General features: G+C 45.3%; 59 protein-coding genes (2 of these 59 only partly in view). 53 read left to right on the forward strand and 6 right to left on the reverse strand.

Annotation, left to right across the window (positions count from 1 at the left end):
* From J0M30_04580 to J0M30_04595, 4 genes are all read left to right on the forward strand, one after another.
* Nucleotides 1-73 carry the end of a SusC/RagA family TonB-linked outer membrane protein gene (locus J0M30_04580; GenBank protein ID MBN8666757.1) on the forward strand. 3560 nt of this gene lie to the left of the window's left edge, so 73 of the gene's 3633 nt are visible here — the last part of the coding sequence; the start codon falls outside the window, past its left edge; it ends in the stop codon at nt 71-73.
* 154 nt (nt 74-227) lie between these two features.
* Complete coding sequence (locus J0M30_04585) at nt 228-1571, forward strand: RagB/SusD family nutrient uptake outer membrane protein (protein ID MBN8666758.1); 1344 nt, start codon at nt 228-230, stop codon at nt 1569-1571.
* 101 nt (nt 1572-1672) lie between these two features.
* Nucleotides 1673-4027: an AhpC/TSA family protein gene (locus tag J0M30_04590; protein ID MBN8666759.1), complete on the forward strand. Its 2355-nt coding sequence runs from the start codon at nt 1673-1675 to the stop codon at nt 4025-4027.
* A 271-nt stretch (nt 4028-4298) separates the two neighbouring features.
* A complete protein-coding gene (locus J0M30_04595; GenBank protein MBN8666760.1) occupies nt 4299-4706 on the forward strand; it encodes a hypothetical protein in 408 nt (135 codons plus the stop codon).
* Nucleotides 4707-4758: 52 nt separating this feature from the next.
* On the opposite strand, the gene J0M30_04600 is transcribed toward J0M30_04595, so the two are convergent.
* Nucleotides 4759-6054: a Y-family DNA polymerase gene (locus J0M30_04600; GenBank protein ID MBN8666761.1), complete on the reverse strand. Its 1296-nt coding sequence runs from the start codon at nt 6052-6054 to the stop codon at nt 4759-4761.
* A 107-nt stretch (nt 6055-6161) separates the two neighbouring features.
* A complete protein-coding gene (gene umuD / locus J0M30_04605; GenBank protein MBN8666762.1) occupies nt 6162-6593 on the reverse strand; it encodes a translesion error-prone DNA polymerase V autoproteolytic subunit in 432 nt (143 codons plus the stop codon).
* Nucleotides 6594-6750: 157 nt separating this feature from the next.
* On the opposite strand from umuD, the gene J0M30_04610 reads away from it, so the two are divergent.
* Nucleotides 6751-7374, forward strand: a complete 624-nt coding sequence (locus J0M30_04610) for a 2'-5' RNA ligase family protein (GenBank protein ID MBN8666763.1) — start codon at nt 6751-6753, stop codon at nt 7372-7374.
* Between the two features lie 188 nt (nt 7375-7562).
* Entirely contained in the window at nt 7563-8633 is a 1071-nt protein-coding gene (locus J0M30_04615; GenBank protein MBN8666764.1) for a PA0069 family radical SAM protein, read from the forward strand.
* 64 nt (nt 8634-8697) lie between these two features.
* Here the strand turns inward: J0M30_04615 and J0M30_04620 are convergent, their stop codons facing one another.
* Nucleotides 8698-9849: a DUF5009 domain-containing protein gene (locus J0M30_04620; protein ID MBN8666765.1), complete on the reverse strand. Its 1152-nt coding sequence runs from the start codon at nt 9847-9849 to the stop codon at nt 8698-8700.
* A 202-nt stretch (nt 9850-10051) separates the two neighbouring features.
* On the opposite strand from J0M30_04620, the gene J0M30_04625 reads away from it, so the two are divergent.
* The 27 genes from J0M30_04625 (at nt 10052) to J0M30_04755 (ending at nt 36260) form a co-directional block, all read left to right on the forward strand.
* The gene (locus tag J0M30_04625; protein MBN8666766.1) at nt 10052-10546 is read left to right on the forward strand and encodes an N-acetyltransferase; all 495 of its coding nucleotides are present in this window, start codon (nt 10052-10054) and stop codon (nt 10544-10546) included.
* Between the two features lie 161 nt (nt 10547-10707).
* Nucleotides 10708-11226 carry a UpxY family transcription antiterminator gene (locus J0M30_04630; GenBank protein ID MBN8666767.1) on the forward strand — a complete coding sequence of 173 codons (519 nt, stop codon included), beginning with the start codon at nt 10708-10710 and terminating at the stop codon, nt 11224-11226.
* Nucleotides 11227-11272: 46 nt separating this feature from the next.
* Complete coding sequence (locus J0M30_04635) at nt 11273-12031, forward strand: polysaccharide biosynthesis/export family protein (GenBank protein MBN8666768.1); 759 nt, start codon at nt 11273-11275, stop codon at nt 12029-12031.
* 39 nt (nt 12032-12070) lie between these two features.
* Nucleotides 12071-14449 (forward strand): polysaccharide biosynthesis tyrosine autokinase, encoded by a 2379-nt coding sequence (locus J0M30_04640; protein ID MBN8666769.1) that lies wholly within the window; start codon nt 12071-12073, stop codon nt 14447-14449.
* Between the two features lie 33 nt (nt 14450-14482).
* Nucleotides 14483-15448, forward strand: a complete 966-nt coding sequence (locus J0M30_04645) for an SDR family oxidoreductase (GenBank protein MBN8666770.1) — start codon at nt 14483-14485, stop codon at nt 15446-15448.
* Nucleotides 15445-16500: a dTDP-glucose 4,6-dehydratase gene (gene rfbB, locus J0M30_04650; GenBank protein MBN8666771.1), complete on the forward strand. Its 1056-nt coding sequence runs from the start codon at nt 15445-15447 to the stop codon at nt 16498-16500. Before J0M30_04645 ends, rfbB begins: the two co-directional genes overlap by 4 nt.
* A 44-nt stretch (nt 16501-16544) precedes the next feature.
* Entirely contained in the window at nt 16545-17411 is an 867-nt protein-coding gene (rfbA, locus tag J0M30_04655) for a glucose-1-phosphate thymidylyltransferase RfbA (GenBank protein ID MBN8666772.1), read from the forward strand.
* 30 nt (nt 17412-17441) lie between these two features.
* Nucleotides 17442-18386 carry an NAD-dependent epimerase/dehydratase family protein gene (locus tag J0M30_04660; protein ID MBN8666773.1) on the forward strand — a complete coding sequence of 315 codons (945 nt, stop codon included), beginning with the start codon at nt 17442-17444 and terminating at the stop codon, nt 18384-18386.
* Nucleotides 18387-18391: 5 nt separating this feature from the next.
* Nucleotides 18392-19507: a GDP-mannose 4,6-dehydratase gene (gene gmd / locus J0M30_04665; protein ID MBN8666774.1), complete on the forward strand. Its 1116-nt coding sequence runs from the start codon at nt 18392-18394 to the stop codon at nt 19505-19507.
* 155 nt (nt 19508-19662) lie between these two features.
* Nucleotides 19663-20586, forward strand: coding sequence for a GDP-L-fucose synthase (locus tag J0M30_04670; GenBank protein ID MBN8666775.1), 924 nt, complete (start codon nt 19663-19665; stop codon nt 20584-20586).
* Nucleotides 20587-20633: 47 nt separating this feature from the next.
* Entirely contained in the window at nt 20634-21458 is an 825-nt protein-coding gene (locus J0M30_04675) for an ABC transporter permease (protein MBN8666776.1), read from the forward strand.
* A 26-nt stretch (nt 21459-21484) separates the two neighbouring features.
* Complete coding sequence (locus J0M30_04680; protein MBN8666777.1) at nt 21485-22768, forward strand: ABC transporter ATP-binding protein; 1284 nt, start codon at nt 21485-21487, stop codon at nt 22766-22768.
* Nucleotides 22765-23400, forward strand: a complete 636-nt coding sequence (locus J0M30_04685) for a hypothetical protein (GenBank protein ID MBN8666778.1) — start codon at nt 22765-22767, stop codon at nt 23398-23400. The genes J0M30_04680 and J0M30_04685 overlap by 4 nt, the downstream gene beginning before the upstream one ends.
* Entirely contained in the window at nt 23393-24022 is a 630-nt protein-coding gene (locus J0M30_04690) for an HAD family phosphatase (protein MBN8666779.1), read from the forward strand. Before J0M30_04685 ends, J0M30_04690 begins: the two co-directional genes overlap by 8 nt.
* 3 nt (nt 24023-24025) lie before the next feature.
* The gene (locus tag J0M30_04695; GenBank protein ID MBN8666780.1) at nt 24026-24763 is read left to right on the forward strand and encodes a glycosyltransferase family 2 protein; all 738 of its coding nucleotides are present in this window, start codon (nt 24026-24028) and stop codon (nt 24761-24763) included.
* A gap of 5 nt (nt 24764-24768) precedes the next feature.
* Nucleotides 24769-25098 carry a hypothetical protein gene (locus J0M30_04700; GenBank protein ID MBN8666781.1) on the forward strand — a complete coding sequence of 110 codons (330 nt, stop codon included), beginning with the start codon at nt 24769-24771 and terminating at the stop codon, nt 25096-25098.
* Between the two features lie 120 nt (nt 25099-25218).
* Nucleotides 25219-25956 carry a glycosyltransferase family 2 protein gene (locus J0M30_04705; GenBank protein MBN8666782.1) on the forward strand — a complete coding sequence of 246 codons (738 nt, stop codon included), beginning with the start codon at nt 25219-25221 and terminating at the stop codon, nt 25954-25956.
* 42 nt (nt 25957-25998) lie between these two features.
* Nucleotides 25999-27156, forward strand: a complete 1158-nt coding sequence (locus J0M30_04710) for a hypothetical protein (protein MBN8666783.1) — start codon at nt 25999-26001, stop codon at nt 27154-27156.
* A 12-nt stretch (nt 27157-27168) separates the two neighbouring features.
* Entirely contained in the window at nt 27169-28002 is an 834-nt protein-coding gene (locus tag J0M30_04715) for an FkbM family methyltransferase (protein ID MBN8666784.1), read from the forward strand.
* 9 nt (nt 28003-28011) lie between these two features.
* Nucleotides 28012-29016, forward strand: a complete 1005-nt coding sequence (locus J0M30_04720; GenBank protein MBN8666785.1) for a glycosyltransferase — start codon at nt 28012-28014, stop codon at nt 29014-29016.
* Nucleotides 29000-30031: an acyltransferase gene (locus J0M30_04725; protein ID MBN8666786.1), complete on the forward strand. Its 1032-nt coding sequence runs from the start codon at nt 29000-29002 to the stop codon at nt 30029-30031. The genes J0M30_04720 and J0M30_04725 overlap by 17 nt, the downstream gene beginning before the upstream one ends.
* Before the next feature lie 52 nt (nt 30032-30083).
* Complete coding sequence (locus J0M30_04730) at nt 30084-30839, forward strand: FkbM family methyltransferase (protein MBN8666787.1); 756 nt, start codon at nt 30084-30086, stop codon at nt 30837-30839.
* 10 nt (nt 30840-30849) lie between these two features.
* Entirely contained in the window at nt 30850-31863 is a 1014-nt protein-coding gene (locus J0M30_04735) for a glycosyltransferase (protein MBN8666788.1), read from the forward strand.
* Nucleotides 31860-32990, forward strand: coding sequence for a glycosyltransferase (locus J0M30_04740; GenBank protein ID MBN8666789.1), 1131 nt, complete (start codon nt 31860-31862; stop codon nt 32988-32990). The genes J0M30_04735 and J0M30_04740 overlap by 4 nt, the downstream gene beginning before the upstream one ends.
* Before the next feature lie 81 nt (nt 32991-33071).
* The gene (locus tag J0M30_04745) at nt 33072-33965 is read left to right on the forward strand and encodes a glycosyltransferase family 2 protein (protein ID MBN8666790.1); all 894 of its coding nucleotides are present in this window, start codon (nt 33072-33074) and stop codon (nt 33963-33965) included.
* Nucleotides 33944-35188: a glycosyltransferase gene (locus J0M30_04750; GenBank protein ID MBN8666791.1), complete on the forward strand. Its 1245-nt coding sequence runs from the start codon at nt 33944-33946 to the stop codon at nt 35186-35188. The genes J0M30_04745 and J0M30_04750 overlap by 22 nt, the downstream gene beginning before the upstream one ends.
* Nucleotides 35181-36260, forward strand: coding sequence for a glycosyltransferase family 4 protein (locus tag J0M30_04755; protein ID MBN8666792.1), 1080 nt, complete (start codon nt 35181-35183; stop codon nt 36258-36260). The genes J0M30_04750 and J0M30_04755 overlap by 8 nt, the downstream gene beginning before the upstream one ends.
* On the opposite strand, the gene J0M30_04760 is transcribed toward J0M30_04755, so the two are convergent.
* Nucleotides 36219-37526, reverse strand: a complete 1308-nt coding sequence (locus tag J0M30_04760; protein MBN8666793.1) for a hypothetical protein — start codon at nt 37524-37526, stop codon at nt 36219-36221. The two genes, J0M30_04755 and J0M30_04760, sit on opposite strands and share 42 nt — an antisense overlap.
* An 80-nt stretch (nt 37527-37606) precedes the next feature.
* Here J0M30_04760 and asnB point away from each other — a divergent pair, with 80 nt between their 5' ends.
* The 13 genes from asnB (at nt 37607) to J0M30_04825 (ending at nt 50617) form a co-directional block, all read left to right on the forward strand.
* Nucleotides 37607-39514, forward strand: coding sequence for an asparagine synthase (glutamine-hydrolyzing) (gene asnB / locus J0M30_04765; protein ID MBN8666794.1), 1908 nt, complete (start codon nt 37607-37609; stop codon nt 39512-39514).
* 7 nt (nt 39515-39521) lie between these two features.
* Nucleotides 39522-40490 (forward strand): polysaccharide deacetylase family protein, encoded by a 969-nt coding sequence (locus J0M30_04770; GenBank protein ID MBN8666795.1) that lies wholly within the window; start codon nt 39522-39524, stop codon nt 40488-40490.
* Nucleotides 40462-41286 (forward strand): hypothetical protein, encoded by an 825-nt coding sequence (locus J0M30_04775; protein MBN8666796.1) that lies wholly within the window; start codon nt 40462-40464, stop codon nt 41284-41286. The genes J0M30_04770 and J0M30_04775 overlap by 29 nt, the downstream gene beginning before the upstream one ends.
* A 1-nt stretch (nt 41287) precedes the next feature.
* Nucleotides 41288-42484: a glycosyltransferase gene (locus J0M30_04780; GenBank protein ID MBN8666797.1), complete on the forward strand. Its 1197-nt coding sequence runs from the start codon at nt 41288-41290 to the stop codon at nt 42482-42484.
* A gap of 22 nt (nt 42485-42506) precedes the next feature.
* Entirely contained in the window at nt 42507-43241 is a 735-nt protein-coding gene (locus J0M30_04785) for a hypothetical protein (protein MBN8666798.1), read from the forward strand.
* Nucleotides 43242-43377: 136 nt separating this feature from the next.
* Complete coding sequence (locus tag J0M30_04790) at nt 43378-44256, forward strand: MerR family transcriptional regulator (protein MBN8666799.1); 879 nt, start codon at nt 43378-43380, stop codon at nt 44254-44256.
* Nucleotides 44257-44441: 185 nt separating this feature from the next.
* The gene (locus J0M30_04795) at nt 44442-44942 is read left to right on the forward strand and encodes an RNA polymerase sigma factor (protein MBN8666800.1); all 501 of its coding nucleotides are present in this window, start codon (nt 44442-44444) and stop codon (nt 44940-44942) included.
* A gap of 20 nt (nt 44943-44962) precedes the next feature.
* The gene (gene crtI / locus J0M30_04800) at nt 44963-46441 is read left to right on the forward strand and encodes a phytoene desaturase (protein MBN8666801.1); all 1479 of its coding nucleotides are present in this window, start codon (nt 44963-44965) and stop codon (nt 46439-46441) included.
* A gap of 59 nt (nt 46442-46500) precedes the next feature.
* Entirely contained in the window at nt 46501-47337 is an 837-nt protein-coding gene (locus J0M30_04805) for a phytoene/squalene synthase family protein (GenBank protein ID MBN8666802.1), read from the forward strand.
* A gap of 1 nt (nt 47338) precedes the next feature.
* Nucleotides 47339-47878, forward strand: coding sequence for an isopentenyl-diphosphate Delta-isomerase (gene idi, locus J0M30_04810; protein MBN8666803.1), 540 nt, complete (start codon nt 47339-47341; stop codon nt 47876-47878).
* Nucleotides 47879-47915: 37 nt separating this feature from the next.
* Nucleotides 47916-48422 (forward strand): beta-carotene hydroxylase, encoded by a 507-nt coding sequence (locus J0M30_04815; protein MBN8666804.1) that lies wholly within the window; start codon nt 47916-47918, stop codon nt 48420-48422.
* Nucleotides 48403-49572: a hypothetical protein gene (locus J0M30_04820; GenBank protein MBN8666805.1), complete on the forward strand. Its 1170-nt coding sequence runs from the start codon at nt 48403-48405 to the stop codon at nt 49570-49572. Before J0M30_04815 ends, J0M30_04820 begins: the two co-directional genes overlap by 20 nt.
* Nucleotide 49573: 1 nt before the next feature.
* Nucleotides 49574-50617, forward strand: coding sequence for a mechanosensitive ion channel family protein (locus tag J0M30_04825; GenBank protein MBN8666806.1), 1044 nt, complete (start codon nt 49574-49576; stop codon nt 50615-50617).
* Nucleotides 50618-50688: 71 nt separating this feature from the next.
* Here J0M30_04825 and J0M30_04830 read toward each other — a convergent pair whose 3' ends face one another.
* Together J0M30_04830 and J0M30_04835 are read right to left on the reverse strand one after the other, a co-directional pair.
* Nucleotides 50689-50988, reverse strand: a complete 300-nt coding sequence (locus J0M30_04830) for a hypothetical protein (GenBank protein MBN8666807.1) — start codon at nt 50986-50988, stop codon at nt 50689-50691.
* 39 nt (nt 50989-51027) lie between these two features.
* Nucleotides 51028-51585, reverse strand: a complete 558-nt coding sequence (locus J0M30_04835) for a hypothetical protein (protein MBN8666808.1) — start codon at nt 51583-51585, stop codon at nt 51028-51030.
* Nucleotides 51586-51729: 144 nt separating this feature from the next.
* Between J0M30_04835 and J0M30_04840 the strand changes: the two genes are divergently transcribed.
* The 7 genes from J0M30_04840 to J0M30_04870 form a co-directional block, all read left to right on the forward strand.
* On the forward strand, nt 51730-52524 hold the full coding sequence (locus J0M30_04840; GenBank protein ID MBN8666809.1) for a sulfite exporter TauE/SafE family protein: 795 nt from the start codon (nt 51730-51732) through the stop codon (nt 52522-52524).
* A gap of 191 nt (nt 52525-52715) precedes the next feature.
* Complete coding sequence (locus J0M30_04845; GenBank protein MBN8666810.1) at nt 52716-54137, forward strand: MBL fold metallo-hydrolase; 1422 nt, start codon at nt 52716-52718, stop codon at nt 54135-54137.
* A gap of 18 nt (nt 54138-54155) precedes the next feature.
* The gene (locus J0M30_04850; protein MBN8666811.1) at nt 54156-54467 is read left to right on the forward strand and encodes a rhodanese-like domain-containing protein; all 312 of its coding nucleotides are present in this window, start codon (nt 54156-54158) and stop codon (nt 54465-54467) included.
* A 2-nt stretch (nt 54468-54469) separates the two neighbouring features.
* Nucleotides 54470-55897 (forward strand): OprD family outer membrane porin, encoded by a 1428-nt coding sequence (locus tag J0M30_04855; protein MBN8666812.1) that lies wholly within the window; start codon nt 54470-54472, stop codon nt 55895-55897.
* Nucleotides 55898-55975: 78 nt separating this feature from the next.
* On the forward strand, nt 55976-56539 hold the full coding sequence (locus tag J0M30_04860) for a YeeE/YedE family protein (protein ID MBN8666813.1): 564 nt from the start codon (nt 55976-55978) through the stop codon (nt 56537-56539).
* Nucleotides 56540-56560: 21 nt separating this feature from the next.
* Nucleotides 56561-57097: a YeeE/YedE family protein gene (locus J0M30_04865; protein MBN8666814.1), complete on the forward strand. Its 537-nt coding sequence runs from the start codon at nt 56561-56563 to the stop codon at nt 57095-57097.
* Nucleotides 57098-57158: 61 nt separating this feature from the next.
* On the forward strand, nt 57159-57671 hold the 5' portion of the coding sequence (locus J0M30_04870) for a c-type cytochrome (protein MBN8666815.1). The gene runs 474 nt beyond the window's last position; the window shows 513 of its 987 coding nt (coding positions 1-513); its start codon is at nt 57159-57161; its stop codon lies beyond the right edge, outside the window.

Here is a 57671-nt window from a genome sequence, read left to right on the forward strand (position 1 = left end):
CCCGCTTAATATTGATGATGGAAGGAGCATAAATCCAATTACACTATCATTTGGAGTGAATGTCGGGTTGTAAATGTAAATTATTTCATTAATAAAATAGTACTACTATGTATAATATCACTTTCAATAAAAGCCGGTTCCTATACAGGTCTTGGAGTTCTCTAAGGAATATATCACTTATCTGCACATCAATTTTTATTTTCAGTTCCTGCAAGAAATCAGATTATTTGGCTGAAAAGCCTGACCAGGCATTAATTATTGCGTCAACTTTGAAGGATTACGATGCGTTGCTCAACAATACTATTATTGTGAATGGCAGTGGAATAGGTGTTGTTCCGTCGTTAGGTGAAATTTATGGAGACGATTATTATATTGCACCGCATATATTTGAGAACGATTTACCCCACACATTTTATAGGGACAGTTACACCTGGAGCGATAATACTTATAATGATCCAGTGTACGCACCCAAGGATTGGAGTTTTTCATATAGATGTGTCTTTTATGCTAATACTATATTAGAGGGGTTAGCCAAATTAACTGCAACACAAGAACAGCAACAGCAATATAACCAAATCAAAGGAAGTGCATTGTTTTTTCGGGCACATTCCTTTTATTGGCTGGCACAACTATTTTCACCTCACTACGATAAGAATACAGCAAATACTGATTTGGGTATTCCTTTAAAACAGAGTGCTGACATAACTGAAAAAATAAACCGGTCAAGCGTCCAACAAACCTATGAAAAAATTATTGCTGACCTGAATGAGGCTTTGCCATTACTTGTGAGTCAGCCCACTCTAATGACTCAACCATCTAAACTTGCCGTTTATGGGTTACTTGCCCGTATTTATTTAACAATGGGAGAATATGATAAGGCTTTGTCAAATTCCACGTTGTATCTGGGTATAAAAAACGAGTTAATTGACTTCAGCTCTTTACCACCCAACAGCTATTATTCAATGCCTGATCCAAAGAATAATGTTGAAATTTCTTTTTATAGTATTTTAATTGATGAAATACTGATAAACTTATATCCTGCAAGGATCGATAGTACTATTTATGCTTCTTATAATAATGATGATCTGCGAAAGGCCTTATTTTTTGAAGATGCAGCTTCTGATTTTGGAATTCCCGATGATTATGGAAAATATTTTTCAGGCAGTTATGACAGAACAAATAAATATTTTGCAGGCATTTCAACAAACGAGATCTATTTGATCCGGGCTGAGTGTTATGCAAGAACGGGTAATATCAGCAGTGCTTTACAGGATTTGAATGATCTGATGAGAAAGAGATGGAAGAATAGTGTTCCCTACCCTAGCATAACAGCTTCTACACAGGCAGAGGCATTAGATAAAGTCCTAACTGAGAGACGAAAAGAATTACTCTTTCGGGGATTGCGGTGGGTGGATATTCGTAGATTCAACAAAGAGGGTGCGAATATTTCCATCACAAGAAATATCGATGGCCAGATATATACTCTTCCAGCCAACAGCAATAAGTTTACTCATTTAATTCCACCCGAGGTTATCGATTTCAATCCGGGCTTGCAACAAAACCCACGGTGATATACAAGTAAATCCAAGCGTAATTATTATTTAAGAATATTGAAAGGAACAAAAGGGTTTCTTAGAAACCTTTTGTGACTGGATGTTAAAGAGTCATTCGTATGAAAATGTTGAGATCAGTTTTGTTGCTGACAATTTTACCAGTGTTGTTATCTTTTGCGGTTCAATCACCTGGAGAAAATGAATTTTATGTAAAAGGGAAAATTGAAGGGATAAAGGATGGGGTAGCATTGCATTTGATCCAGTATTCAACAGGGGATACAGTTGCAACAGCCACAAGCCGGAATGGAAAATTCGATTTTCGGGGAAGTGTTCCTCATGGCACAGAGTATTATTTTATCAGGATTGATACTGCCATTTCAGATAGGAGAAGTTCTGAGCTTCTGCTCGTAAATGACAGGCTTACACTAATGGGTAAATTTTCAGATTGGCCCAAAGTTGATCTTAAAGGATCTGAACCTTATTATGACTGGGTAGAATTGGCAAAATTGTGGGAAGCGACAAAAAGTTTGAAAGATCAGAAAGAGATTATCCGGAAATTTATAGATGAACATAGCAACTCGCTATACATATCTGATCTCATCCGGAGAACAGGCAATTTGTTCAGCTTAGATGAACGGGAGCATCTATATGCTCAACTCACATCGTTTGCAAAAGACAGCTATTTTGGAGAATTACTGAAGACTGATTTAGTATTGTCGAGAAAAAGAGAACTGATCAAAGAGGGAACTATCATTCCGGATTTTTCCGTGACACTGCCTGATGGTAAAAAAGCAAACTGTCATGAACTGATCAGCCAATCAGAATATACATTGATTGATTTTTGGGCAAGCTGGTGCAGACCCTGCCGGGAGGCTGTGCCGGGTATGAAAAAAGTATATCAAGCCTTTAATGAAAGAGGGTTTAATATATTAAGCATTGCTATAAGCGATAAGGAAACTAACTGGCAACGGGCATTGAAAGAAGATGCAACTCCGTGGACCAACGCAAGAGATGTGGAAGGGATATGCAATGATATATTTGATATTCCTGCTATTCCTGGCTTTGTGCTAGTTGATCGAAAAGGGAAATTGATCTCTTATCATTGTTCCGGTTCTGCAATTAAAAATTTTGGTTCCTCTCTGAACGGAGATACCTTGTTCACTACTATTGAGAATCTTTTCACGAAAACACCTGTATCATTTTCTACTCTTAAACCAATAGCAATTGGTGAAAAAGTCCCAGATATTCCATTAGGTGAGTTGGCATCTGATCCTGCAATTATTAAAAGGCTATCTGACTACAAGGGGAAATTGCTGATCCTTGATTTTTGGAGCACACTGTGTGCTGTATGTATTGCCGAGTTTCCCAAGATTGACAAGCTGCAGCTGCAATTTGCTGATAAAGTTGTAATCCTTCCTGTTGGTTTTGATGTTGACAGACAACTGTCCATCAGGGATTTCCTGGAAAAGAGTAAAGGAACAAAGCGGGAACTGAAATTGCCATCCGTTGTACAAAAGCCAACCGATTCATTGCTGATGCAATTATTTCCTTTTTGGGGACTGCCACATGAAGTTTGGATCGACCCGGAAGGCACCCTGATTGGATTGACAGATCATAAAGCACTCACTGCAGAAAACATTGAAAGTATATTGTCAGGTAAAGTGCCGTCCTTTTCTGTTAGAAAACCCAAATCAATTGTCTTATCACAATCAATTCCATTCCTGATAAATAGGAATGCTGGAACATCATTGATATATGGCTCAGCTTTTTCCGGCTATATAGATTCACTAACAAGTATTTCACCGGGAGGTATTTATCGAAAGGATAGCATTATCAGGTATTATGATGTAAATCAAACAATGCTGGGTTTCTATAGAAGTGTATATAATAAAGCAATACCAGAAATAAGCTTCGATTGGGGCAAAAAGAGAATTATTTATGAGCCTTCTGGTAAGCCATTGCTTAAAGATTGGGAAGATTCAGACAGTATGGATAACTGGGCTTATGAGGAATTTGAACGAAACAATTTATTTGCCTATGAGGCTATTCTTCCTTCGGCCTATAGCAATGATCAAGTCTATCGGTTTTTAACTTATGATTTTGACAGATTTTTTAAAGTTAAAAGCACTGTTGAAAAAAGAAACACAAAATACTATGCCCTTGTGAGAATCAGTACCACGGGTAAGATCAAATCAACCATTGAGGATAATGTTTTTAGAAGGGATAGTGATAGCCTTATACTCAGAGGTCGCAGTATTGACGAGCTTGCGTCATACCTTAATTCTGCTCTCCCGGACGATCATGAAATAATTGATGAGACTAAGTATAAAGGCAAGATCAGGATTGGTCTCAATATAAGAGATCAGACTATAGCATCAATGAGAAAGCAACTGAGGGAGTATGGGCTTGATCTGGTTGAAAAGAATAAAGTATTAAATATGTTGGTATTTAGAGAGGAAAATTATATAAGGTAGGTTTACCCAAAGTGGCAGCGATAAATATTAGCGATCGTTTTCTGATTATTAATGATTATCATTTCTGATTCCAGGCTGAGTGTGTTTCTGGGGGTAGTGAGTTTTATACTTTTAGTTTGGGGATGATAATAAAGTTTCGTGTACGAAATAACCCCATTCGTCCAATTTGTGTTTTACTTAGCCCACCCTCCGGCTACTTTAGGCATCTAATCTTTTATCACCAACACAATACTTTATGAAGCTTTCACTAATTGTATGCAGTCTTCTTTTAATGGGACTATCCACCCAGGCCCAGGACCCTGTAAAATGGACCTTTAGTTCAAAAAAGATCGATGATAAGACCTTTGAGGTACATCTGACCGCTACCGTACAATCGCCCTGGACCATCTATTCCCAAACCACCCCGGATGGAGGGCCGCTGGCAACAAGTTTTTCTTTTAATAATAACCCCTTGCTGATCCTCTCCGGAAAAGTTAAGGAAGTTGGCACCATGCACAAAAAACATGAAGAGGTGTTTGGCGTGGATGTATTTTACTATAAGGACAAAGTAGATTTTGTACAGGTGGTTAAATTAAAAACCAAGGCCAAGACCAATCTGAGTGGCAAATTGGAATATATGGCCTGTGATGAGGAGCAGTGTTTGCCTCCGAAGGAGGTGCCCTTTAGTGTTTCATTGTGAACAGATATCTAATAGCCATTAGTATTTAGCAATTACTTATTAGCTAATGGCTTTATCTTACATCAGGTAACTCATTCCACCTTGTGGTAAACCGTCGGCTACGCAGTTCCTGTCTCATCTTCCAATCACGGTCCAAACCGCTGGAGGCAAATTTGAGTACATCATCACGCTGACTGAAATTGACATTGTCGATCATGTCCATCAACATGCGGCCGGAATTTTCTTTTTCCTCGACAAATAAATTTCCCTGTATCGACTCATCGGGTACCACCCCACTGAGTATTACCCCGGCTTTTTTATAAACACGCCCTTTTTCATATAAGGACTCCACCAGTTCAAGGGCAGGTTTGATCAGCTCATGGGTAAGGGAAGTGGCAAGGGGGAGGATCGTGAGGCGGGAGACTTGGGACGTCTGTCGTGAGTCGTGAGACGTGAGTGGTGAGTCGTGCGTGGGACGATAAACGATGAATACCTCTATCTGCGTGGCGGCGCTGAACTGGCGGCGCAACTTTTCGGCAGCGCGGGAAGTATAGGTAGCAACGGCTTCTTTGATATCTTCAAGTTTGGTCACCGGATGCCCGAACATGCGGGTGGTGGCGATCATTTTCTTTTCCACCAACTCTTCTTTGAGGTCGATCGACGGGAGGCCTTTCAGTTCGCGGATCATTCTGGCGCCAACCACGCCGCCCATATTTTTTCGCGCCCAGTCTTCTTTCATGTGTTGAAGCTGAAGGGCGTCGTAGATACCCCAGATCTCCGTCAGTTTTTTCGCGTATTGGCGACCCACGCCCCAAAGGTCACTCACGGGTGTGACCCGGAGTGCACGCTGGATTTTTTCCTCGGTATCAAGAACGATCACGCATTTGGATTTGGCCTTATGCTTTTTTGCCAGCCGGTTGGCCACTTTTGCCAGCACCTTGGTGGGAGCTACACCAATAGAAACGGAAATACCCGTCCATGTTTCTACGGTATGCCGTAAATCCATGGTCAATCGTGCCAGGTCATTGAGGGGGATATGATCGAGTTGTACAAAAGCCTCATCAACGGAATAGACTTCCACCCGTTCTTCTCCAACACAGTGACGCAAGGTATCCATGACGCGCATACTGAGGTCACCATACAAATTGTAATTGGAGGAAAAAGTAGCGACCCCGTTTCTTTCGATCAGGGGTCGCGCTTGAAAATAGGGTACGGCCATTTCCACACCGACTTGCTTGGCTTCATCGGAGCGGGATATTATACAGCCATCGTTGTTGCTGAGTACGACAACGGGTTTGGTTCGCAGATCCGGGCGAAACAACCGCTCGCAGGAGCAGTAGAACGAATTGCAATCAACGATAGCATACATAATTCAATGAATATCTCCGTGCCCTTCGTGCCTCCTTTGTGTCCTTCGTGTCCTCCTATGCAAGACCTGCGTAGGAGGACACGAAGGACACAAAGCAGCCACAAAGCTCACAAAGGGTGAATCGCATAGGTAACTACTCCCCATACGGCGAAGTCGCTGAACTCCGACAAATTGATCGCCTTATACCGCGGGTTATCCGCCACCAGGAAAGCTGCGGAGAAATTCTGGTGAATCCGGCGCACCAGTAAATCCCCATTTAAAATGGCCACAATGATCTTACCATTGGTGACCTTGATCGAGCGATCAACGATCAGGGTATCCCCATCGTGGATACCCGCTTCCTGCATGGCATCCCCTTTCATACGAAAGAAGAAAGTGGCGGGCTTATTCCGCACCAATTCTTCATTGAGGTCAATGCCCCTTTCGGCATAATCGTCGGCCGCGGCGCCAAAACCAGTGGCGTTGGCGGTTCGGACCTTTGCTTGTGTAAAGTCCTTGGTGCCCCGATAGGAGGCGCCTACAAAATTCTCCCCATCCATAGTAGCGATTTTTGGTTTCTCGCCGAGCCTGCAACCTAACCTGCAGTCGAAGCGAGAAACCAAAGTAACAAAAAAATTTGGAAAAACTAATAAATTTAGTAAATTTATGCTAAATATGTTGGACTGCTAATTATTGATCATTTAAAAAGCATGGGTTATGGAATTGAAAACGATCAGCTCAACGACGATTCCCGGGTACCGGGTCTATGAGTATTTATTGGTACTTACACCACCGGAGGAACTGCGTCACCGGATCGTGAAAGTAAAACAGGAATTTGCCGAAAAATTTCAGGTGGAATCAGGAGTGGGGATCAAACCCCACCTGGCCCTGGCTAATTTTGTGCAATACGACATGATGGAAGACCGGCTCGTAAGCCGATTGCAAACCATTGCCATGGGGCATCCGCCAATCAAGGTGGAATTGCGTGATTTTGGAAGCTTTCCTTCACATACTATCTATATCAATGTCATTTCCAAATTACCCATCCAGCAATTGGTAAAAGGTATCCGTCGCGATGCCCAGCGTCTGATGAAATTGAATGATGACCACAAGCCTCATTTCATGCTGGATCCTTTTTTCTCCATCGCCCGGCGCCTGAAACCCTGGCAGTATGAAAAGGGTTGGCTGGAGTATAGTCACAAAACCTTCACCGGTCGCTTTATCGCCGATGGGTTGTTATTGCTAAAAAGACCCGTTGGGGAAATGCGGTACCAGATTGTGAAGCGGCTGGATTTTATGAACCTGCCCGTGTTGACAAAGCAGGGAGAGCTTTTTTTATAGCATTGATTCACCGCAGAGAACAGGAGGAAGCAGAGTTACGCAGAGAAATTATGAATTATTGATTATTAATTTCTGCTTATGATCTGAGATTTGCAACCAGCTTACGATATAATCAATGATTTCTCTGCGTAACTCCGCGTTCTCTTGTTCTCTGCGGTGAAAAAAACTTCATTACCCGTACTTCCAAAATGCAAAAAGATCCCAACCCTACTCCCTATCACCACGGTAGAGGTGCACAATTCAATACCCCTAACCGGTTTCAAAAAAATGAACTCACCCGCGAGCACATCGAAGGCGTGGATGACTGGGAAGACCTCACCGGCTCCACCCAGTATTTATTACAGGAGAGCAAATCCATCGTAAACAAAATAGAGAGTCCGGATGTAGGAATGTCCTATAGTATGAATCCCTATGCCGGCTGCGAACATGGTTGTATCTATTGTTATGCCCGCAATGTGCATGAATACTGGGGTTATAGTGCCGGTGTTGATTTTGAGCAAAAGATCATCGTGAAAAAAAATGCGCCCCAACTCCTGCGTAAATTCCTGATGAAACCGGCCTGGGATGCCACACCGATCATGTTGAGTGGGAACACGGATTGTTATCAACCGGCTGAACAAAAATTCCGGTTGACACGAGGTTTACTCGAAGTATGCAATGAATTCAACCAACCGGTTGGGATTTTGACCAAGAATTCCTGGATACTAAAGGACAAGGACCTGCTGCAGGAAATGGGCAGGAAGAATATTGTTTCGGCCATGGTATCGATCACTTCCTTTGATGAAGACCTGCGGCGACAAATGGAACCACGTACCACGACGGCCAAACAAAAATTAAAAGTGATACATGAACTCAGCAAGGCAGGTGTGCGGATGGGGATCATGATGGGCCCGATGATACCCGGGCTGAATGAACATGAGATGCAGCGGATCATGAAGGCCGCGCGTGACAATGGCGCCAGCTTTACCGCCTATACCTTTATCCGCCTGAATGGCGCCATCAAATTATTGTTTCATGATTGGTTGTATAAAAACTTCCCCGATCGTGCGGATAAGGTCTGGCACCTGATTGAGCAAAGTCATGGTGGAAAAGTAAACGACAGCCAGTATGGAAGACGCATGCGCGGTGAAGGGAATGTTGCCGAACTGGTGCACCAGCAATATAAGAAGTATGGGAAGTTGTATGGAATGAACGCGGAAGAATGGAGCCTGGAGCGTGGGTTGTTTAAACGGCCCGGGGAGCAGATGAAGTTATTTTAGCAATATGAATTTCATGAAATACACGGATTGCATGTAATCCGTGTATTTCATGAAATTCGTGTTATTAGACCTTTATATAAATCTTCTTCCTGTCCAGCCAATAACAGATCAACCACATCAACGTAATCACGGCAAGTGCGTACAACAAGGAACCCACGCGTGGATCGCCGGGGATATGGACCAGTACGCGTTCATACAACCAGTTCCAGGGGTTGACGCCATCACCCATCCGGATCAATGCAAAGGTTTTTGGTAAAAAGGCACTCAGCGCAAAAACAAAGAGGGCATTTTTTCCAAACACATCAAAGAACCGGGATAAAAAGCCTTTTACATTTCTGAATTCAATAAGGTAGATCATGGTGGCAATGGTCATAGTGGCCAGTCCGCAGGTATAGATCGTATAGGAGCTTGTCCAGATCTTTTTATTGATCGGGAATACAGTATCCCACATAAATCCACACAGGATCATGGCTATGCCGGCTACAAAAAGCCCGGTGAGCATTTCGTAGTTTTTTCCTTTTTTCTGAATATAATCTCCCACGAGATACCCAAATATCACATTCACGATCGCGGGGATGGTACTCATGATGCCTTCGGGATCAAAGGGCACACCTTCCCCTTTGTACATATGGGCCACACCCAGCACGGCCCGGTCTACCTGGTTGCCAAACCAACCCATCATGCTGTAAGGATCGGCGGGATCGCCCAATGTGGCGCAGAGTACCCAATAAAGCAGGAGCAGGACCAACCCCGCAAAAAAGGCGAGCCGGGGTTTTAAATAATAGATCATTACGGCGGCGAAGAAATAACAGAGGGCAATACGGGCCAATACCCCAAGGATGCGGACACCCTGTTCATTCCCTTTGCTATCGATATAGGACCAGGGTTTGAATACCAACCCATCGGCGCTGTATTTGAAAAAGGGCCACCAGGTAAGAAACAGTCCAATGGCAAAGATGAGCAGGGACCGTTTCACCACTTTTTTCCAAAAAGCCGCGTCACCCCCTGCCTGCAAACGGGGCATGACAAACGAAAAGGCATTGCCTACGGCAAACAGGAAAAAGGGGAATACCAGATCGGTGGGGGTCAACCCGTGCCATGCCGCGTGTTTCAGCGGAGGGAAATTATGGGTCCAACTACCAGGGTTGTTTACCAGTATCATCAGGCAAACAGTGGCCCCCCGGAATACGTCAAGGGAGTAGAAGCGCTGGTTCAAAGCAGTTTGGTTTTAGGGAAGTTAGGATTTTATTGGAATACTATGATTGCGCGAATGAAGGGGAACATTTGGAAATAAGGATTTACGCTGATTACACCGATTACACGAATTTGACCTTTGCGGCGGATGGATGATTTTCCGGCGCGTTCACAGCGGGAAACCTCGCTATGACAAATTGGGAAAATAGTTGAACCTTTGCTTCATGTCCGACTATTTTGTCCATCCCACCGCTGTTGTTGATGAAGGTGCCCAGATCGGGAAAGGAACCCGTATCTGGCATTTTTGCCACCTGATGCCACAGACTGTATTAGGGGAAGATTGCATTCTGGGGCAAAATGTCTTTATTGACAATAATGCCCGGATCGGTGACCGGGTAAAAGTGCAGAATAATGTCTCCATTTATAACGGGGTAGTGGTCGAGGACGATGTTTTCCTCGGTCCATCCGTGGTGTTTACCAATGTGATCAATCCCCGGAGTTTTATAGAGCGCAAGTCAGAATTCCAACCTACCATCATTCGAAAGGGCGCAACCATTGGCGCTAATGCCACCATTCTTTGCGGGGTAGAGATAGGCGAATACGCCATGATCGGAGCAGGGGCGGTGGTGACCAGAAATGTACTCCCTTATGCCCTGGTTGTGGGTAATCCCGCCCGCCAGACCGGATGGGTAAATAAGGATGGCCAAACCAGGGTCTGATTTTAGGCCATTCGATGTTTCAACTTATTCAGTATGTGTGCATTTTATTCATTTGTCAGTCACAGACAAGGGATTATATTTGCATCCGAATTAAGGAAACGAATAATTTATTCGTTATCTAATTGATTTTCATTTAGTTACAATATTTTTCTGTGACTGAAGTGGCGAAGCCGTCCCGAAAACCGGCCAGATGGTATGCACTCTACACCCGCTCCCGGTGGGAAAAAAAGGTGAACCAGCTATTGACCGAGCGGGGGTACGAGAGTTATTGCCCATTGAACAAGGTGACGCGTCGTTGGAGCGACCGGGTCAAGATCGTGGAAGAGCCCCTGTTCAAGTCGTATATTTTTGTCAAGATCACGGACAAGGAACGGACTTCGGTGCGGATGGTGGAGGGGGTGATCAATTTTGTGTATTGGCAGGGGAAGCCGGCGTTGGTTCGGGAGAAGGAGATCCAAACCATTCGGAAGTTTCTGGATGAATATGATAATGTGAGTGTCGCGGAGGCGGCTTCTTTTTCTCCTCACCAGCGGGTTCGCATCATTTCCGGGCCTTTGATGGATCATGAAGGGGAAATTTTACAAATTCGAAAACGTACGGTCCAGGTTGCGATCGATAGTCTGGGCTTTATTTTGATCGCTTTTATTGACCGTAAAAAACTAACTTCGGTTCGCCAATAATGGACATATCCATTGAAAGGTGACCACTAACCCAAATCCAAATCACATGCGGCCACTAGCCTGTCTGATCCTGGGCATCGTTTCGTTGGTATTTTTCTCGTGCAAACCCCAGGAAACATCGACTTACCTGCAGCATTACGCCGATTCCACTAAAAAGGACTCACTCGCCCTCGCGATAAAGAACCCGATCATTCAAAAGAATGACCTGCTTTCTGTGCTGGTCTTTAGTGCCAGTACACTCCCGGAGATCGATGTTCTTTACAATCTTCCGGTTTCCAGTGCCGATCGGGGATACCTGGTGGATGCGGAAGGTAAGATCAATCTTCCCCGGGTTGGACCCGTGGTAGCGGAAGGACTGACCAAGGAAGAATTGGCCGCGGTCATCAAGAAAAAATTAGAGGATACCGGAGAACTGACACTACCCAGTGTTTCTGTACGGTTTCTGAGCTATTCCATAACCGTATTGGGTGAGGTAGCGGCGCCAGGACGCTTTTCCATTCCCAACGAAAGGGTGACCGTACTGGAAGCTATCGGCCTGGCCGGCGACCTGACCTTGTATGGAAAAAAGAAAGAGGTTATGGTACTCCGCGAAAAGGATGGCAAACTGGAGCAAGCCATACTCGACCTCACTTCCAAAGACATCATTGCTTCACCCTATTATTTTCTGAGCCAGAATGATGTGGTCATTGTCAATGCCGACAAGAACAAGAACCAGGTCAAGGAGCAGGTAACTGCCCAACGTATCAGTCTGGGATTGAGTATCGTTACTTCCCTGGCCATTCTGTATAATATCTTTAGAAAATAGGGCACAACCTTTACACATCATCAATAACCAATAATTGGAATGGAAGAAAATCAGGTAGTCAATAAGGATCTGGGTGGTCTTTCCATACGGGATATCTTTTTTAAATATATCCGGTTCTTACCCGCTTTCCTTATCTCCATCGCGGTGGCCCTCTTAGGTGCCTTTTTATACCTGCGTTATACCACCCCTATTTACAGGGCTTCCGGTACGATCACCTTTATTGAAGAGAAGGGAAGAGGAGATAAACTCGATGAGATATTCAACAGCAACAAGACCCAGGATGTATTGGCGGAGATCGAAGTACTGAAATCAAAACCCCTGATGGAACGGGTGGTGACTTCCTTAGGACTTCAAACTACCTATAATGCGGTAGGAAAGATCAAGACCCTGAACATCTATAAGAGCTGTCCCTTCCGGATGGAAATCCTAAGTATCACGGATTCACTCCGCTCTTTTTCCATGGGCATCAAGTTTGTGGATGACCAGCATTTTCAGATCAATAACGAATCCACCCTTTATTCCTTTGGCCAGCAGTTTCAGAATGCCTACGGACGGTTTTCGATGAAACCGGCAGGACAAGAATTTGGATCAGCCAAAGGAAAGGAGTTTAGTGTTTCCTGGAACCCTTCACCGATCGTGGCTACCTGGTATGCCCCGATGATCCGTGTTTCACCCAAGATCGTAGGATCAAACATCTATAATATATCGATCGATATCTCCAACCAACAACTGGGCGTTGATATCATCAATCAATTGATGCGGGAATACCAGGTATTCAACCTGGAAGAAAAGAACAGGGCAACACGTGGTGTGCTCTCCTTTGTCAATGACCGGCTTGACTTTTTGCAAAGGGATATTGACTCGATCAAGGTCCGTCTCCGGAATTACCGTAAAGAGAACGGCATTACCAATATCGAGCTTCAGTCAGAGAACTATTTTGCTACAATGACGGAGGCGGAAAGGGCGGCCTATGAGAACAGCATTCAATTGGAGATTGCCAAGATGATCGAGATCTACCTGGTCGATCGACAGAATGCTTTTGACGCCATCCCCAGTGCCCTTAACCTGCAGGATGCTACTTTGAATGGATTGGTGGAACAATACAATGCGCTCCAGTTCGAACGGAAAAAGTACCTCGATGCGAGCGTACCGGAAGGAAACCCGATGGTCAAACAAAAGACCAGTGCCATTGAGCAGGCCCGACTGGGTTTGCTGGAGAACCTGAAAAATGTGAAACGTTCCTATCAACGGATCATTGATGATAACCTGCGCCGGAGCGGTGCTTCCGAATCACAGGTAAAACAACTTCCGGAAAAGGAACAGAAACAGCAGGAGATCGTTCGTGACCTGGAGATCAAGGAGAACCTGTACAAGTTCTTGTTGGAAGAAAAGGAGAAGACCTCGATGCAACAGGCCTCCAACCTTGCCAACTCCAAGATATTGGAAGATGCGGTTGGTTCAGGCACTCCGATAAAACCCAACAGAAGAGGGATCCAATTGCTTTCGTTTATCATTGGGCTTGGCTTACCAGCCATGTTCATCTTCTTCCTGGAATTGATAAACGATAAGATCTATACCCGATACGATATTGAGAAGATCACCGATGCGGCTGTGATGGGAGAGGTTGGTCACTCCTATAGTAGTTCGGTACTGGTAGTGAGTAAGACAAACCGGTCAATGGTGGCGGAACAATTCCGCATTGTGCGATCGAATTTGCAATACATATTGAATAAGGTGGAGAAACCGGTCATATTGGTCACCTCCTCCTTTAGTGGAGAGGGTAAATCCTTTGTTACCACCAACCTGGCCGGGGTTATGGGGTTAGCCGGTCGAAAAACGGTGATCCTCGAGTTTGATATTCGTAAACCCAAGATCCTTTCGGGGTTAAAGCTCCATCAGAAGATCGGTATCAGTAACTACCTCGTGGGTAAGGCCACGCTCGAAGAACTGCCTTTAGCTGTACCGGGTTGTGAGAACCTGTATGTAGTGAGTTGCGGACCTGTACCACCCAACCCTTCGGAATTATTGCTGGATGAACGGGTGGCCAAACTCTTCGCCTGGCTGAAAGAGAATTTTGATGTAGTTATCATTGATACCGCGCCGGTAGGTATGGTGAGTGACGCGATGACGCTGGGCAAGTTTGCTGATGCCACCTTGTATATCGTACGGCAGGGCTATACCTATAAAAAACAGATCGGACTGATCGATGAGTTTTATAAAGGAAGCCGTTTACCACGTATCTCTATTGTGATCAATGATGTGAAACTCAGACCCGGTTATGGATACTATGGGTATGGCCGGTATGGATATGGGTATGGATACAGCGGCGGTTATTATGACCTGGAAAAAGACAATCGTTCTGTAATAAAGAAATTTCTGGAATTCAAATGGTTTGCCCGGTTATTCAACCGTAAATGATTTTTATCTTTTGATCGCATCAATAAACACACTTTGAAGATTTTATTAACTGGTGGGGCAGGGTTCATCGGATCCAATTTAGCGGAGCGACTGGTCAATGAGGAACGCGTGAGCCAGGTAGTGGTGTTGGATAACCTGGTTACCGGCAGCGAGGAGAATATTGCCCATTTAAAGGGGAATCCGCGATTCACCTTCATCCAGGCCGATATCAGGGATTATAATGTTTGCCTGGAAGCCATGAAAGGAATTGACCTGGTTTCTCACCAGGCAGCGCTGGGTTCTGTACCACGTTCTATTGCCGACCCCATTACTACCAATGCAGTCAATATCAATGGGACACTCAATATTTTTAATGCTGCGCGGGAGAATAATGTGAAACGGGTGGTGTATGCAGCATCTTCCTCAACCTATGGCGACCATCCAGGTCTTCCTAAAGTGGAGGACCAGATCGGCAGGCCCCTTTCTCCTTATGGGGTCACCAAACTGGTGAACGAACTTTATGCCAATGTATTTGCCGGATTGTATGATATGGAATTGATCGGATTGAGGTATTTCAATGTATATGGGCCTAAACAAAATCCTTTTGGCCCTTATGCAGCGGTCATTCCTTTATTCATTCATTCTTTTTTAGAGGACAAATCACCAAAGATCAACGGAAGCGGTGAGCATAGCCGTGATTTTACTTTTGTAGAAGATGTGGTACAGGCCAACCTGCTGGCCTTGTTCACCGATTCCCCGGCTGCGGTGAACCAGGTCTATAATATTGCCCGTGGAGACAGAACCAGTTTAAATGAACTCGTGCAACTGTTGCAGAAGATCACCGGCAAGAATATTCAGGCCGATCATGGCCCTGACCGAAGAGGCGATGTGTTGCATAGCCATGCGGATATTTCAAAGGCCCGTACTTTATTAGGATATGCGCCAACCACTTCCATTCGGGAAGGCTTGGAAAAGGCCTTTGGTTGGTATGGCTCGAACATGCAAATTTTTACGCCATGAGTTATCAACGAAATTTAATGATCACCGGCGGAGCCGGGTTTATCGGAAGTCATGTGGTTCGGTTATTTGTAAACAAATACCCGAACTACCGGATCGTAAATTTTGACGCGCTCACCTATGCCGGCAACCTGGAGAACCTGAAGGATATTCAAGGCGCGAAGAATTATGTGTTTGAAAAAGCGAATATTCTTGACACCGCTGAAATTGACCGTGTTTTTTCTCAATACCAGATTGACGGAGTGATCCATCTGGCGGCTGAGTCGCATGTGGACCGTTCCATTGTTTCCCCTCTTGATTTTGTGTACACCAATGTACTCGGGACAGTGAACCTGCTCAATGCGGCCAAAAAACACTGGACCTCTTTTGAAGGCAAACGTTTTTACCATGTTTCCACGGATGAAGTGTATGGATCACTGGGTGATACAGGTTTCTTTACCGAAACCACGCCGTATGATCCCAATTCGCCCTACTCCGCCTCTAAAGCTTCTTCCGATCATTTTGTGAGGGCCTATGGAGAAACCTATCACTTGCCCGTGGTGATCTCCAACTGTTCCAATAATTACGGGCCTAATCATTTCCCGGAAAAACTCATTCCGCTTTTTATAAATAATATTTTGGAGAAAAAACCATTGCCGGTTTATGGCGATGGCAAATACACGCGTGACTGGTTGTTTGTAAAAGACCATGCGATAGCCATTGACACGGTTTTTCACCATGGCCCCAACGGAGAGACCTTTAATATTGGCGGATTCAATGAATGGAAGAATATTGACTTGGTGAAATTGCTCTGCAAACTGATGGATGAAAAATTAAACCAGGCCACAGGTACCAGCGAAGGTTTGATAGCTTATGTGAAAGATCGTCCCGGCCATGACCGTCGCTATGCCATTGATGCCACCAAGATCAATAAAGAATTGGGATGGAAACCAAGTGTCACTTTTGAACAGGGTCTATCCGAAACAATAGATTGGTATCTGGCAAATGGAGAATGGTTGAAGCATGTGACGAGTGGGGAATACCAGGATTATTACGACAAGCAGTATAACAGCTAAAAGCCAATTATTATTCGCTTTTAGTTTTTGATAAAAATCAGGTTATGAAAGGAATCATCCTCGCAGGCGGCTCCGGCACGCGGCTTTACCCGATCACGAAAGCGATCTCAAAGCAGTTGATGCCTATTTATGACAAGCCCATGATCTATTACCCTTTATCCGTATTGATGATGGCGGGGATACGGGAGATACTGATCATTACCACACCGGAGGATAATCCCCAATTTGTACGCTTATTGGGGGATGGGCACCAATTGGGGTGCCGGTTTGAGTTTGCCATACAGGAAAAACCCAACGGACTTGCCCAGGCCTTTGTCATTGGTGAAAAATTCATAGGGTCAGACAAAGTTTCATTGATATTGGGGGATAATATTTTTTATGGCTCAGGGTTGGATTCCCTGTTAAGCCATATGCATGAACTGGAAGGCGGATGTGTGTTTGCGTATGAGGTTTCGGATCCGGAACGCTATGGGGTGGTGGAATTTGATGCGGACATGGTGGCGCGGTCAATTGAAGAGAAACCAACACATCCCAAAAGCAATTATGCGGTACCCGGACTTTATTTCTATGATAACTCAGTGGTGGAGATCGCACGCAACCTGAAGCCTTCGGCCCGGGGTGAATATGAGATCACGGATGTGAACAGGACCTATCTGGAACAGGGAAAACTGAAAGTGGCCATCATGGACCGGGGTACAGCCTGGTTGGATACCGGCACATTTGATTCCCTGAGTGATGCGACGGAGTTTGTACGGGTGATTGAAAAGAGACAGGGTACCAAGATCGGATGTATTGAAGAAGTGGCGTACCGAAAAAAATTCATAAACAAGGACCAATTGTTGGGTATTGCTGAGCCTCTGCGTAAAAGCGGTTATGGCAATTACCTTTTACAGATCGCGGATCGCTATTGATCCAATATATTTAACCACAAACTAAAACAGATGAAGATCCTCGTTACAGGCGGAGCAGGTTTTATTGGGAGTTCCCTCGCAGATTACCTGATTAGAAAGACCGATGCTTATGTTGTGATCGTGGACAACTACCTGACCGGAAGACAGCACAACCTTCCCCAATCGGATCGATGCAAGTTCATTAAGGCCAATGCCAATGACTTTAATGATATCTCCTCCGTTTTTCATGGATTCGGGTTTGATTATGTGTTTCATTATGCCGCTGTTGTGGGCGTTAAGAGGACATTGGAGAACCCGGTGATGGTACTGGACGACCTGATGGGGATCCGCAATATTCTCACCCTTTCCAAGAACACAGGCGTAAAAAGGGTATTCTATGCATCAAGCTCAGAGGTTTATGGGGAGCCCGTGCATTTGCCCCAGCATGAGCATACCACGCCACTTAATTCCCGCCTGCCTTATGCCGTGGTTAAAAATGCCGGAGAGGCTTTCTGCCGTTCTTATTACCAGGAGTATGGATTGGAATATACACTCTTCCGATTCTTTAATACCTATGGTCCCAAACAAAGCCATGATTTTGTAGTATCCCGTTTTATCGATGCGGCCTTGTTGGGCAAGCCGATCACTATTTATGGCGATGGTCAACAAACGAGGACTTTCTGTTATGTGGAAGACAACCTGGAAGCTACGACCAACTGTTTGCTCGAGAATAAATTCATCAATGATGTGGTGAATATTGGGAATGACCTGGAAATTTCGGTGTTGGATCTGGCAGAGGTCATCATCAAACTGACCAACTCAAAATCAAAGATCATTCACCTCGATCCATTACCCGAAGGCGACATGACCCGCAGGCAACCCGATATTGAAAAAATGCAATGCCTGCTCAATCGTCCTTTTATCAGCCTCGAAGAAGGCCTGGTGAAGGTGATCGAAGTTAGAAAGGCCCGTTTGGAAACACTTATTGAACAATAATTAATATGGCAAAAATCGCATTGATCACCGGGGTGACCGGTCAGGATGGAGCCTATCTATCCGAGCTTCTCTTGAAGAAGGGATATATTGTCCATGGCATCAAGAGAAGAGCGTCGCTTTTTAATACCGACCGGATCGATCACCTGTATCAGGATCCACATGTTTCTAACCGAAATTTTATTCTTCATTACGGTGACCTCACCGATAGCACCAACCTGATCCGAATCATTCAGGAAGTCCAGCCCGACGAGATCTATAATCTTGGGGCCATGAGCCATGTAAAAGTGAGTTTTGATACCCCCGAATACACGGCAAATACCGATGGTATCGGTACCCTGCGGATATTAGAGGCTGTTCGTTTGTTGAACCTTACCCATAAGACAAGGATCTACCAGGCCTCCACTTCTGAACTCTACGGAAAGGTGCAGGAAGTACCACAAACCGAGAAAACGCCTTTTTATCCACGTTCCCCATATGGAGTAGCTAAGATCTATGGTTATTGGATCACGGTGAATTACCGCGAAGCATATGGTATGTACGCCTGTAATGGTATACTGTTCAATCATGAAAGCCCTTTGCGTGGAGAGACCTTTGTTACCCGCAAGATCACACGTAGCGCGGCTCAACTGGCTTTGGGGATGACCTCAAAATTGTATGTGGGTAATCTGGATGCCAGTCGCGACTGGGGCCATGCCAAAGACTATGTGGAAGCCATGTGGCGTATGCTGCAACAGGATAAGCCGGAAGATTTTGTGATCGCAACGGGGATAACGACCAAGGTCCGCGATTTTATCCGGATGACCTTTGCTGAATTAGGCGTTGAACTGGAATTCAAAGGAGCCGGAGAAAAAGAAGTAGGGATCGTGAAATCCATCTCTCATCCCGAATTTGCTTTCAAACCCGGACAGGAGATCATCGCGATCGACCCAGCCTATTACCGTCCAACCGAAGTGGACCTCCTGATCGGTGATGCCACAAAGGCACGCACCCAATTGGGATGGACACCCAAATACAGTCTGCAGGATATGGTAAAAGAAATGGTGGCCAGCGATCTCGAATTTTTCCGCAAACATAAATTGTTGATGGATTCGGGGTTTCATGTGCTGCCGCAATTTGAATGAAGCGAGAGGGGTGAATGGTGGAAGGTGAATAGTGAATAGTGAATGGTGAATTGTGAGTTTCAAAAATCATACAATTCATACTCACGTCTCACGTTTCACGCCTCACTATTCACTATTCACTATTCACCCCTCACGATTCACTAATGCTCCAACCAATGAACAATCAATCCAAAATATTTATAGCCGGTCACCGCGGTATGGTCGGTTCGGCCATTCACCGGAGATTGCAGCAGGAAGGATTTACTCATTTTGTAACGCGTACCTCTGCTGAACTGGATCTGCGTAATCAGGAGGCCGTAGCTGATTTTTTTGCGAAAGAAAAACCCGAGTATGTTTTTCTGGCTGCCGCCAAAGTGGGCGGTATTGTAGCCAATAATACCTACCGGGCTGAATTTTTATATGATAACCTCATGATCCAGTCGAATGTGATTCATGAGGCGTACAGGAACGGAGTAAAGAAACTGATGTTTTTGGGTTCCTCCTGTATCTATCCCAAACTGGCGCCCCAACCTCTAAAGGAAGAATACCTCCTTACCGGATTACTGGAACCTACCAATGAGCCCTATGCCATTGCCAAGATAGCCGGGATCAAGATGTGCGAGGCCTACCGTGCTCAGTACGGATGCAATTTTATCTCGGTCATGCCAACGAATCTCTATGGGTTGAATGATAATTACGACCTTAAGAACTCACATGTACTTCCTGCCATGCTCCGGAAATTTCACGAAGCAAAAGTGGAAGCAAAGCCTTTTGTCGAGTTATGGGGTACCGGGTCACCCAAACGGGAGTTCCTTCATGCGGATGATATGGCTGCAGCCTGTGTGTACCTGATGAAAAATTATAATGAAGAGGGTTTTGTGAATATCGGAACAGGGGTCGACCTGAGCATTAAAGAACTGGCGGAAATGATAAAGGAGATCACTGGTTATTCAGGTGAAATAAAATGGGATACCAGTAAGCCCGATGGCACTCCGCGAAAACTGATGGATGTTTCGAGACTTCATTCCCTGGGATGGAAAGCCTCGATCGAATTGAGAGAAGGGATTGCAGCGGTTTATAAGGAAAAGTTTTTATCGTGAAGAGGAGATGTGTGAGACGCCTCACTCCTCACAAACACATACAACATATGTCCTTCGAAATACACATAGAACCCGGCCGCTCTGAGAAAAACTATTGGAAAGATCTCTGGAGATACCGGGAATTATTCTATATCCTTAGCTGGCGCGACCTGAAAGTGCGCTACAAGCAAACCGTGATGGGGGTTGCCTGGAGTGTGATCCGCCCTTTGCTGACCGTAGCCATTTTTACGATCGTGTTTAGCGTGATCGGAAAATTTGAAGCCCCGTTTGGTATCAATTATTCCCTGGTGGTATTCGCCGGTTTGTTGCCCTGGCAATTCTTTGCTTCCGGTCTTACCGAAGCCAGTAATAGCCTGATTGGAAATGAACGATTGATCTCGAAAGTATATTTCCCCCGGATGATCATTCCGGCGGCATCGGTCATTACCAGTCTGGTGGATTTTCTGATCTCCTTTGTGCTGATGTTGTTGCTGATGGCATTTTATCGCACAGTACCCGCCTGGCAGATCGTCTTTCTTCCCTTTTTTATACTTGTTGCTTTCATGGCCAGTTTTGGAGCCGGACTTTGGCTCACGGCCCTGAATGTGAAATACCGCGATTTCAAACATGTCGTGCCATTCATCGTACAACTTGGTTTTTATGCTTCCCCGGTTCCTTATATGACCAACCTGGTACCGGAGAAATACCGGTTATTATATCATCTGAACCCCATGGTTGGGGTGATCGATGGATTTCGCTGGTGTTTATTTGGAGACAAGATGACCCCCGACTGGAACGGGGTGTTGATCTCCATCGGGGTAACGATATTCCTGGTCGCCTTAGGGATTCGTACCTTCCGTCGAATGGAAAAGAGTTTTGCCGACCTTATCTAACTGATCCACTTATTTATTGAGAAACTATGTCCGACACAGTAATCAAAGTAGAGAACCTCGGTAAAAAATACATCATTGGCCACCAGGGAAAGGGTAGTTACAAGACCTTTCGCGAACAGGTGGTGGATGGCGTAAAAGGGTTCTTTAGTAAGACCGGAGGTTTGATCTCTGGCAAACAAATGGTGGATGGGGATGAGGTGGAAGAGTTCTGGGCCTTGCAGGGATTGAATTTTGAGATAGGCCAGGGTGAACGAGTGGGCATCATTGGCCGCAATGGTGCAGGGAAAAGTACCCTGTTGAAAGTGTTGAGCCGTATCACCGAGCCCAGTACCGGAAAGATCTCTATCAAAGGAAGGGTAGCCAGTTTGCTCGAGGTAGGCACAGGGTTTCACCCGGAGCTGACAGGCCGGGAGAATATCTATCTCAATGGAGCCATCATGGGTATGAGCCGGGCCGAGATCAAACGCAAATTTGACGAGATCGTTGATTTTTCCGGTGTAGAAAAATTCCTCGATACACCGGTGAAGCGATATAGTTCCGGGATGTATGTACGGCTTGCGTTTTCGGTGGCCGCCCACCTGGAGCCTGAAATATTAGTGGTGGATGAAGTACTGGCTGTGGGTGATGCCGAGTTTCAGAAAAAATGTCTTGGGAAAATGAAGGACGTTAGCTCCAATGAAGGACGCACCGTTCTTTTTGTCAGTCATAACCTCATGGCCTTGTCGAGTCTATGTTCCAAAGGGATCTACCTGAAGAACGGACAATTACAATTGCAGGGGGGAATTGAAGAGGTATTGTCCACCTATACCAAAGAAGGCGCCCATAGCAGCCAGAACGAATGGAGAGGTGAAGCCGGGGATGAGCACGTAAAGGTTCACAGCGCCCGGGCCTTTACCAATGAAGAAGAGTTTGGGTTCTTTACCCATAAAGATATTATCGTCGAGATCGAAGGGGAATTACTAAAACCGGTGTACGGTTTGATTTTGGGATTTACCCTTTGGTCACAATTCGATTATCAGTTAGCTTATACTTTATTTGATGATGCTGATCCCGATCCAGAGATCAGGACACAGACACCGGGCCCTTTCAAAAAACGGTTTGTGATACCGGCCAATACACTCGCATCGGGTAGCTATCGGGTGCAGTTTGATATTGGTATCCATAATCAGAAGCGGATCATCAACAATGAATGTGACCTGGAATTTTCGGTGGAGAATATTGCCGGCATCGGCCGTAAATACCTCACCGAGATGAAAGGCTCTAAAAGCCTTTTTCGTCCAGGCTGGTCGGCTGAAAAATTTAATCCATGATCATTCTGGCACATAGAGGCTATTGGAAAGAACCTGCGGAAAAGAATTCCGTGGCGGCCTTTGATCGCTCCTTTTCCCTTGGATTTGGGGTAGAAACGGATATCCGTGACTCCGGGCGCGAATTATTCATCGCCCATGATATGCCTACAGGTCAGGAGCAAACGGTCCCGGCCTTTCTTGATCAATACCAATCCTATCAACTCCCTATGATGCTTGCGCTCAATGTAAAAGCCGATGGGCTGCAGGCGGTCATGGCAAAGGAGTTGCAGGGACGGGGAATCGAATCTTATTTTTTCTTTGATATGTCCCTGCCCGATGCCATTGGGTACTGGAAACAGGGGCTTCATTTTTATACCCGCGAGAGCGAGTATGAGAAAGACCCCTATCTCTACGAAGCGGCCGCAGGTGTCTGGCTTGATGAGTTCAATGGACATTGGATCGATGAGCAGGTGATAGGGAAGCATATCCGTAAAGGGAAAAAAATATGTATCGTGTCGCCGGAGTTACACAAACGGCCTTATCAGGCAGAATGGGAGCATTATCGTCATTTAATCAATAAATTTGGATGGGAAGACCTGATGCTCTGCACCGATCTGCCCGAAGAGGCTCAAAATTTTTTCAAGCATGAGTAAAAAAATAAAGGCCGTCATTTTTGACATGGATGGCGTCCTGATCGACGCACGCGACTGGCACTATGAAGCCCTCAACAAGGCCCTGGGTCTTTTTGGTATGGCCATCAGCCGGTTTGACCATCTGGTCACCTACGACGGTTTGCCTACGCGCGAGAAACTCAAGATGCTGACCATGGAAAAAGGGTTTCCCGAAGGATTGCACGGATTTATCAATGACCTGAAACAACAGTACACCATTGAAGAGGTGATCATGAAATGCCGCCCGGTATTTCATCACCAATATGCTTTATCCCGGCTCAAAAGTGAAGGATATAAACTCGTGGTTTGCTCCAACTCCATCAAGGATACCATCACCCATATGTTGACCAAGGCGGGTATCATAGACTATTTTGATTTCTATTTATCCAACCAGGATGTAAAGAAAGGGAAACCCGATCCGGAGATGTACACAACGGCGATCACGCGGTTGGGACTTAAACCGGACGAATGCCTGGTGGTGGAAGACAACGAGAATGGTATTCGGGCAGCGGTCGCTTCGGGCGCGCACCTGTTAAAGGTAACCGGGGTGAATGATGTTCATTACCAATCGGTGACCCATCGCATCAACGAACTTAATAATTAACCCATGCTACAGATACTCATTCCTATTGCCGGTGGAAATGCTTTTTTCTCAGACCATGCGGAATACCAGTTTCCCAAACCCCTGGTGGAGATCGATGGGAAACCAATGATCCAATGGGTTTATGAAAACCTGTCGGAGATCGGTAACAAGGAAAAGAAATTCGTCTTTATTTTACGCGAAGAGGATTGTACACGTTTTCATCTTGATCAAACAGTGAATATTCTCACCGATGGTCAGGCTTCGGTGATCCGGCTGAAAGAAGAGACCAAGGGGGCTGTATGCAGTTGCCTGATGGCGATCGATTTCCTCGATCCCGAACAACCTTTGCTTATTGCCAATGGAGACCAGATCATTGAAAAGGACCTGGATGCCGCGATAAAATATTTTCAAAAGAATGATTTGGATGGCGGATTAGTGACCTTTGAATCTGTTCACCCCAAATGGTCATATGCCCGGATGGAAGGGGAATTGGTGGTTGAGACTGCCGAGAAACGCCCGATCAGTAAGAAAGCCATAGCGGGTATTTATTATTTTAAAAAAGCGGGAGATTTCGTCAAAGGCGGATTTGAGGTGATCAAAAAGAACACGAATACCAATGGTATCTTCTTCGTATCCTCTACCATCAATGAACTTATTTTAAATAATCAAAAGGTGGGGGCTTATTCCATTGCCAATGATCACTATCATTCTTTCTATTCCCCACAGAAGATCAAGGAATTTGAACATAGCCTGTCAAAATAGCCTGTATGGAGGTTTTTAAATTAGCGGACATGAAAGGTGGGTGGTTCATTGGAAACTTTGAACCCACGCTGTTAGCCACTGGTGAAGTGGAAGTGGCTGTCAAAAAATACAAGAAAGGCGACTACGAAAAAAGTCATTATCATAAGATCGCTACAGAGTATACCGTGATCGTGAGCGGGGAAGTGGAGATGAACGGGGTTCGGTATGCAGGAGGAGATATCATCCGTATCGATCCCGGTGAGGCAACCGATTTCCGTGTACTGAGTGAAGAGGTAGTGACGACAGTGGTGAAGTTGCCTTGTGTAGCTGGTGACAAGTATTTGAATAATCAATAACGTGAGGCGTGAGGCGTGAAACGTGAGACGTGAGTCGTGAATCGTGAGTTAATTCTCACGCCTCACGTTTCACGCCTCACGTCTCACGTCTCCCGCCTCACGATAAATAAATCTCTAACTGTGAATATCATCATTCCCATGGCCGGCGAAGGCTCGCGGTTTCGCAAAGCCGGTTTTGAAAAGCCCAAACCCTTTATTGATGTAGCCGGCAAACCCATGATCAAATGGGTGATTGAGAACCTGCTGGTGCCTGGTGCAAGTTTTACCCTGATCGCCCGTCAGGAGCATCTTGAAGCCGAGAAAGAATTGGTGGCTTCGCTGGAGCAGGAATTCCCCCTTCGTTTTATTTCGGTGAACCAACTGACAGAAGGCACGGCCTGTACTGTGCTGTTTGCCCGTCAGTTTATTAATAATGATACGCCGCTCCTGATTGCGAATTCGGATCAGTGGGTGGAGTTCTCTCTGGCCGATATGCTGGCCGATGCCCAGGCGAGAAAGCTCGAAGGCTCGATACTCACCTTTACCGACCATGAGCGAAACCCCAAATGGTCATTTGCCAAAGCGGATGAACAGGGGTATGTAACAGAAGTAAAGGAGAAAGTGGTTATCTCTGATAAGGCCACAGTGGGGATCTATTATTTTGCCAAAGGCTCTGATTTTGTGAACGCGGCGCTGGATATGATCGTGCACAATGACCGGGTCAATAATGAATTTTATACCTGTCCGGTTTATAACTGGATGATCCGGGAGGATAAGAAGATCGGGATCTTTGATGTCGAATTTGAAGATATGCATGGGCTTGGTACACCCGAGGATCTTAATCTCTTCTTGTCTTTTCTTGGGAATAAGAAGAAATAAACAAGCAATAATTCTTAGCGATAACCAGTTCAATATTTTGATTTGCGGATAGCTTTACTTCTTACTGGTCATTTACGGAGTTTTCGAAATACCCACCCCTCTTTTGAGGCATTGCGAAATATCCTCACGCAACAAGGAGAAGTAGATGTGTTTGCCCATACCTGGGATATAGAGGAGTCGGTGACTGCATCCTGGTGGAAAGACCACGCAGGCGAAGCTCCACCACCTCCCAACGTGGATGAAAATGAAATCAGGGAGTTGTACCAACCTGCTGCACTCCGTATTGAACCTTCGCGCCAGTTTGACGAGTTGCCTGTTTCCATTAAGTCGATCATTCCTGTATCCGGCCTTCTTTCCATGCTTTATTCTCAATTTCAGGCATGGAACCTCATGGACCTCTATGAAAAGGAGAATGGGGTAAAGTATGAGGTGTTGGTAAAAATGCGGTATGATCTCGGGTTTGAGATCGCCCCTGCCTTTGGTTCCCTGCTTCAACGAAGCCTGAATGAGCAGGTGCTATTTGTTCCCAATTCAAATCCCTACGAGTTGACCGGTGCCTGCGCCGATATTTTTGCCATCGGTGCGGCGGCACCGATGAGCAGCTATCTGCGGTTTTATGAACATTTTGAATCCACGCTCCGTCTGTACGAAGATCAGGGCTTTCGGGAATTGGTACCTGAACGGTGCTTAAAGACCTATCTAGAATCTCACCAGATACCCCACCTGGAACTGGACGGTATGCGCATCCATATATTAAGGAGCAATGGCGTTTTGTTCCGGATCTGTTCAGATCAATATTTTCCGGGGAATGAGCCACTTTGTTTTTTCCGGGAGACCATTAGTAAAAATGAAGCGGTGGTTCCGGCAGGGTCATCCCTGCTGGGAGAGACCAGGCACCAATTGATACACCGGTACACTGGCTGGTTGATACCAGAGTTAAGTCAATCTGAGAAAGATGCCTACGTTCGTTTTTACAGTGGGGAATGGATCGGGATTGCCCCGGTAAAGAAACTTGCCCAGGCGGATACGCGGGAAAAGATTTTCCACCCTTCTGTCATGAAGAGTTTTTTTGAGGAGGCTTTGTCTGCCGCCAGATATGGTTGGTGGAAACGATTTCAACTGGCCCTGTCGCTTTCGCAAACAAGTGTACAAGGCAGTTTTTATCTCAGGGTATTTATAAAAACAATGACCAAACACTAACCCGAATAATTTATGTACCAGGAGAAATTGATCTATGATGTGGGCATGCACAATGGGGATGACACCGCCTATTACCTGTCGCGCGGCTATCGGGTGGTAGCCATTGAAGCTGATCCGGTACAGGCAGAGGCCGGAGCCAAACGATTTGCCTCCGAAACCGCCTCGGGTCAACTGACCATCCTGAATATTGGTGTAGCCAAAGAGGAAGGGCAATTCGATTTTTATATCAATGAAGAAAAGCCTGAATGGAATTCCTTTGATCTTTCCATCACCAGTCGTGATGGATTGCCCTGGCATGCCATTCAGATTCAGGCGCGGCTTTTTGCCAATGTACTACGCGAGCAAGGGGTGCCTTACTATCTCAAAGTAGATATTGAAGGCCATGATTACCTCTGTATTGAAGGACTTGATTCGCAAAATCTGCCACGCTTTATTTCTGTAGAAGCCAATGACCTGACCTTGCTGGATGGGCTGGCGCAAAAAGGGTTTACCAAATTCAAGCTCATTTTCCAATACAACCTGGCCCATTTGGACCTTCCTCCCAACAATTATTTTAATCGCTGGCTTTGGGGTTATCGGTTGAGGCAATGGGATAATTTTCCCATCAAGGTATTTCGCAAATTGGGTGGCCGCCATTTTATTCATTGGCTGGATAAGAAAGCCGTTCCTCCCTATAGCCAATCCTTCAAGCAAGGCACTTCGGGTAATTTTGGAGAGGAATTAGGCGGAAAATGGAATGATTATGAAAAGGCCAAGCAGATCTATGGCTTTTATCATGACCTGTTTCACAGCCTTCCCAATAAAAAAGATTATGGGTTTTGGGTGGATATCCATGCATCCTGGTAAACATTGAACATGTCATTCAACGGGATATCCATTATCATTTGCTGTTACAACGCCGCTTCGCGGATACAACCCACTTTGCAAGCCTTGCAAAGACAGGTTGACCCCGGGTTTCCCTGGGAGGTGATCGTAGTAGATAATGCCTCAACCGATGATTCCGGTAGTGTGGCAAAACGAATATGGGAACAGGAACCGGTGACGGCCTTTACCGTGGTAAAGGAGGAAAATCCGGGATTGATACATGCCCGACATAAAGGGTTGGCTGAAGCCCGATTTGAGATCGTTTCATTTATTGATGATGATAACTGGGTAGAGGAGAAGTGGGTAATGAAGATCGGCGAAGTGTTTTCAATGGACACACAGATCGCTGCTACAGGTGGACAATCTTTACCCGCCTTTGAAAAAGCGGCCCCGGAATGGTTTCCTCGTTACCAGCAACACTATGCGGTAGGTAGGCAAATGGACCGCAGTGGCTTTATTGAGAAAGAGAAAGGCTTTCTGTGGGGTGCAGGCTTGAGTTTTCGGAAATCCATCTGGGAACGGTTAAAAAAGACCGGCTATCAGAACCTGACCATCGGCCGACAAGGAAAGAACATGATGGCAGGTGAAGATTCAGAACTTTGTTATGCCTTTCGATTAATGGGGTACAGGCTTTATTATCGGGATGATCTGGTGTTAACGCATTACATGCCCGATAACCGGATGCAATTTTCCTATTTATTAAAAATGATCTTTGGGTTTGGGCTGGCCCATGCACGTTTGAATTGTTATCGCGAATTATTGGACCCTAGTTTTAGCCTTCATGCCTGGTGGTATGAATGGATGGCAGCCCAGAAAAAGCGATGCACCCTGGAATTGAAATTGTTGGGCGCTTCAGGCGAGAACAGAGAAAGGCTGGCGATCAACAAGGCCTATTTTTCGGGATATGCCCGGCAGTTATTTCTTGACCGTGGCCGGCTTAAACAATTCACCCAGCAACTGAGGAAAATATTTAATTCTATTGAAAAGCAGGCTTGAGAATATCCAACACCTGAGAGGAATCGCCGCCATGTTGGTGGTATTTGTCCATTTCCCCACCGAGCTCCAACGATTTTGCGGTGCCATAGGCGTGGATATATTTTTCTTTATCAGCGGGTTTATCATTTATACCAGCATTGAAAAATCGGGTTACCATAACCGGCCATTGGAGTTTTTAAAGAAAAGGCTTCTTCGCGTTATACCCCTGTATTTTGCGGTGATGGCCCTTTACCTGCTGATGCACTTTTTGCTGGATGCCGTTCGGGAATCCTCTATTTCCCCAACCTTCTCCACAATGGATGTGGTTAAAAGCTTTCTCTTCATCCCCAATGCACATGATAATATTTACCAGGATCCCATTGTATTTCTGGGATGGAGCCTGAATTTTGAAATGCTATTTTACCTGATCACAGTCATCTGCATTGCTTTATTCTCCAAAAAATATTTTTTCCCGCTGCTTTTGGTTTTATTTTCCCTGGCCATGACAGGTGTATTAACCGGGGGATTTGAAAATGTGATCATTGACCAACTCACTTCACCCTTCCTGTTTTATTTTTGTATTGGTTTATTGATTGGCCGTTTTCAGCAACAGATTTCCGATCGGATTGCGCCTTTTTCAGAGGTATTGTTCTTCTCTTCACTCTATCTCATTTTTGTGGTAATGCTGGGAAAGGATTATGGATATGAGCATGTGGGTATTACACGGGAAAGGGTGGTTTATGATGGTGTTTCCTACCCGCGGTTTTTGATCTGGGGTATCCCTTCCCTGTTGCTTTTTCTGTCTTACTTCTCCTTTAGTCAAAAGTACCGGATCAGCAGCCGCTTCCTCAACGAGTTGGGCAACCGGAGTTATTCTATTTACCTTTTACAGATATTTTTTATTCAATTCCTGTACGAAGCCGGGTTTCTCTTTAATTCAGTCGGGAAAACCATTCTTTCCTTTGTGCTGATGGGCATTTTGGTATGGTTTTCGGGGTTAAGCTTCAAGTACTTTGAAAAAAGGTTTCACAGTTAAATGTTAGCATGCTTAAAATCCCGGTAATTGACACGGCCAATAAATGCAAACCATGCTGAGTATTGTGGGGCGTGTGTTGGGACGGAATTCCAGGCTCTTCAGAGAACTTATTGTATTTCGTAGGTTTGGATGGAACCGGCCAAGGTGGCTTTCCGGCTTGGATAAGGTATTGCAGACTTATAATGCCTGCAAAAACGGGGTGGTTCGGTTTGTGCAAATTGGATCCAATGATGGCATGAGTGGAGATCCGTTGCATAAGTATATTAAAAAGTACGAATGGCGGGGGATACTGGTGGAGCCCATGCAGTCCATTTTTGATCGGCTGGTCGCGAACTATCAAGGGGAGCAGCAGCGACTTTATTTTGCGAATGTTGCGGTTGGTCCTGCTGATGGATTTTCATCCTTCTTTTATGTGGATGACAAAGCAAAGGAATTACCGGAATGGGCCAGTCAACTTTCCTCTTTCAACCGAGATGTGATTGAGAAGCACACGGCGTATTTCCCGGGAATTCAAGATCGAATCAAAGAAATAGCTATTGAAACGCTTCGCATTGATTCCCTGCTGGAGCGGTTTCAGTTTTACGAAGTTGATTTGGTACACATCGATACGGAAGGGTCAGATTATGAAACCTTAAAGACAATAAACTTTGATCGTATATCACCAGATATTATTATCTATGAACATAAACATCTCTCATCGCGTGAAGCACAAGAAAGTGTAAGTTTGTTGCGAAAATGGGGATATAAATTATATATCTGTGGTGGCGACTGTCTGGCGGTAAAAAAAACAATGGCTTTAAATTTCTGATTTTAAAAGAATGCTGAAAATATCTGTCATCATACCTTCCTTTAATCAGGGGCAGTACATTGAGGAAACACTTCGATCCGTCACTGAACAAGGGTACCCTAATCTGGAACTGATCGTTATTGATGGAGCAAGTACGGATCAATCGGTGGATATCATCCGGAAGTATGAAGGCCGTATCAGTTTTTGGATCAGTGAAAAAGATAAAGGCCAAAGCGATGCGATCAATAAAGGGTTTCAGCGGGCCACTGGTGATATCATTACCTGGCTGTGCAGCGATGATCTTTTTACACCAGGCACTTTGCATAAAGTAAATGAACATTTTTCTTCACTTCCCCCTGAGACTGGTTTAATTCACGGAGGTGTTGTGGTATTTAGTAAGGCCGGGGATGATCATACAGATTTTGGGTATCCTGACCCTTCGGTGGAACGGTATATTTCGGGAATGGCCTTTTCTCAACCCGGTGCTTTTTTTCGGAAGAAATACCTGGATCTGGTGAATGGCCGTGTTTCAGAAGCCCTCCATTATGGAATGGATTATGACCTGTTTGCCCGGCTGGCTTGTGTCTGTCAGTTCAAGGCTGTTCCGGATGTTTACGCCAGATATCGCCTGCATGAGGAAAGTAAATCTGTATCCCAGCAAGACAGGTTCATTGTTGATTGGTGCCGGGTTTATCTCAACCTTTGTGATCATCTTGGCTGGACGGAAACAGCCAACCTGCTCCGTTCCGTTTCACCCCTGAAGGATGCATTTTCCTATTCGATGGAGCATGATTTTTCCATCAAGCCCTCCATCTTCGAAAAAGTGGATCAGCGCAAATCCCTTTTTTATCATCTTAGTTATCAGTTAAGGGCGCTATATGCCGCAGGAAATATCAAGGATTCAAAACGTATCCTTCTTTTTCTTCAAAAGAATTATCCTGCTGACTGGATCGCTGAGGAAAAGCGAGTGCCTTATATTGCCCGAAAACTACAACTTCCCACCTTAGTCCTATTGACCTTGCGAAAAGTCAAATCCTGGATATGACCGTTCTATTTTGCCTCTCTCACATCAAGAAGTCTCTTCAATGGTTTTGGTTTGCCGAACAACTTAAAAAGGAAGGCATCAACCAGGTCTATGTCATCATTGATATCAATGCTGATGAGGATCTTTACCTCTGTGATGATCTGGCTAAACTTGATTTGCCCGTTTATAAACTTCCGCACACCGGAAAATGGTCGCATATCAAGAATATGCTCATGGTGTCCGACCTGATCAAAGAATATAATGTGGATCTTATCCATTCATCCCTTCCATTTGGTAATCTGGTCGGCCAGGTAGCGGGTAGAATGGCCGGATTGAATAAGCTGGTGACTACCTGCGAGAATGTAAGCTGGGCACATGATTTCAACAATAAGAAACAGGAGCGATTGGATAAATTCACCTTCAATACAGCCCAACGTGTCATTGCTACTTCGGATATCGCCCGAAAATACCTGGATGAAAACTGGGATTTTGATAAATCAAAGCTGAGTACCATCTATCATGGCGTCAAACCTGCCGATTATGAAGTGAGCCCGGAAAGGGTACAAGCTGTACGGGAGCAATTGAAAGACCTTAACCTGGAGAATTCCTTTGTTGTAGGTGTTTTATCGCGGTTTGAATTTTGGAAAGGGCACCAATTTATCATTGAAGCGGCCCGCTTGCTAAAAGACTACCCAGAAATACGGTTTTTTATATTTGGCGTAAAAGGCTCTTTTTATGATGAAGCCATGCAGCTCATCGAAGAGTACGGTTTGGAAGATAAAGTGGTATACGGTGGTTTTGTAAACGATACGTCCGCGCTATACCAACTATTCGATGTGCATCTGCATGTTCCGATTGATGAACATGTGGAAACAGGGGGCATCACCATCATTGAAGGTATGATAGCCCAACGCCCCCAGATTTTGACCCTGTCAGGTTATGCATACCAGTCTGCCCGCCATATGGTGAATGCCTATGTGGTTCCTTTTAAAGATGCAGAGGCTATTGCTAAAGCCGTAATTTTCATGAAACAAAACCCGGAAGAAGCCAAACGCATGGCAGCCCAGGCAAAAAAAGACGCTTATGCCTTTAGCGTTCAGGAAAAAACCCGGATGCATATTTCCCTTTACAACGAGCTTCTTTCCTAACTCCTCTTGCGCCCCTTTGTAGCATAGCAGTAAAACTGTCCGTAAGGATTTCAGGATGCAAACGAGCGCTAAAAAAGTTACATGCCTTTTTTTTCCGTAATCATACCAACCTATAATCGTGCAGACCTGATCTCCGAAACCATACATTCGGTATTGGGTCAAACCTTTATTGATTTTGAAATATTGGTGGTAGATGATGGCAGTACCGATGATACCGGTGCCATTGTGACCCGGTTTTTTGGTGGGCATGAAAAAGTAAGATATTTTCTTAAGCAGAATGAAGAACGGGGCGCGGCGCGGAATTTTGGATTGGAAAAAGCGCTTGGTGAATTTGCCCTTTTCTTTGATTCGGATGACCTGATGAAACCGGATTATCTTTCTACCTTGTACGAGGTAATCCGAAAAACGCCGGGGATTCATTTTCTGGCCACTAAATATGATTTTCTTCTTCGTGATGGACAGCATAAACCGGCGCCTATCCAGTCGCTGGCGGAAGGGTGGTATGATCGTGATTTCTTTTTAGCCGGTAATATACTCGCCTGTAATTATTGTATCCGGATAAAGGATAAACTTTTCAAACCTTTCCCACCACAACGTGAGTTATCGAGCATGGAGGATTGGCTTTTTATCCTGCTCAATACCGAACGCTTCCGGCTTTTTATAAAAGATAAAGTGTGCATGAGCATGCGGGAGCATGATGACCGCTCGATGGGAAATAACCAGCGGGTGATCGAAGCACGACAAAAAGCAACTGACTGGGTTGTGCGGGAACTGGAGCTAAGTCACGGCGAAGAAAAAAAGATACGGGCCTGGTCACATTATTTCTGTGGCATACATGAATACCTGGATCATCATCGGGCTGCTGCCGTAAAAGAAGCTTGCCGTGCTATTGCAGGTGCAGGGGTAAACCGGAAATTCATTTTATTATTTTTCAAATCTGTGATTGGACGAAAATGGATTCAACGTCTCCGATAAAGATCAAACATGCTTTGCTGATCTTCACCCAGTGGAGTTATAAGGATGCGCTTATACAAACCTACACCTTGCCTTATGTTAAGATCATTCGGCAAGCCATACCCGCTGACAAGAAGATATTTTTAGTGACTTCCGAACAGGAGGCCATCAGCCTTTCTCCCGAAGAAATTGTACAAATAAACAATTCCTGGAAAGAGCAGAATATCGAGCTTGTCGCCTTTCCTTACCGGCGGTTTGGCATCAAAAAACTACTTGGGTTTGCAGCACAGGTCATGCGCATTTTCAGATTGATCGTGGCCAATAGGGTTGATGTGATCCATGCTTTTTGTACACCGGCAGGGGGCATGGCCTGGGTGTTGAGTGTATTAACCGGCCGCAAACTGGTGATCGATAGCTTCGAACCCCATGCCGTAGCAATGGTCGAGAATGGTACCTGGCCAAAAACAGGGTGGGCCTATCGGATACTTTTCTGGTTAGAGAAAAGACAAGCTCAACGGGCAACCTATATTATCTCTGCAACCAAAGGGATGCGTGATTTTGCCAAAACCACCTATGGTATCGATATCGGCCCAAAAATGTTTGTAAAGGGCGCCTGTGTGGATTCTACATTATTTTATCCGCGTCCCAAAGACCTCCAGTTGGCCTCTTCGCTGGGATTGGGTGATGACAAGATCGTTTGTGTATATGCCGGCAAATTGGGCGATATCTATTATAATGAGGAGGTATTTTCTTTTTTAAAGGCAGCCCATTCTTATTGGGGCGACCGGTTCCGGTTCCTGTTGTTGACCAATAAGAAAAGAGCCGTGTTGGATGCCCAGCTTGACCAGTCCGGCATTCCCCGTGAGGTATTGGTCAATCAATTTGTCCCCCACCAGGATGTGCCACGTTATATGTCCCTCGCCGATTTTGGCATTACTCCGGTAAAACCGGTGCCTTCCAAACGATACTGTACTCCGATCAAGGATGGCGAATATTGGGCGATGGGATTACCCGTTGTGATCAGTCCCAATATTTCCGATGATTCAGAAATTATTCAGCAGACCGGTACGGGGGTGGTTCTGGATATGGCCGATGCCAGTGCACACCAGGCGGCACTTGAACAGTTGGACAAGCTGCTCAATGGAACCGATAAAGTAGCCCTGCGGGAAAAGATTTTACATAATGCAGAAACCTACCGCTCCTATTCCATTCCGGCGCGTATCTATCCTGCCATTTATGCCTGAGAAAAAACCACACATACATTTCTGGGTACCCTATCCCCTGGGCGAAGCCCCTTCCCAACGTTTCCGGGTAGAACTTTTTTTGCCCTTGTTGGACAGTGAAGGGTATACCTATGAGCTGCTGACCTTTTTGGATGAACAGGCCTGGAAGGTTTTATACAGAAAGGGTAGCGGTATGCAAAAAGCATTGGGTACGCTCAAAGGATATTTTAGACGTGTAGGGCATTTGTTCAAATCCCTGCAAGCCGATTATATATTTATTCATCGCGAGGCGGCTCCGCTTGGGCCTCCCGTATTTGAATGGTTATTGGCCAAGGTTTTTCGCAAAAAGATCATACATGAATATGATGATGCCATCTGGATACCTGGCGGGGAAAAGATTTCCTTTCTTAAAAAATTCCTCAAAGCTACCTGGAAGATCAGGTATATCATCAAATGGTCCTATAAGGTAGTGGGCGGTAATGACTTTTTGTGTGACTATGCCCGTCCCTACAATAAGAATGTGGTGTTGATACCTACTGTGGTGGACACGGAAAAGGGTCACCATGCCATGCGGGACCAGTATAAAGGAGAGAAGGTAGTGGTGGGTTGGACAGGTACACATACCACGCTGCATAACCTGGAAGAAATAGAAGGGGTATTGAAAGAATTGGCCGAGTCGGGAACCTGTGAGATCCTTATCATTTCCAATAAAGCACCAGAATGGGATTTCCCTTTCACTTTTGTAAAATGGAAAGCGGAAACGGAGTTGGAAGACCTGCTTCGTATGCATATAGGTGTTATGCCACTAAAGCAAGGCCCCTGGTTTGAAGGGAAATGTGGTTTTAAACTTATTCAATACCTCTCTTGCGGAATCCCCGCTTTAGCTTCACCGGTAGGGGTTAACCCCAAAATACTTCTCCATGAAGAATGTGGGTATATCTGTTCCTCACCCGGGGCCTGGAAAAGCGGTTTGCAAAAACTGATAGCCGATCCTGAATTGCGCACGCGAATGGGTAAACGGGGCAGGCAGCATATGGAAGACCACTACAGTTTACGTTCCACTTCCCTTTTGTTCCTGGAACTTTTTACGTAATACCAGCTGTTCCTTCGGCGGATTAAAAATGATGAACAGGAGCGCGAGGTAGAAAGGCATACAGGGAATCTTATACCGGGACAAGGATCCGAAATTGGACGTAGATAATCCTACCGCAAAGGCGAATACCAGGGTAAAGATGATACAGAATTGAAGGGTTTCATCCCCCAGGATCCGCAAGACAACCCGGATTGGGTTGTTCTTAAAGATCACAATGATCGTAAAGCCAAGGAAGATAAGTGATTCCAAGGCCGATAAGAACACAATTGGTTTTCTTGCTTCCCATAAATATGGCCGGAACAAGGTTACATTGATCGAGGCCGGCGCCTTCTCCAGCATCCCCATCAAGGTTGGGTCCATGTCACCCAACGTATATCCCGAGCCATCCTGCTCGTTGGAGATACGGTATAAATAATCCCGGGTAATCGAGGATTTGTAGGCAATACTCTCCACATTATATTCCCCAAATAATTCCGTTTGCATTCTTCCCCCCACCACTACAAGGGCAATAATACTGATGCCATAGAGTAAATATCGCGACACAATGATCCAGCGGGTGTCTTTGATCTTATAGGACAAAAGACCCATTCCCCACAACAAGGCAGCTGGCAAAAAGGCCAGAACGATATACGATTTCACCACAAAAATGATATAGAGAAAGAACAGGGATTTCACGCTGTTGGCCAATATATTCTTGTTGTCGTAAAATATCAGGTAGAAATAGTGTACCAGCCAACCGATACAGCTAAAAGTGAGCGTATCTTTCAAAAATCCCGAACCCCAGAAGAAAACACTGGGAATAAACAAAAAGGAGATGGCCATTTGCTTTTGTAGCTTCGGGTAGAGTTTGGTAAATACTACAAACATTTTCCAAATACCAATAAAGGAAATTGCGCAGAAGACAACAGCCGTTGGCAGGTAGGTGGTAAGCGTAAATACGCCGATAAATGCGCCGATGGCGGGTACCAGATAGTCGGCAGGGCTGCTGTACCAGATCATTTTGGAGGTATAGGGAAAAACATCCGTATCATAGGGGTCAGCCGAGGCGGTCAGCAATTTGAACCAGGTGGAAAAGGAGTCGGAGAGTGAGGAATTGATCAAGGTGGAGTGTTCCCAAAAATTAAGGGTATCCCCACCTTTATAATAATACTGGTAAACGATACCGATAAAAACAGCCCCAACGATTTTTACTGTAAAGGCAGGCAGAAAATACTTTCGAAGTGGATGCAGGATCGGATAGTATTTATTCCGAAAATATGCCGCCATTATATATACAATAAAAAGGAAGATGGGAAGTAATAAGTAATCGTTTATAGTAATATATTGCATAAAATAATTGGCGTCAGATGTGTGGCATCACCGGAATCATAGCCCGTACAGATCGGGGCAGGCAGCGACTTTCAAAAATACAACAATCCGTTGTTTCTCTCGAAAAAAGAGGGCCTGATGACGAAGGTGTTTATTCCAACCACCATGTAGCCCTGGGACATCGAAGGCTTTCCATCATTGACACCAGCGAAGGGGGCCACCAGCCAAAATGGGACCCTACCCATCGCTGGGTGATCGTATTTAATGGGGAGATATTCAATTATCAGCAGCTTCGCGACCGTCATTTTTCAGAAGAACAAAAAGCCGCCCTCCAATCTCAGTCCGATACCGAGATTCTCCTTCACCTTTTCATCCGCAAAGGTTTTGACTGCCTTTCTGAATTGGAAGGTTTCTTTGCTTTTGCGATCTATGATTACCAGGAAAACCGTCTCTATATGGCCAGGGACCGGTTTGGTAAAAAGCCTTTGTACATTTTTGAGGATGAGGACAACCTGATCTTTGCCTCGGAAATGAAAGGCATCCTGGCTTATGAAATCCCCAAACAGATCAATTACGATTCCCTTTACCAATATTTTCAGCTCTCTTATATACCACAACCCCAAACCATATTACAGGGGGTGCGCAAACTGGCGCCCGGGCATTGTCTCGACATTCGGGTAAGCGAAGGAACAAGGGAAGAGAAACCCTGGTATGTACTGCCCGTAGCGACAAATTATCAATCGGCACTCAACTATAATGATGCACAAAAGGAACTTGTGCGGTTGCTGGATGAAGCCGTACAAAAAAGATTGGTAAGTGATGTTCCCCTGGGAGCGTTTCTTAGCGGAGGTATCGACTCCTCGGTGGTGGTTGCCCTGGCCAGCAGACATGTAAAACATTTTCGCACCTTCTCGGTAGGCTATAAAGGCGATAATTTCTTTGATGAAACACAGTACGCTGAAATGGTCGCCAAGAAATTTCAGACCGACCATACGGTTTTCTATCTGGATCATTCGGATTATCTCGATTCCTTTTTTCCTGCCCTCGACTATCTCGATGAGCCGTTTGCCGATCCTTCTCTCTTACCACAGTTTATCTTAAGCCAGCAAACCCGGAAATATGTATCGGTGGCCGTTTCGGGTGATGGCGGGGATGAGGTATTTGCCGGATATAATAAACACTATGCCGAATGGCGGGCACGTCGCCGTGACCTTGTCAGTTTTCTGGTTAGGGCCGGTCATCCCTTGTGGAAAGCCATGCCCCGTAACCGTACGAGTAAGATCGGCAACCTGGTCAGGCAGCTCGATCGTTTTGCTGAAGGCAGCAAACTCAATTGTCACGATCGCTATTGGCGATGGGCCTCCATCCATACAACCGATGATATTAGCCGTATCATGACCCCGGAAACACTGGCGCAGGTAAATAAAAGCCAGGTTGAGAAAGTAAAACAGGATGCCCTTCGCTACCTGAATGAAGAAGATTTTAATTCTGTATTAAGAACAGATATGGAGCTGGTGCTTACCGGGGATATGCTGGTAAAAGTAGACCGGCTAAGCATGGCCAATGGATTAGAGGTAAGGTCACCCTTTTTGGATCATCATGTCGTAGAGTTTGCCTTCTCCCTGCCTGCCAAATACAAGATCAAGGGCAACCACCGTAAACGTATAGTGCGGGATTCTTTTAGAAGCCTGTTGCCCCCGGAACTCTACCACCGCCCCAAAAAAGGATTTGATGTGCCGATGCTCAATTGGTTCAAACACGAATTGAATGAATATTTGTTTAATGATCTTTTCAAGGAGTCGACCATTCGTGAGCAAGGGATCTTAAATCCGGAATATATTGAATCCATCCGAAAAGAATTGCAATCTTCGGTTACCCACGATACGGTCGAAAAACTATGGATACTCTTATCCTTTCAATATTGGTATAATAAGTATATGACTTAAGCAACACATGGCAAAAGGAGTTTTTACCATATCACTCGATTTTGAATTGTTCTGGGGTGTTCGTGATCACCGGAGCCTCGAAGGGTATGGCCCGAACATTGCCAAAGTGCAGGAAGTGGTTCCTGCCTTACTGGATCTGTTTAAACGCTATGAGGTGCATTGTACCTGGGCTACCGTGGGTTTTCTTTTTCATGAGAACAAGGAAGTCCTGATGGAAAAATGGCCGGCCACCTTACCTGATTATTTGCGGAAAGAATATGATCCTTATCCCTATGTCAGGGATCAACCACTTGAAAGGATCTACCATTTTGCCCCGCATCTTATCCAGCAGATCCGTCAGTCACCCGGACAGGAGATCGGTACGCACACCTATTGCCATTTTTATGCGTTGGAAAAGGATACAACTTCGGAGCAATTCAGAGCCGACCTCGTAGCGGCCATCGAAGTGGCCCATGAAAAGGGAATCCCTATCCACAGTATCATCTTTCCCCGAAATCAATATGGGCCGGTACATATTTCCATTTGTGAAGAGCTTGGTATTAAAGTATTCAGAGGAAATGAGGAGTCGTCTGTTTACCGCCCCTTATCCAGAGAGGAGGAGAATTCGTTTCGCCGTGCCATAAGATTGGCCGATGCCTATTTGAATATTACGGGTCATCACACCCATGCATGGCCGAAACCCGCGCCGATCATCAATGTACCCGCCAGTCGTTTTTTAAGACCCTGGTCATCGTCGCTTTCGGTGTTTGATCCACTTCGATTTCGTCGGATCAAAAAAAGTATATGGCATGCAGCCGGGCAAGGTCGTATTTATCATCTTTGGTGGCATCCACACAATTTTGGAAGTCACACGGAAAAGAATATGGAGTTTTTAGAACGCATCCTGAAGGAGTATTCCATTGCGAGGGAAAAAGGGCTGATGGAGTCGCTCAACTTATTTGAGATCTATGAACGAACCAACCATACAAGGACCTAGACTCGTACTTCTCGCCAGAGATACGGATTCAACCTGGATGATATATAATCATATTCATCCACAGATTCCTATTGACCATGTCATTTTGGAAAAACCGGTTTCGCGTTGGTTGCTGATACGTAACCGGGCCAGGCGGATCGGATGGATGAAGGCCTTGGGGCAGGTTTTTTTTATTTCCTGTATCTCTCCTCTTATCAATTTTCTTTCCCGGGAACAAAAAAGGTTACTCTATCAACAATACCGGATTGACAACCGAAAACCGACAGGTAACAGGATCGTGCCGGTAAGTTCGGTCAATAGCAAAGAGTGCCAGGCCATGCTGCAAAAGCTCAACCCCGATCTGGTACTTGTCAATGGTACAAGGATCATTTCCAACCAGACCCTGCAAAGTGTAACGGCCCCCTTTATCAATATTCATGATGGTATAACTCCTGCATTTAGAGGTGTTCATGGGGGATATTGGGCCCTGGCAAGCGGACAACCTGAACTTTTTGGCACCACCATCCATTTTGTCGATAAAGGAGTAGATACCGGAGGAATCATCGACCAAATCTTTTTGCAACCTTCAAAGAACGATAATTTTGCCACCTATCCGATCCTGCAGCATGCAGCGGCCTTGCCTGTGTTAAAAGAAGTGTTGGAAAGGATCATTCGTGGTGAGACCATTACCCCCCGTAAACCTGTCTGTGAAAATAGGCCGCTTCATTTTCATCCTACCATCTGGGAGTGGATGCGAAACCGAAAGCGGACCCTTGGATTAGTTTTTTTGTTTCAATCATTAGCCCATTTTTCCTGACATGCCACGTGTACTTCGTATTCTCAATCGCCTAATTGTTGGCGGCCCCTCCAAGAACGCTGTATTTCTTAGCCGGTATATGTCACCCGATTTTGAGACACTGCTCGTAACAGGGGATAAGGATGATCATGAGCAGGATGCCGATGAACTGGCCACCCACCATGGTATCACACCTCTTTGTGTGACTGAAATGAAAAGGGCCATTTCATTTAATGATGATTGGAAGGCCTATCAAAAATTGAAAAAGATCATTCGGGAATTTAAACCGGATATCGTACATACCCATGCCGCCAAATCGGGCGCCCTCGGCCGCCTGGCTGCGAGGAATTGTCAGGTGCCGGTAATCGTACATACCTTTCACGGACATGTATTTCATTCCTATTTCAACCCGCTAAAGACAAATTTCTTTATCCGGGCCGAGCGATACCTCGCGCGGTTTACGGATGGGATAGTCGCGATCAGCGAAAAACAACGGCATGAACTGGTGGATGAATTCAGGATCGCGCCTGCCCACAAATTTCATATCATCCCCCTTGGTCTTGACCTGGATCCCTTTGTAATGGATCAGGACCTGAAACGCCGGAAATTCCGGGATGAATTTCAACTGGCGGAGGATACGATCGCGATCGGTATCATTGGGCGATTGGTACCCATCAAGAATCATGGACTATTCATCAAAGCACTAAAAAAGGTATTGACCAGGAGCAACAAACCGGTGAAAGCCTTTATCATAGGAGACGGTGAAAGCCGTGAGCCGATCATGACCATGGCCCGTGAAGCGGGTATTCCTTTTGCCGCGCCGGGTGAAAAGAACCCAGAGGCACCGCTGATTTTTACTTCCTGGCGGATGGATGTGGATGTGGTTTGTGCCGGATTGGATATAATATGTCTCACCTCCCTCAACGAGGGAACTCCCGTAAGCTTGATCGAAGCACAGGCCGCTGGAAGACCGATCGTGTCTACCCGCGTGGGGGGTATTGCCGATGTTGTGCTCGAGGGAAAGACAGCGTTGTTGGCCGACCTGGGCAATGAGGACGCTTTCGCCGATCAGTTGGTGGAAATGGTCGATTCAGAGCAAAAGAGACAAATAATGAGTGATGCCGGCCGGGATTTTGTGCTGAACAAATATGGCTACAAACGGTTAGTTAAGGATATGGAAAAGTTATACGGGGAGTTGTTAAGTAAGAAGAGTCGATAAGGAATCTTTAATTTCGTGCTTCATGTTTTCCCTTTTTAAATCAAAGAATACGACACCGGTGTATGCCGGACTGCATACCGATATGCATTCACACCTCATTCCGGGTGTGGATGATGGCGCGCCAGATATGGAAACCTCACTGGGATTGATCCGGGGATTGGCTGGTATGGGGTTTAAAAAACTCATTACAACCCCTCATATCATGTGGGAGATGTACCCTAATACCCACGATGATATCAGGAGCAGGATTTTGGAATTGTGGCAACGTGTAGAGGAGGAAGGAATAGGTGTGGAGATACAGGCTGCCGCGGAGTATTTTCTGGATGGTCATTTCAAATCATTATTGGATACAAAAGAGTCTTTGCTAACGATCTCCGGGAATATGGTTCTGGTGGAATTCTCCATGGCTAGCCCGCCGCTTGACCTGAAGGAGATGCTTTTTGATCTGCAGTTACAAGGCTACCAGCCTGTGATTGCCCACCCGGAACGTTATGTATATCATGAAAGAAACAAGGAATTCTTTGTGGAATTAAAAGCGGCAGGATACCTGTTTCAACTTAACATCAATTCATTGGCCGGGTTCTATGGAAAATCCAGTCAGAACCTGGCGCAGTATATGATCAAGAATGATTTTTACGACCTGGCGGGTACAGACCTGCACAGCTTTCGGCACCTTGAGGCTCTTGGCCACCCTGCCATTGCAGGGCCGTTGGGGAAGTTGATTGAGCAGGGGCGGCTGTTGAACAAAAGCCTTTGAAATAAGTAATAAGAAACAGCGAAATAAGGAAGTAGCGGCCACCTCCCTTACATCCCTATTCCTTATTTCTCTGTTTCTATTTTCTTATTTTCCTTTTCTCCAAACCTTTTTTCACAAGGATTGTAATTACTGACGTATGAACGGTTTCACCATCAAAGACGTTGAGAACCTGTCGGGTATAAAGGCCCACACCATCCGGATATGGGAGCAGCGCTATGGTTTTCTTAAGCCACAGCGTACGGGTACCAATATCCGGTATTACTCCAACGAAGAGCTGCGGGTGGTGTTGAATATTTCCCTGTTGAATAAGTTTGGGTATAAGATTTCCCATATCAATAAGATGGATCAGGAGGAGATTCGGGAAAAGATTCTCTCCCTTAATCAGGCAGAAGCCCAGCAAGAACGGGTGATCCACGACCTGATCCACACCATGGTGGAACTGGAGATCGAAGGTTTTGAACGCACGCTGGATAGTTATATTTCCCGTCACGGGGTGGAGCGCGCGATCACCCGGATTATTTTCCCTTTTTTGGAAAGAATAGGTATTCTCTGGCAGACCGGACATATCAACCCGGCCCAGGAGCATATTGTATCCAATATCATCCGCCAGAAATTGATCCGGGGCATTGAGGGTACAAGGTCTCTTGTAACCCTGGATACCAGTTTTCTCCTCTGTTTACCCGAAGGTGAACACCATGAGCTTTCTTTACTCTATGTATATTTTCTGCTGAAAAGCCGCGGGGCACAGGTCATTTATTTAGGTGCCGATCTTCCGGTAAAGGACCTGGAATATGTGGTGCGTATGAAAAAGCCCGATTACGTTTTCATGCACCTGACTTCTCCTTCCCGCACCTTTCATATGGACAAGTTCCTTCTCAATCTTCAAACCCGGATGAAGGATCAAACCTTTGTTATTTCCGGTCCCCTTACCTCCATGTACAAGAAGGAGATCCCCTCCAATGTCCGGTTCAAGTACTCCCTCGCCGAGGTCATGGAATTCCTCCACGCCCTCTGATTCCACCCTCCCAAATCCCCCATTTCCCATCCTTCAAGCACCCTTGATGCATCTCATTCATCCCAAAATCCTATAAATCAAGCTATTATTTGTTTAAGTTTTGTTAACGAAATATTCAACGGATTTTTTGTTTAAACATTGATTTCTGTTTAACTTCACACTCGAAATAATTAAACATTATAACTATGTCTACCGTGGAGTTCAATCAGTTGCTTGTGGAGAATGCTGAGTTCCTCAAACCGTTTGCGATCAATCTGACGCGCGATAATGAGGCCGCCCGTGACCTGTACCAGGAGACCCTGTATAAGGCGCTGGCCAACCAGGAAAAATATAATGTGGGTACCAATATCAAAGCCTGGCTCTTCACCATTATGCGCAATATTTTCATCAATAACTACCGGAGAAAGGCTAAGCAGAATACGATCTTTGACAATTCTCCCAACGAGTTTTTGTTGAACAATCGTCAAACCACGGTGGCCAATGCGGCGGAGAGTGATTTGAATATAAAGGCCATCCATAAAGCGATACATGAATTACCACATATCTTCCGTACCCCTTTTCTTTTGTATTTTGATGGGTACAAATACCATGAGATCGCTGAGGCCCTGAATGAGCCTTTAGGTACTATTAAAAGCCGGATTCACTTTGCGCGTAAATTGCTGAAAGAACAGATCAGCAGAAACTAACTTATAATTACCCTTTCATTTTGAAGAAAGCCCTGGTCATTGGCAGCGGGTTTGCCGGATTGTCTGCTGCCTCCTATTTGGCAAAAGCCGGTTACCAGGTTCAACTATTTGAGAAGAACGATGGTCCGGGAGGACGTGCCCGTCAATGGAAGGAGGCAGGGTTCACGTTTGACATGGGCCCCAGTTGGTATTGGATGCCGGAGGTATTTGACCGGTATTTTGCGGCCTTTGGCAAAAAGACCAGCGAATATTATACACTAACCCGCCTCGATCCTTCCTATCGCGTTTACTGGCGCGAAGGGTTTACCGATGTTCCCGCGAATTACGAAGAACTCCAATCGCTATTTGAATCCATTGAACCAGGAAGTGCAGCGCAGTTGGACAAATACATGAAGGAAGCCGCATTTAAGTATGAAGTCGGCATCAATAAACTGGTTCAAAAACCCGGTCGATCGCTGACCGAGTTTCTGGATTGGGATATTGTAAAGGGCGTATTTCGCCTGGATGTATTTACGTCTATTCAAAAACATATTCAAAAGCATTTCAAGGATACAAGACTCCGTCAACTGATGGAGTTTCCCGTTTTGTTTCTGGGCGCTTTACCAGAGAATACTCCGGCGCTTTACAGCCTGATGAATTATGCCGATATAAAGGGAGGTACCTGGTATCCCAATGGGGGGATGTATGCCGTGGTAGAGGCCATGTATAAATTGGCGGTGGAACTGGGCGTTGAATTTCATTTCAATGAACCGGCGGAAAAGATTCTGGTAAAAGCAGGGAAGGCCACCGGTATTCAAACTTCCCGTGGGGAGAAAACCTATGCGGCCGATGTAGTGGTTTCGGGTGCCGATTACCAATTTACAGAGTCAGTGTTGTTAGATGAACCCTATCGCACTTATTCACCGGCCTATTGGGACAGGCGTGTGATGGCTCCCTCCTGTTTACTTTATTATGTAGGACTGAACAAGAAACTCAGGAATGCCCGTCACCATGCCTTGTTCTTTGATGTTCCCTTTGATTCACATGCTGCTGAAATATACAAGCGTCCAGGCTGGCCTACTGATCCTTTATTTTATGTAAGTGTGAATTCCGTGACCGATAAACAGGTAGCTCCCGAAGGCATGGAAAACCTTGTTTTCCTGATTCCGGTAGCCTCCGGATTGGAAAATGACAGTGAGGAGGTACGAGAACATTATTTTCAAATGATCGTGAAACGAATGGAAAGACATCTTGGTGAACCCATTGCCGATTCAGTGATCTATAAGAAAACCTATTCTGTTACCGATTTTGTCAACGATTATCATTCCTTTCGGGGAAATGCCTATGGTTTAGCGAACACTTTGATGCAAACGGCTGTTTTTAAGCCGGCTTGTAAGAGTAAAAAGGTTTCCAATCTTTTTTTCACCGGACAATTGACCGTACCAGGTCCGGGTGTTCCTCCCAGTTTGATCAGTGGAGAGGTAGTGGCCCGGGAGGTGTTTAAGAATATTGGCCTATAAACAATGAAAACCAAAACAGCGGTTTGTTAAGCCGTTTTTTAGCTTATATTCAAGTAACTATGTTCAGTCTGTTTAATACCGTCAGCGAACGCTGCAGCCGGGCCACTACGGAGGAGTACAGTACCTCTTTTGCGAGCGCGATCCGCCTGTTGCACAATGACATGCGTAAACCCATTTACAATATCTATGGTTTTGTACGCTTTGCGGATGAGATCGTAGATTCCTTTCATGATCATGATAAGGTAACCTTGCTGGCCGAATTCAAGAAGGATACCTATCTGGCAATTGAACGAGGGATCAGCATGAACCCGATCCTGCAGAGCTTTCAGAAGACAGTGAATGAGTACAATATTGACCACGAGCTGATCGATGCTTTCTTTCATAGCATGGAAATGGATCTGACCCGAACTTCTTACAATGAAGCCGGATACCAGGAATATATTTATGGTTCGGCTGAGGTGGTTGGATTGATGTGTCTTTATGTATTCTGCGAAGGGAATAAAGAATTATATAAAAAACTGGAAGCTCCGGCCCGGTCATTAGGGGCCGCCTTTCAAAAGGTCAATTTTTTACGGGATGTAAAGGCCGATTTCAATGGTCTTTCGCGTGTTTATTTTCCCGGATGTGATTTCAACAATTTTACCGCTGCCGAGAAAAAGCAGATTGAGGAAGATATTCACCGCGATTTTCACAAGGCCTATGCCGGCATTCTCAAGTTGCCCATGAAGTCCCGCTTTGGGGTCTATGTCGCCTATAAATATTACCTTTCCCTTTTCCGCAAGATCTGTAAAACAGGCCCGGCGCATATACTTGAATCAAGGATACGCATTCCGAACTACATGAAAATGATGATCGTGTTGCGGGCCAGTTTGAAGAATCAAATGGGATTGATCTGATATGGACCAGGATGATATTATATTGGTGAATGAGCAGGATGAACAGACCGGAACCTCTTCCAAGACCCTGGTACATGAGAAGGGGTGGCTTCACCGTGCATTTTCCGTCTTTGTATTTGATAAGGAAGGGCGTATGCTTCTGCAGCGCCGTGCCGAAGGAAAGTACCATTGTGGTGGGTTATGGACCAATACCTGTTGCAGTCACCCCAGGCCTGGCGAGTTGACTGAAACCGCCGCACACCGCCGGTTGCAGGAGGAAATGGGCTTTGATACCGACCTGGAAGAAATATTTCATTTTATTTACCAGGCTCCGTTTGACAATGGATTGACGGAACATGAGTTCGATCACGTCTTTGCCGGTGAATTTGACGGCAGGGTAGAACCGGATCCCGAAGAAGTTAGCGAATACCAATATTTACATTTGTATAAGATCGCACAAATGGTGAAACAAAACCCGGAGGCCTTTACGCCCTGGTTCCTTCTGGCTCTTCCCCGTGTAGAGGAATGGTGGAACAAGCGATACCAACGATTGCTCGCCTGAGAAGGGGTGTATTTTTCACCACAAATAATGAATTTGTATGACCGCATTATTTTATGTTCTGGTATTGATCTCTACGTTTATCATCATGGAGGGTGTCACCTGGGCCACCCATAAATATGTGATGCACGGGTTTCTTTGGTATTTGCATAAGGATCATCACCAGGTAGAACCTGGTTTCTTTGAAAAAAACGATGCCTTCTTTGTGATCTTTGCCGTGCCCAGTATGTTGCTTATTTATTTTGGTACTTTCAATCATACCTGGTGGATGCAGGCCATTGGTTTTGGGATCATGGCCTATGGTTTTGCCTATTTTATGGTCCATGATGTGATCATTCACCAACGGTTCAAGTGGTTTGCCCGCAGCAAAAGCACCTATGTACGCGCTATTCGCTGGGCGCACAAAATGCACCACAAGCACCTGAATAAGGAGGAAGGCGAGAGTTTTGGCATGTTGTATGTTCACCGGAAATACTGGGAGAAAGTATGGCGTGACAAAAAACTAATGGCCGGTAAAAAAGTGGAATATGCCCCAGAGGCCGACTGATTCCATCCACGTATACGATATCATCATTGCAGGCATGGGATGTGCCGGCCTGAGTCTCGCTTCGCGCCTGGTGGCACAAGGAAAATTTTCCGATAAAAAAATACTGTTGATCGACCGGGTCTCCAAAACCCAAAACGACCGTACCTGGTGTTTTTGGGAAAAGGGGCAGGGATTCTTTGAGTCAATAGTCCATCATCAATGGCCAAAGACCTGGGTGCATGGAGAGGGGTTTTCCCGTTGCCTGGATATTTCTCCTTATACCTACAAAATGATTCGGGGAAATGATTTCTATGCCTATAATCTTCGTATCCTGAAAGGCCAATCCAATTTTACCATCCAGCAGGAAGAAGTGGTCGAGGTAAATCCGGATGGTTGGGTAAGTACGGCAGGTGGCAACCGGTATCACGCACCGCTGATCTTCAATAGCATCCCTTCCCCCCGACCAGCGGCTTCGGATAAGTTGATCTGGATGTTGCAGCATTTCAAAGGATGGGTGATCAAAACACAAGATCCGGTATTTGATCCCGCCGAAGCTACACTCATGGATTTTCGGGTTGATCAGTCAAGAGGCACCTGTTTTGTCTATGTAATGCCCTTTGACAAACACACGGCCCTTGTTGAATACACCTTATTCTCGTCTGAATTATTGGAAGATGAAGAGTATGATCTGGGCCTGGATACCTATATCCGACAGCATGTGACGGCCGGTCCTTTTACCATTACGGAGAAAGAGTTTGGTATCATTCCCATGACCAATTACCGCTTTCCTGCTGGTGAGGGGGCTGTTATTTCCATTGGTACATCGGGTGGGCAAACAAAAGGCTCAAGCGGGTATACGTTTCAATTCATTCAAAAACAATCCCGGTTACTGGTGGATCAACTTGCGCGGCATTATGATACAGCTAAAAGTTATCAACCTGTTGGACAGCCTCCTGCACGCTTCCGGTTCTATGACAGTGTACTACTTGATGTGCTTCGACACCAGCGAATGCCCGGGCATCAGGTATTTCTTCAATTATTTCAAAAGAATAAACCAGCACAGGTATTGAAATTCCTTGACAATGAATCTACGATTTCAGAAGAAGCTTCGGTAATTTTGTCCCTGCCGGTGGGGCCCTTTCTAAAAGCGGCCATACACCAGTTATTTTAATATGAAGCAGGAACATATCATAGAGATCATCGCCGCATTGATTGGCAGTATTATTATTGGTTGGCTTGTCAAGAAACTGATCTTCCCCTTTTTGTATAAACTCACCACGCGCACCAAATGGAAGAGTGACGACCTGATCGTGGAAAGTGTGGGTAAATGGGTGATCTTCTGGTTCTTTTTAGCTGCTTGCGTCTATATTTTCCCCATCGGCATGGAGTACCTGCCTTTTGTAAAAAGGAATGAGCACATTTTACGGAATGTGATTGGGGGCATTTATATATTCACACTTACCTGGGTTGCGGCAAGGATAGTAGGAGGCATGTTACAGATTCGTTCGCAGCGAGACGGAAGTGAGATACCCTCCACCTCAATTTTGGCCAATATTGCAAGGGTGGTGGTGTATTGTGTGGGATTGATCCTGATCCTGCAAAATTTTGGCGTAGCGATAGGTCCTTTGTTAACAGCCCTCGGAGTTGGAGGTTTGGCAGTAGCCCTGGCCTTACAGCCAACTTTGTCGAATTTATTTTCCGGTTTACAGATCATTGCTTCGGGTAAAGTGAATATTGGCGATTTTGTGCAATTGGAAGGGGGGCAGAAAGGGTTTATAAAAGACATCACCTGGAGGAATACTACGATCCAGACAGGGCAGAACAATGTGATCATCGTACCCAATAGTAAAATGGCGGATTCAATTGTTGAGAATTTCTTTTTGACCGACCGAAAATTGCTTTTTAATGTTCCCGTGGGAGTGGGTTATGATAGTGACCTGGATAAAGTGGAACGTGTATCCATTGAAGTAGCTCGTTTAGTATTGGCCAATCATGCAGGAGGTATCAAAGATTTTGAACCATTTGTTCGGTTTTACCAGTTTGGCCCAAGTAGTATTGACCTCAAAGTGTTTCTCCAGGTAGAGGAGTATGCTGATCAATTCCTGATCACTTCTGAATTTATTAAGGTATTACGGAATCGGTATGCCTCTGAAGGCATTGAAATACCGTTTCCTATTCGTACGATTATACAGAAGCAGGATGCGGTGATAAGGTAAAGATCATGAATCCAAGCAGAATGCTTAAATCCCCTCTCATTTTTTTAATTTTTCGTTGGCAATAATCCAGTTTAGGAAATTGATTTACGATTCGTGAAAAGTTCATCATAACCTGTTGTTTGTCCAATTTTTGTGATCTCGGAAGTTAGCGATTCAATCTTTGAACCAACATCATCAAACCCTTCCGAGGTTGCTCCTCTTAGTATCTCCACTTCTTTTGTAAGGGTCTCTCTCTTTTTTTGAATAGAAGTGAAATCTACTTTCACTATTTCAAAGTTATTGTCCACTTTTTGAAAGCTTATTACCAGTAGTTCTTTCAGCCTTGTTAACTCAGTGGATACCGCGGAAATTTTTTCCTCCATTTTTTCCATCATTCATGGTTTTACAAGGTTATTAATTTGAAGTCCTCCTCATTTCAGAAAAATCAGGTAACCAAGCAGTAGTGTAAGGTGGGTTGCCCAGAATATTAGCATCCATTTTATTAGTTCTGCTTTTGTGTCTTTAAGAAGCACCACAAATTCATTTGACTGTTTTTCCAACAAGCGAATATTTCTCTTTATTTCCTGCACATCATCTTTGAGGTATTGCACATCTACCTTGAGCGCCGTGACATCCACTTTAATGCCCTGCACTTCCACTTTAAGAGACTGTACTTCTACTTTAAGAGCCTGCACATCCACTTTGAGCGCCTGTACATCCGCCTTGAGCACGTTTACATCTACCTTAAGCGTATTTACATCCTCTTTGAGCACATTTACATCCAGCTTGAGCGTTTGTACATCCAGCTTAAGCATTTGTACATCTTCTTTCACTATTAGAAGACCGGCCTTCGTGGCGACGTCTTTCAACTCTTCTTTCATATTCGCGCTTGATTTTTCGTCGATATAAAGGGTCAAGAGATCCACGGATTCTTTCCCCCATTTAGGGACAAAATTTTCATAGAGTTGAATAAGTGCACTTCTTTGCATATTCACTGGTTTTCACAAAAGTAGACCGGCCCGGGAAGCGAGACAATCCGGTTAACACGTATAAAACCAGGATTTTACACGAGTGACTCCTATCACACACAAATCCAACCTGAATATCCATTTTTGCTTCCTAAATTGCATTGAATGGAGATTTTAGGGTATATCGCTTCATTGGTTATAGGCATTTCTCTTGGTTTAATTGGTGGGGGTGGTTCCATCCTTACTGTTCCTGTGCTTGTCTATCTCTTTGGGGTTGAGCCAGTTCTGGCCACAGCCTATTCTCTCTTCATCGTAGGCACGACCAGTCTGGTAGGCGTTTTTCCGAAATACCGGCATGGAGAGGTCAACTTGAAGCAGGCTGCTATCTTTGGCGCCCCGGCCATCCTCGCTGTTTATGCCACCCGTGCTTTTTTAGTTCCAGCCATCCCGATGGAGGTTTTTCGGGTAGGCGACTTTGTGATGACGAAGTCACTGTTGATGATGGTTCTTTTTGCCATCCTGATGGTCTTTGCCTCGATTTCAATGATACGCGAAAAAACCAATGGGAATGCCCATACCGAAGGTGTTCGGAAATATCACTACCCGCTGATCCTTCTGGAAGGAGCTGTAGTGGGAACACTTACCGGACTGGTGGGGGCTGGCGGAGGGTTTTTGATCATACCGGCGCTGGTATTATTGAGCAAGATCCCAATGAAACAGGCCATCGGCACCTCTTTGCTGATCATTGCCGCCAAATCACTGATCGGGTTTACAGGTGACCTGGGGAAACAAACCATGGATTGGTCTTTGTTGTTAATTATAACCGGACTGGCCATTGCCGGGATATTCATCGGCTCCAGCCTGAGTAAAAAGATCCATGCCGATCAGTTGAAGAAAGGATTTGGATGGTTTGTGTTGGTAATGGGGGTGTATATTATTATTAAAGAGTTGTTTGTTTGAGAGAGCTGGTAGCTATTAGCTACCAGCTTTTAGGATAGGAAGAATAAAAGGTAAGTGACTGTTGCTACAATTAATTAGAATTAAATAAATAATTTTTGACAATTCAAATTATTAATAACTAAAAGCAAATCGCTAAAAACTTATAGCCAACAGCTATCAGCTTGAATAATAAAAACGAAAACACGAAACATATGAAAATCGAACAGATCTACACCGGATGTCTGGCGCAAGGCGCCTACTACATTGAAAGCGATGGGGAGGCCGTGATCATCGATCCGCTGCGGGAGGTAGAACCTTATATTCAAAAGGCCGAAAGGAATGGAGCCAGGATCAAATATGTATTGGAGACTCACTTCCATGCGGATTTTGTTTCGGGTCACCTCGATTTGTCAAAAAAAACCGGAGCACCGATCGTATATGGCCCCAATGCCAAACCTGCGTTTGATTTCTATGCGGCTAAAGATGGCGAAGAATTGAAAGTGGGAAAAGCCACCATCAAGGTTTTGCATACACCCGGGCATACCATGGAAAGTACATGTTACCTGCTAAAAGATGAACATGGCAAAGATGTTGGATTGTTTAGCGGGGATACGCTTTTTATTGGTGATGTTGGCCGTCCCGACCTGGCGCAAAAAGTAAAAGCCGATCTGACACAGGATATGCTGGCAGGTTATTTATTTGATTCCCTTCGTAATAAGATCATGCCCTTATCCGATGATATCACCGTTTACCCTGCGCATGGCGCCGGTAGTGCCTGTGGTAAGAATATGAGTAAGGAAACCACTGATAGCCTGGGAAATCAGAAGAAGACGAATTATGCCCTGCGCGCCGATATGACAAAAGAAGAGTTCATCAAAGAGGTTACCACCGGATTGGTTGCACCACCCGCTTATTTCCCTTTGAATGTGATGCTGAATATCCAGGGTTATGAGAGTATTGATACGGTATTGGAACGTGGCCTGAAGGGGTTAAGTCCCGAAGCATTTGAAGCGGCTGCCAATGAAACAGGTGCTTTATTGCTTGATGTGCGTGATGCGCAGACCTTCTCCAAAGCCTTTGTCCCCAATTCGATCAATATCGGTTTGTCTGGCTCTTTTGCTCCCTGGGTAGGTGCCATGATCCCTGATATCAAACAAGAGATCCTCATCATCACTGACCCGGGTACGGAGGAAGAAGTGGTTACCCGTCTTAGCCGGGTGGGCTATGATCATGTGATCGGATTCCTCGAAGGAGGGATCGAAGCCTGGAAAAAAGCAGGTAAAGAAACGGATTCCATCCGCAGCATAACAGCGGAAGAACTGGCGGATATCCTGGATAAAGAACCAGGTGCCAATGTGCTGGATGTACGAAAGAATAGTGAGTTCCTGAGCGAACACATCATTGGAGCGGAGAATGCACCACTCGATTTTATCAACGATTCGATGAGCCAGATCGACAAGAATGCAACGACCTATGTCCATTGTGCAGGGGGCTATCGTTCCATGGTCTTTACCTCGATCCTGCGTGCCCGTGGGTTTGATAACCTGGTAGATGTAAAGGGTGGGTTCAAAGCGATCAAGGAGACAAATCGATTTAAGGTGAGTGATTATGTGTGCCCCACAACTTTGTTATAATAAATTAAATCTCTAATCATGTTATCCCTGTTCAAGAAGCTTTTTGGCGGGACCCCGGTTGACTTCAAACAACTGATGAATGAAGGGGCCCTGATCATTGACGTGCGTTCACCGGGTGAATTCAAGAGCGGTCATATTAAAGGGGCGATCAATATTCCTCTTGATCAACTGAGTTCTAAAATTTCTGACCTGAAGAAAAAGAACAAAAAGCTCATCACCTGTTGCCGCAGTGGTAGCCGTAGCGGAATGGCAAAAGGAATGTTGCGGTCTGCGGGTTTGGATTGTGTGAACGGTGGTCCCTGGGACTCTCTGAACAGGAAAATCAGTTAATCATGCTCCTGGCGAGATATTTCCTGCTCCTGCTGTTCATCAGCAGGGCCTGGCCTCTTTTTGCCCAGCACCAGGAATTGACAGATCAACCGGGGCTATGGCGTGGCCAGAGTGACAAACAAGCGGATACGCTCTCCCTACTCAGTGCATTTAAACGAGGCACCCTGCAAGGGCATTTCAGGTATTTTTTCATGGCTACGGATAATACGCGCCCTTATCGGGATTATTATGCCCATGCAATGGGTGGAGGGATCAAATATGAAACAGCACCATTTCACGGGTTTCGAATGGGCGTCAGTGGTTTCTTTGCTTTCAATATTGGTTCCTCAAACCTCTCCGATCCAGATCCCCTGACCGGGCAAATGAATCGGTATGAGATCGGTCTATTTGATATTAAGGATCCTGCCAACCGCACGGATATTGATCGGCTGGAAGAACTCTATCTTCAATATGAAAAGAAAAGAACAACGATTCGTGTTGGCCGGCAATTGATCAATACTCCTTTTATCAATCTGCAGGACGGGCGTATGCGTCCAACAGAGGTTAGCGGAGTTTGGACCGAGACGAGTATCGGGTTAAGTACCCGCGTACAAGCTGGTTTTCTGTATAAGGTCTCTCCACGAAGTACGGTCAACTGGTATAATATTGGTTCATCTATTGGAGTGTACCCAACTGGTATTAGCCCTAATGGAGAACGCTCTGGTTATGCCGGTTACATTAAAAGCAAAGGCATTCTGCTGATGGGGTTACACCATAAATGGCCTGGTGGTTTAGAAGGGAGTATTTGGAACCAGTTTGTGGAGAATGTTTTCAATACCACCTTGATTCAGGCTGATTGGAAAACAAAACCAAAGGCAGGGACCCATTGGTTGGCCGGAATCCAGTTCATTCAACAGAACGCTGTCAATGCAGGAGGGAATTCAGACCCGGTGCATACTTATTATGAGCCACGCGGCCAGGCCAGGACCTTTGGCATCAGGGTTGGATTGGCATCGAACCGCTGGGAGGCAAATCTGAATTACAATCGGATTACGGCTAAGGGTCGATACCTGATGCCACGGGAATGGGGCCGTGAACCCTTTTTTACCTTTATGCCCAGAGAGAGAAATGAAGGTTTAGGGGATGTACATGCCCTGGTGCTAAAGTTGGGATATAAAATACCGGCCCAACGTATAAAACTGGCAGCGGCCGCCGGGTATTTTGACCTTCCGGATGTTAAGGATTACGCCCTGAATAAGTATGGTTTCCCATCCTATGCTCAGTTCAATGTTGACCTGCGCTATGAATTTGGAGGCTGGCTAAAAGGACTTGACGCCCAGTTATTAGCTGTTTATAAGGCACGTACCGGACCGGATCCGGGTGAGGGTAAATACATTATCAACAAAGTGGACATGCTGCTTTGGAACCTGGTATTTAACTTTCACTTCTGACCCGGTTTGGTGATCTTTATCACTGAATTAAGAGACCAGGTGGTCTTAAATTGATCTTTATTAAACGAAACAACGATTATGACAGAGTTATTGAAACAACCATGGCCCTGGTATGTGGCAGGCGCGATCATCGGGTTGATCGTTCCGGCCCTATTGATCCTGGGCAATAAGCACTTTGGAATTTCGGCAAACCTCCGACATACCTGTGCGGCCTGTTTCCCGGCCGGTATCAATTTTTTTAAGTATGATTGGAAGAAGGAGATATGGAATTTCTTTTTCGTAGCGGGCATTTTTGCAGGCGCCTTTATTGCCGCACAATTACTGGCCAATCCGGCCCCTGTGCAGGTACACCCCAACCTGGTGAATGAACTGGAACAATATGGAATCAAAGACCGCTCAAACCTGATGCCTGCCGACCTGTTTTCCATGGAAAGCCTGTTTAGCCTGCGTGGATTGATCATGCTGATTGGCGGAGGGTTTCTGGTTGGTTTTGGTTCAAGGTATGCCGGAGGCTGTACTTCTGGTCATTCTATCATGGGGCTTAGTAATCTTCAATGGCCATCCCTTGTCGCCACCATCATGTTTATGGCAGGTGGTTTTCTGATGGTGAATTTGATCCTGCCACACATCCTTCGTCTTTGATCCACCTTTAAATTGTAATCAATGAAAGAGAGTAATACTGTTAAAATTGAAGCACCGTTGGTAAGTGAAGTGGAGGATAATGTGGACTTTGAAGTTCGCTCGCTTGACACCATGTGTGTGAATGAATCGCATCAGCAACATCCCTGGTGGTATAATTTTAAGTACATGGTCGTTGGGATCGTGTTTGGGATCGTATTTGTAAAAGCAGAGATCATATCCTGGTTCCGTATTCAGGAAATGTTCCGTCTCCAGAGTTTTCATATGTATGGGGTAATTGGAACGGCTGTTGTGGTTGGAGCGATCTCCGTTTGGTTGATCAAGCGGTTCAATATAAAAACCATTTACGGGGAGAAGATTGAATTTCACCCCAAAAAATTCAGCAAAGGACAGATCTATGGGGGTTTATTGTTTGGGTTGGGATGGGGATTGACCGGTGCATGTCCCGGGCCCTTGTTTGCCCAGATCGGTACAGGCATTCTGGTGATCGGGGTGGTTGTATTAAGTGCCATTGCCGGTACCTGGACCTATGGTTATTTCAGGGAGAAACTCCCCCATTAGAGGACCTGGATTTTGGAGATTGATGGATAAACAGGATTGATTGGGTAATTACTTGTCATTTATGAAATGGAATTTTAAAGAAAATGCCATTCTGTATGTATTGGTTCTCGCGATCATCGGGATTGCGGTAAAGGAGGTTTTGTCCTATCGTAGTCCGGCGCCAATGGTCCAATCCACCCAATTGGCGGAAGGCTGGAAGGCACCAAGCCTGTTCCTCGATGGAGAACTGAAAGGGGAGGAGCGAGAGGCGGTTATTTATGGCAATGAGATTGTGGCGAATACCGCACGTTTTTTCGGTCCTGAAGGACAGATCGCTCACCTTACCAATGGGATGAATTGCCAGAACTGTCACCTCGATGCCGGAAAACGGGAATGGGGAAATAACTATAGCGCCGTGTTCTCAACCTACCCCAAGTTTCGCGAACGGAGCGGGTCCATTGAATCCATTCCCAAAAGAGTAAATGATTGTTTTGAGCGCAGCCTCAATGGAACGGCCCTTGATTCAAACAGCAGGGAAATGCAGGCCATTGTGGCCTATATACGCTGGTTGGGTAAAGAAGTGCCTAAAGGAAAA

Source organism: Chitinophagales bacterium, assembly GCA_017303415.1.
In the GTDB taxonomy this organism is placed as follows: Bacteria; Bacteroidota; Bacteroidia; order Chitinophagales; family Chitinophagaceae; genus SpSt-398.

Excerpts from the sequence above, each read along its gene's own strand:
- J0M30_04740 (MBN8666789.1), top strand. The coding sequence starts at position 31,860 with ATGACCGTTCTATTTTGCCTCTCTCACATCAAGAAGTCTCTTCAATGG.
- J0M30_04675 (MBN8666776.1), top strand. The coding sequence starts at position 20,634 with ATGTCCTTCGAAATACACATAGAACCCGGCCGCTCTGAGAAAAACTAT.
- J0M30_04715 (MBN8666784.1), top strand. The coding sequence starts at position 27,169 with ATGTACCAGGAGAAATTGATCTATGATGTGGGCATGCACAATGGGGAT.
- J0M30_04680 (MBN8666777.1), top strand. The coding sequence starts at position 21,485 with ATGTCCGACACAGTAATCAAAGTAGAGAACCTCGGTAAAAAATACATC.
- J0M30_04855 (MBN8666812.1), top strand. The coding sequence starts at position 54,470 with ATGCTCCTGGCGAGATATTTCCTGCTCCTGCTGTTCATCAGCAGGGCC.
- J0M30_04615 (MBN8666764.1), top strand. The coding sequence starts at position 7,563 with ATGCAAAAAGATCCCAACCCTACTCCCTATCACCACGGTAGAGGTGCA.
- rfbB (MBN8666771.1), top strand. The coding sequence starts at position 15,445 with ATGAGTTATCAACGAAATTTAATGATCACCGGCGGAGCCGGGTTTATC.
- J0M30_04635 (MBN8666768.1), top strand. The coding sequence starts at position 11,273 with ATGCGGCCACTAGCCTGTCTGATCCTGGGCATCGTTTCGTTGGTATTT.
- J0M30_04780 (MBN8666797.1), top strand. The coding sequence starts at position 41,288 with ATGCCACGTGTACTTCGTATTCTCAATCGCCTAATTGTTGGCGGCCCC.
- J0M30_04660 (MBN8666773.1), top strand. The coding sequence starts at position 17,442 with ATGAAGATCCTCGTTACAGGCGGAGCAGGTTTTATTGGGAGTTCCCTC.
- J0M30_04845 (MBN8666810.1), top strand. The coding sequence starts at position 52,716 with ATGAAAATCGAACAGATCTACACCGGATGTCTGGCGCAAGGCGCCTAC.
- J0M30_04755 (MBN8666792.1), top strand. The coding sequence starts at position 35,181 with ATGCCTGAGAAAAAACCACACATACATTTCTGGGTACCCTATCCCCTG.
- J0M30_04850 (MBN8666811.1), top strand. The coding sequence starts at position 54,156 with ATGTTATCCCTGTTCAAGAAGCTTTTTGGCGGGACCCCGGTTGACTTC.
- J0M30_04770 (MBN8666795.1), top strand. The coding sequence starts at position 39,522 with ATGGCAAAAGGAGTTTTTACCATATCACTCGATTTTGAATTGTTCTGG.
- J0M30_04610 (MBN8666763.1), top strand. The coding sequence starts at position 6,751 with ATGGAATTGAAAACGATCAGCTCAACGACGATTCCCGGGTACCGGGTC.
- J0M30_04720 (MBN8666785.1), top strand. The coding sequence starts at position 28,012 with ATGTCATTCAACGGGATATCCATTATCATTTGCTGTTACAACGCCGCT.
- gmd (MBN8666774.1), top strand. The coding sequence starts at position 18,392 with ATGGCAAAAATCGCATTGATCACCGGGGTGACCGGTCAGGATGGAGCC.
- rfbA (MBN8666772.1), top strand. The coding sequence starts at position 16,545 with ATGAAAGGAATCATCCTCGCAGGCGGCTCCGGCACGCGGCTTTACCCG.
- J0M30_04790 (MBN8666799.1), top strand. The coding sequence starts at position 43,378 with ATGAACGGTTTCACCATCAAAGACGTTGAGAACCTGTCGGGTATAAAG.
- J0M30_04750 (MBN8666791.1), top strand. The coding sequence starts at position 33,944 with ATGGATTCAACGTCTCCGATAAAGATCAAACATGCTTTGCTGATCTTC.
- J0M30_04640 (MBN8666769.1), top strand. The coding sequence starts at position 12,071 with ATGGAAGAAAATCAGGTAGTCAATAAGGATCTGGGTGGTCTTTCCATA.
- J0M30_04865 (MBN8666814.1), top strand. The coding sequence starts at position 56,561 with ATGAAAGAGAGTAATACTGTTAAAATTGAAGCACCGTTGGTAAGTGAA.
- J0M30_04735 (MBN8666788.1), top strand. The coding sequence starts at position 30,850 with ATGCTGAAAATATCTGTCATCATACCTTCCTTTAATCAGGGGCAGTAC.
- J0M30_04785 (MBN8666798.1), top strand. The coding sequence starts at position 42,507 with ATGTTTTCCCTTTTTAAATCAAAGAATACGACACCGGTGTATGCCGGA.
- J0M30_04830 (MBN8666807.1), bottom strand. The coding sequence starts at position 50,988 with ATGGAAAAAATGGAGGAAAAAATTTCCGCGGTATCCACTGAGTTAACA.
- J0M30_04730 (MBN8666787.1), top strand. The coding sequence starts at position 30,084 with ATGCTGAGTATTGTGGGGCGTGTGTTGGGACGGAATTCCAGGCTCTTC.
- umuD (MBN8666762.1), bottom strand. The coding sequence starts at position 6,593 with ATGGATGGGGAGAATTTTGTAGGCGCCTCCTATCGGGGCACCAAGGAC.
- J0M30_04595 (MBN8666760.1), top strand. The coding sequence starts at position 4,299 with ATGGGACTATCCACCCAGGCCCAGGACCCTGTAAAATGGACCTTTAGT.
- J0M30_04690 (MBN8666779.1), top strand. The coding sequence starts at position 23,393 with ATGAGTAAAAAAATAAAGGCCGTCATTTTTGACATGGATGGCGTCCTG.
- J0M30_04805 (MBN8666802.1), top strand. The coding sequence starts at position 46,501 with ATGTTCAGTCTGTTTAATACCGTCAGCGAACGCTGCAGCCGGGCCACT.
- J0M30_04625 (MBN8666766.1), top strand. The coding sequence starts at position 10,052 with ATGTCCGACTATTTTGTCCATCCCACCGCTGTTGTTGATGAAGGTGCC.
- J0M30_04860 (MBN8666813.1), top strand. The coding sequence starts at position 55,976 with ATGACAGAGTTATTGAAACAACCATGGCCCTGGTATGTGGCAGGCGCG.
- J0M30_04695 (MBN8666780.1), top strand. The coding sequence starts at position 24,026 with ATGCTACAGATACTCATTCCTATTGCCGGTGGAAATGCTTTTTTCTCA.
- asnB (MBN8666794.1), top strand. The coding sequence starts at position 37,607 with ATGTGTGGCATCACCGGAATCATAGCCCGTACAGATCGGGGCAGGCAG.
- J0M30_04820 (MBN8666805.1), top strand. The coding sequence starts at position 48,403 with ATGCCCCAGAGGCCGACTGATTCCATCCACGTATACGATATCATCATT.
- J0M30_04840 (MBN8666809.1), top strand. The coding sequence starts at position 51,730 with ATGGAGATTTTAGGGTATATCGCTTCATTGGTTATAGGCATTTCTCTT.
- J0M30_04670 (MBN8666775.1), top strand. The coding sequence starts at position 19,663 with ATGAACAATCAATCCAAAATATTTATAGCCGGTCACCGCGGTATGGTC.
- J0M30_04760 (MBN8666793.1), bottom strand. The coding sequence starts at position 37,526 with ATGGCGGCATATTTTCGGAATAAATACTATCCGATCCTGCATCCACTT.
- J0M30_04685 (MBN8666778.1), top strand. The coding sequence starts at position 22,765 with ATGATCATTCTGGCACATAGAGGCTATTGGAAAGAACCTGCGGAAAAG.
- J0M30_04835 (MBN8666808.1), bottom strand. The coding sequence starts at position 51,585 with ATGCAAAGAAGTGCACTTATTCAACTCTATGAAAATTTTGTCCCTAAA.
- J0M30_04825 (MBN8666806.1), top strand. The coding sequence starts at position 49,574 with ATGAAGCAGGAACATATCATAGAGATCATCGCCGCATTGATTGGCAGT.
- J0M30_04700 (MBN8666781.1), top strand. The coding sequence starts at position 24,769 with ATGGAGGTTTTTAAATTAGCGGACATGAAAGGTGGGTGGTTCATTGGA.
- J0M30_04795 (MBN8666800.1), top strand. The coding sequence starts at position 44,442 with ATGTCTACCGTGGAGTTCAATCAGTTGCTTGTGGAGAATGCTGAGTTC.
- J0M30_04815 (MBN8666804.1), top strand. The coding sequence starts at position 47,916 with ATGACCGCATTATTTTATGTTCTGGTATTGATCTCTACGTTTATCATC.
- J0M30_04590 (MBN8666759.1), top strand. The coding sequence starts at position 1,673 with ATGAAAATGTTGAGATCAGTTTTGTTGCTGACAATTTTACCAGTGTTG.
- idi (MBN8666803.1), top strand. The coding sequence starts at position 47,339 with ATGGACCAGGATGATATTATATTGGTGAATGAGCAGGATGAACAGACC.
- J0M30_04600 (MBN8666761.1), bottom strand. The coding sequence starts at position 6,054 with ATGTATGCTATCGTTGATTGCAATTCGTTCTACTGCTCCTGCGAGCGG.
- J0M30_04745 (MBN8666790.1), top strand. The coding sequence starts at position 33,072 with ATGCCTTTTTTTTCCGTAATCATACCAACCTATAATCGTGCAGACCTG.
- J0M30_04775 (MBN8666796.1), top strand. The coding sequence starts at position 40,462 with ATGAACGAACCAACCATACAAGGACCTAGACTCGTACTTCTCGCCAGA.